Origin of the sequence: Accumulibacter sp., assembly GCF_032229525.1 — a bacterium.
Lineage (GTDB): Bacteria > Pseudomonadota > Gammaproteobacteria > Burkholderiales > Rhodocyclaceae > Accumulibacter.
Window position 1 is genome coordinate 1 of the sequence record NZ_JAVTWB010000253.1, and the last position, 55,274, is coordinate 55,274.

Annotated in this window: 54 protein-coding genes and 1 pseudogene (1 of these 55 running past the window's edge); 24 read left to right on the top strand and 31 right to left on the bottom strand. The window is 62.3% G+C overall.

The genetic code is table 11. The annotated features are described in order from the left end of the window. The 4 genes and pseudogenes from RUW20_RS19710 to RUW20_RS19725 all read left to right on the top strand — a co-directional run. Positions 1-708 (top strand): annotated as a pseudogene (locus tag RUW20_RS19710) (hypothetical protein); the annotation flags it as partial. 6 nt (positions 709-714) lie between these two features. Further along, complete coding sequence (locus RUW20_RS19715) at positions 715-1,152, top strand: low molecular weight protein-tyrosine-phosphatase (protein WP_313953924.1); 438 nt, start codon at positions 715-717, stop codon at positions 1,150-1,152. Between the two features lie 678 nt (positions 1,153-1,830). Next, entirely contained in the window at positions 1,831-2,985 is a 1,155-nt protein-coding gene (locus RUW20_RS19720) for a polysaccharide biosynthesis/export family protein (RefSeq protein ID WP_313953925.1), read from the top strand. Positions 2,986-3,206: 221 nt separating this feature from the next. Then, complete coding sequence (locus RUW20_RS19725) at positions 3,207-5,387, top strand: polysaccharide biosynthesis tyrosine autokinase (RefSeq protein ID WP_313953926.1); 2,181 nt, start codon at positions 3,207-3,209, stop codon at positions 5,385-5,387. A 118-nt stretch (positions 5,388-5,505) separates the two neighbouring features. Here RUW20_RS19725 and rlmB read toward each other — a convergent pair whose 3' ends face one another. The 8 genes from rlmB to RUW20_RS19765 form a co-directional block, all read right to left on the bottom strand. Further along, positions 5,506-6,285 (bottom strand): 23S rRNA (guanosine(2251)-2'-O)-methyltransferase RlmB, encoded by a 780-nt coding sequence (gene rlmB / locus RUW20_RS19730; RefSeq protein WP_313953927.1) that lies wholly within the window; start codon positions 6,283-6,285, stop codon positions 5,506-5,508. Between the two features lie 118 nt (positions 6,286-6,403). After that, positions 6,404-7,480, bottom strand: a complete 1,077-nt coding sequence (locus RUW20_RS19735) for a carboxysome shell carbonic anhydrase domain-containg protein (RefSeq protein WP_313953928.1) — start codon at positions 7,478-7,480, stop codon at positions 6,404-6,406. A 173-nt stretch (positions 7,481-7,653) separates the two neighbouring features. Next, a complete protein-coding gene (locus RUW20_RS19740) occupies positions 7,654-8,952 on the bottom strand; it encodes a sulfate adenylyltransferase subunit 1 (RefSeq protein WP_313953929.1) in 1,299 nt (432 codons plus the stop codon). After that, the gene (cysD, locus tag RUW20_RS19745; RefSeq protein WP_313953930.1) at positions 8,952-9,872 is read right to left on the bottom strand and encodes a sulfate adenylyltransferase subunit CysD; all 921 of its coding nucleotides are present in this window, start codon (positions 9,870-9,872) and stop codon (positions 8,952-8,954) included. Before cysD ends, RUW20_RS19740 begins: the two co-directional genes overlap by 1 nt. A gap of 46 nt (positions 9,873-9,918) precedes the next feature. Beyond that, positions 9,919-10,650 carry a phosphoadenylyl-sulfate reductase gene (locus RUW20_RS19750; protein ID WP_313953931.1) on the bottom strand — a complete coding sequence of 244 codons (732 nt, stop codon included), beginning with the start codon at positions 10,648-10,650 and terminating at the stop codon, positions 9,919-9,921. Further along, positions 10,647-11,168: a DUF934 domain-containing protein gene (locus tag RUW20_RS19755; protein ID WP_313953932.1), complete on the bottom strand. Its 522-nt coding sequence runs from the start codon at positions 11,166-11,168 to the stop codon at positions 10,647-10,649. Before RUW20_RS19755 ends, RUW20_RS19750 begins: the two co-directional genes overlap by 4 nt. Next, positions 11,161-12,870 carry a nitrite/sulfite reductase gene (locus RUW20_RS19760; protein ID WP_313953933.1) on the bottom strand — a complete coding sequence of 570 codons (1,710 nt, stop codon included), beginning with the start codon at positions 12,868-12,870 and terminating at the stop codon, positions 11,161-11,163. Before RUW20_RS19760 ends, RUW20_RS19755 begins: the two co-directional genes overlap by 8 nt. 57 nt (positions 12,871-12,927) lie before the next feature. Then, positions 12,928-13,704: a sulfite exporter TauE/SafE family protein gene (locus RUW20_RS19765; protein WP_313954046.1), complete on the bottom strand. Its 777-nt coding sequence runs from the start codon at positions 13,702-13,704 to the stop codon at positions 12,928-12,930. A gap of 108 nt (positions 13,705-13,812) precedes the next feature. Between RUW20_RS19765 and RUW20_RS19770 the strand changes: the two genes are divergently transcribed. From RUW20_RS19770 to dksA, 7 genes are all read left to right on the top strand, one after another. Beyond that, positions 13,813-14,760, top strand: coding sequence for a CysB family HTH-type transcriptional regulator (locus RUW20_RS19770; RefSeq protein ID WP_313953934.1), 948 nt, complete (start codon positions 13,813-13,815; stop codon positions 14,758-14,760). 490 nt (positions 14,761-15,250) lie between these two features. Further along, a complete protein-coding gene (locus RUW20_RS19775) occupies positions 15,251-15,487 on the top strand; it encodes an addiction module protein (RefSeq protein ID WP_313953935.1) in 237 nt (78 codons plus the stop codon). Beyond that, positions 15,484-15,786, top strand: coding sequence for a type II toxin-antitoxin system RelE/ParE family toxin (locus RUW20_RS19780; protein WP_313953936.1), 303 nt, complete (start codon positions 15,484-15,486; stop codon positions 15,784-15,786). The genes RUW20_RS19775 and RUW20_RS19780 overlap by 4 nt, the downstream gene beginning before the upstream one ends. A 140-nt stretch (positions 15,787-15,926) precedes the next feature. Further along, positions 15,927-16,241 carry a DUF4351 domain-containing protein gene (locus tag RUW20_RS19785; protein ID WP_313953937.1) on the top strand — a complete coding sequence of 105 codons (315 nt, stop codon included), beginning with the start codon at positions 15,927-15,929 and terminating at the stop codon, positions 16,239-16,241. Positions 16,242-16,314: 73 nt separating this feature from the next. Further along, on the top strand, positions 16,315-16,488 hold the full coding sequence (locus tag RUW20_RS19790) for a hypothetical protein (protein ID WP_313953938.1): 174 nt from the start codon (positions 16,315-16,317) through the stop codon (positions 16,486-16,488). 230 nt (positions 16,489-16,718) lie between these two features. Next, positions 16,719-17,285 carry a helix-turn-helix transcriptional regulator gene (locus tag RUW20_RS19795; RefSeq protein WP_313953939.1) on the top strand — a complete coding sequence of 189 codons (567 nt, stop codon included), beginning with the start codon at positions 16,719-16,721 and terminating at the stop codon, positions 17,283-17,285. 144 nt (positions 17,286-17,429) lie between these two features. Next, positions 17,430-17,855 (top strand): RNA polymerase-binding protein DksA, encoded by a 426-nt coding sequence (gene dksA, locus RUW20_RS19800; RefSeq protein ID WP_313953940.1) that lies wholly within the window; start codon positions 17,430-17,432, stop codon positions 17,853-17,855. Positions 17,856-17,955: 100 nt separating this feature from the next. On the opposite strand, the gene pnp is transcribed toward dksA, so the two are convergent. The 6 genes from pnp to RUW20_RS19830 form a co-directional block, all read right to left on the bottom strand. After that, the gene (gene pnp / locus RUW20_RS19805) at positions 17,956-20,073 is read right to left on the bottom strand and encodes a polyribonucleotide nucleotidyltransferase (RefSeq protein WP_313953941.1); all 2,118 of its coding nucleotides are present in this window, start codon (positions 20,071-20,073) and stop codon (positions 17,956-17,958) included. Positions 20,074-20,257: 184 nt separating this feature from the next. Next, positions 20,258-20,527, bottom strand: a complete 270-nt coding sequence (rpsO, locus tag RUW20_RS19810; protein ID WP_313953942.1) for a 30S ribosomal protein S15 — start codon at positions 20,525-20,527, stop codon at positions 20,258-20,260. Between the two features lie 277 nt (positions 20,528-20,804). Next, the gene (gene mobA, locus RUW20_RS19815) at positions 20,805-21,398 is read right to left on the bottom strand and encodes a molybdenum cofactor guanylyltransferase MobA (protein ID WP_313953943.1); all 594 of its coding nucleotides are present in this window, start codon (positions 21,396-21,398) and stop codon (positions 20,805-20,807) included. A 42-nt stretch (positions 21,399-21,440) separates the two neighbouring features. Then, positions 21,441-22,001: a hypothetical protein gene (locus tag RUW20_RS19820; RefSeq protein WP_313953944.1), complete on the bottom strand. Its 561-nt coding sequence runs from the start codon at positions 21,999-22,001 to the stop codon at positions 21,441-21,443. 166 nt (positions 22,002-22,167) lie between these two features. Next, the gene (locus tag RUW20_RS19825; RefSeq protein ID WP_313953945.1) at positions 22,168-22,587 is read right to left on the bottom strand and encodes a ProQ/FinO family protein; all 420 of its coding nucleotides are present in this window, start codon (positions 22,585-22,587) and stop codon (positions 22,168-22,170) included. A gap of 188 nt (positions 22,588-22,775) precedes the next feature. Beyond that, entirely contained in the window at positions 22,776-24,761 is a 1,986-nt protein-coding gene (locus RUW20_RS19830) for an SDR family oxidoreductase (protein WP_313954047.1), read from the bottom strand. A gap of 185 nt (positions 24,762-24,946) precedes the next feature. On the opposite strand from RUW20_RS19830, the gene RUW20_RS19835 reads away from it, so the two are divergent. The 4 genes from RUW20_RS19835 (at position 24,947) to RUW20_RS19850 (ending at position 28,508) form a co-directional block, all read left to right on the top strand. Beyond that, the gene (locus tag RUW20_RS19835; protein WP_313953946.1) at positions 24,947-25,540 is read left to right on the top strand and encodes a phasin family protein; all 594 of its coding nucleotides are present in this window, start codon (positions 24,947-24,949) and stop codon (positions 25,538-25,540) included. A gap of 182 nt (positions 25,541-25,722) precedes the next feature. Then, positions 25,723-26,940 (top strand): patatin-like phospholipase family protein, encoded by a 1,218-nt coding sequence (locus RUW20_RS19840; RefSeq protein ID WP_313953947.1) that lies wholly within the window; start codon positions 25,723-25,725, stop codon positions 26,938-26,940. A gap of 103 nt (positions 26,941-27,043) precedes the next feature. Further along, positions 27,044-27,691, top strand: coding sequence for a TetR/AcrR family transcriptional regulator (locus tag RUW20_RS19845; RefSeq protein ID WP_313953948.1), 648 nt, complete (start codon positions 27,044-27,046; stop codon positions 27,689-27,691). A gap of 43 nt (positions 27,692-27,734) precedes the next feature. Then, positions 27,735-28,508 carry a hypothetical protein gene (locus RUW20_RS19850; RefSeq protein WP_313953949.1) on the top strand — a complete coding sequence of 258 codons (774 nt, stop codon included), beginning with the start codon at positions 27,735-27,737 and terminating at the stop codon, positions 28,506-28,508. 144 nt (positions 28,509-28,652) lie between these two features. Here RUW20_RS19850 and RUW20_RS19855 read toward each other — a convergent pair whose 3' ends face one another. Then, complete coding sequence (locus tag RUW20_RS19855) at positions 28,653-30,146, bottom strand: wax ester/triacylglycerol synthase family O-acyltransferase (protein ID WP_313953950.1); 1,494 nt, start codon at positions 30,144-30,146, stop codon at positions 28,653-28,655. Positions 30,147-30,224: 78 nt separating this feature from the next. On the opposite strand from RUW20_RS19855, the gene RUW20_RS19860 reads away from it, so the two are divergent. Continuing rightward, entirely contained in the window at positions 30,225-30,485 is a 261-nt protein-coding gene (locus tag RUW20_RS19860; RefSeq protein WP_313953951.1) for an acyl-CoA-binding protein, read from the top strand. Between the two features lie 34 nt (positions 30,486-30,519). Here RUW20_RS19860 and RUW20_RS19865 read toward each other — a convergent pair whose 3' ends face one another. The 4 genes from RUW20_RS19865 to RUW20_RS19880 are packed head-to-tail and all read right to left on the bottom strand — an operon-like array spanning position 30,520 to position 33,291. Then, positions 30,520-30,798: a polyhydroxyalkanoic acid system family protein gene (locus RUW20_RS19865; protein WP_313953952.1), complete on the bottom strand. Its 279-nt coding sequence runs from the start codon at positions 30,796-30,798 to the stop codon at positions 30,520-30,522. An 18-nt stretch (positions 30,799-30,816) separates the two neighbouring features. Next, a complete protein-coding gene (gene rsgA, locus RUW20_RS19870; RefSeq protein ID WP_313953953.1) occupies positions 30,817-31,683 on the bottom strand; it encodes a ribosome small subunit-dependent GTPase A in 867 nt (288 codons plus the stop codon). After that, on the bottom strand, positions 31,680-32,021 hold the full coding sequence (locus RUW20_RS19875; RefSeq protein WP_313953954.1) for a 4a-hydroxytetrahydrobiopterin dehydratase: 342 nt from the start codon (positions 32,019-32,021) through the stop codon (positions 31,680-31,682). Before RUW20_RS19875 ends, rsgA begins: the two co-directional genes overlap by 4 nt. A 25-nt stretch (positions 32,022-32,046) precedes the next feature. Then, positions 32,047-33,291, bottom strand: coding sequence for a M48 family metallopeptidase (locus tag RUW20_RS19880; RefSeq protein WP_313953955.1), 1,245 nt, complete (start codon positions 33,289-33,291; stop codon positions 32,047-32,049). Positions 33,292-33,335: 44 nt separating this feature from the next. Here RUW20_RS19880 and orn point away from each other — a divergent pair, with 44 nt between their 5' ends. Further along, entirely contained in the window at positions 33,336-33,881 is a 546-nt protein-coding gene (gene orn, locus RUW20_RS19885; RefSeq protein ID WP_313953956.1) for an oligoribonuclease, read from the top strand. Here orn and RUW20_RS19890 read toward each other — a convergent pair. The 4 genes from RUW20_RS19890 to trxA form a co-directional block, all read right to left on the bottom strand. Continuing rightward, the gene (locus tag RUW20_RS19890) at positions 33,871-35,580 is read right to left on the bottom strand and encodes an ArnT family glycosyltransferase (protein WP_313953957.1); all 1,710 of its coding nucleotides are present in this window, start codon (positions 35,578-35,580) and stop codon (positions 33,871-33,873) included. The two genes, orn and RUW20_RS19890, sit on opposite strands and share 11 nt — an antisense overlap. Positions 35,581-35,663: 83 nt before the next feature. After that, positions 35,664-35,879, bottom strand: a complete 216-nt coding sequence (gene rpmE / locus RUW20_RS19895; RefSeq protein WP_313953958.1) for a 50S ribosomal protein L31 — start codon at positions 35,877-35,879, stop codon at positions 35,664-35,666. 135 nt (positions 35,880-36,014) lie between these two features. Then, on the bottom strand, positions 36,015-37,271 hold the full coding sequence (gene rho, locus RUW20_RS19900) for a transcription termination factor Rho (RefSeq protein ID WP_186407014.1): 1,257 nt from the start codon (positions 37,269-37,271) through the stop codon (positions 36,015-36,017). Positions 37,272-37,462: 191 nt separating this feature from the next. Next, positions 37,463-37,789, bottom strand: coding sequence for a thioredoxin TrxA (gene trxA, locus RUW20_RS19905; protein WP_313953959.1), 327 nt, complete (start codon positions 37,787-37,789; stop codon positions 37,463-37,465). 190 nt (positions 37,790-37,979) lie between these two features. On the opposite strand from trxA, the gene fdxA reads away from it, so the two are divergent. Together fdxA and RUW20_RS19915 are read left to right on the top strand one after the other, a co-directional pair. Further along, a complete protein-coding gene (gene fdxA, locus RUW20_RS19910; RefSeq protein WP_313953960.1) occupies positions 37,980-38,303 on the top strand; it encodes a ferredoxin FdxA in 324 nt (107 codons plus the stop codon). 412 nt (positions 38,304-38,715) lie between these two features. Then, positions 38,716-39,576, top strand: a complete 861-nt coding sequence (locus RUW20_RS19915; protein ID WP_313953961.1) for an amino acid ABC transporter substrate-binding protein — start codon at positions 38,716-38,718, stop codon at positions 39,574-39,576. Between the two features lie 14 nt (positions 39,577-39,590). Here RUW20_RS19915 and RUW20_RS19920 read toward each other — a convergent pair whose 3' ends face one another. Next, positions 39,591-40,403, bottom strand: a complete 813-nt coding sequence (locus tag RUW20_RS19920) for a DUF2189 domain-containing protein (protein WP_313953962.1) — start codon at positions 40,401-40,403, stop codon at positions 39,591-39,593. Positions 40,404-40,808: 405 nt separating this feature from the next. Between RUW20_RS19920 and RUW20_RS19925 the strand changes: the two genes are divergently transcribed. Then, positions 40,809-41,015, top strand: a complete 207-nt coding sequence (locus tag RUW20_RS19925; RefSeq protein ID WP_313953963.1) for a hypothetical protein — start codon at positions 40,809-40,811, stop codon at positions 41,013-41,015. A gap of 119 nt (positions 41,016-41,134) precedes the next feature. Then, positions 41,135-42,460, top strand: coding sequence for a 30S ribosomal protein S12 methylthiotransferase RimO (gene rimO, locus RUW20_RS19930; protein ID WP_313953964.1), 1,326 nt, complete (start codon positions 41,135-41,137; stop codon positions 42,458-42,460). 31 nt (positions 42,461-42,491) lie between these two features. Here rimO and RUW20_RS19935 read toward each other — a convergent pair whose 3' ends face one another. From RUW20_RS19935 to map, 7 genes are all read right to left on the bottom strand, one after another. Then, positions 42,492-45,587, bottom strand: coding sequence for an error-prone DNA polymerase (locus RUW20_RS19935; RefSeq protein ID WP_313953965.1), 3,096 nt, complete (start codon positions 45,585-45,587; stop codon positions 42,492-42,494). A gap of 115 nt (positions 45,588-45,702) precedes the next feature. Beyond that, complete coding sequence (locus RUW20_RS19940; protein ID WP_313953966.1) at positions 45,703-46,848, bottom strand: nucleotidyltransferase family protein; 1,146 nt, start codon at positions 46,846-46,848, stop codon at positions 45,703-45,705. Next, positions 46,841-47,758, bottom strand: coding sequence for an HprK-related kinase A (locus RUW20_RS19945; RefSeq protein ID WP_313953967.1), 918 nt, complete (start codon positions 47,756-47,758; stop codon positions 46,841-46,843). Before RUW20_RS19945 ends, RUW20_RS19940 begins: the two co-directional genes overlap by 8 nt. Beyond that, on the bottom strand, positions 47,755-48,093 hold the full coding sequence (locus RUW20_RS19950) for an HPr-rel-A system PqqD family peptide chaperone (RefSeq protein WP_313953968.1): 339 nt from the start codon (positions 48,091-48,093) through the stop codon (positions 47,755-47,757). The genes RUW20_RS19945 and RUW20_RS19950 overlap by 4 nt, the downstream gene beginning before the upstream one ends. A 34-nt stretch (positions 48,094-48,127) precedes the next feature. Further along, a complete protein-coding gene (locus RUW20_RS19955) occupies positions 48,128-48,571 on the bottom strand; it encodes a hypothetical protein (RefSeq protein WP_313953969.1) in 444 nt (147 codons plus the stop codon). Positions 48,572-49,090: 519 nt separating this feature from the next. Beyond that, entirely contained in the window at positions 49,091-51,679 is a 2,589-nt protein-coding gene (locus RUW20_RS19960; RefSeq protein WP_313953970.1) for a [protein-PII] uridylyltransferase, read from the bottom strand. A gap of 3 nt (positions 51,680-51,682) precedes the next feature. Further along, positions 51,683-52,486 carry a type I methionyl aminopeptidase gene (map, locus tag RUW20_RS19965; protein WP_313953971.1) on the bottom strand — a complete coding sequence of 268 codons (804 nt, stop codon included), beginning with the start codon at positions 52,484-52,486 and terminating at the stop codon, positions 51,683-51,685. A gap of 342 nt (positions 52,487-52,828) precedes the next feature. Between map and rpsB the strand changes: the two genes are divergently transcribed. From rpsB to pyrH, 3 genes are all read left to right on the top strand, one after another. Next, positions 52,829-53,572 (top strand): 30S ribosomal protein S2, encoded by a 744-nt coding sequence (rpsB, locus tag RUW20_RS19970; RefSeq protein WP_313953972.1) that lies wholly within the window; start codon positions 52,829-52,831, stop codon positions 53,570-53,572. 115 nt (positions 53,573-53,687) lie between these two features. Next, entirely contained in the window at positions 53,688-54,581 is an 894-nt protein-coding gene (gene tsf, locus RUW20_RS19975; protein ID WP_313953973.1) for a translation elongation factor Ts, read from the top strand. A gap of 47 nt (positions 54,582-54,628) precedes the next feature. Then, positions 54,629-55,274: the 5' portion of a UMP kinase gene (gene pyrH / locus RUW20_RS19980; protein WP_313954048.1), read on the top strand. It continues 77 nt past the right edge of the window; 646 of the gene's 723 nt are visible here — the first part of the coding sequence; its start codon is at positions 54,629-54,631; its stop codon lies beyond the right edge, outside the window.

Sequence of the window (55,274 nt, forward strand, 5' to 3'; positions counted from 1 at the left end):
GACCGCCATCATCTGCATCACCTTTTCGTTCGTGCTGGCTACCGGGTTTGCGATACTGTCGCCCTGGCCGTGGTGGTGCAGATCGGCCTTGGCCTGGTCGGTATCGCTGGCCTCGTGCTGAGGGTTCCCGAGGTTCTGATGTTTGGCCTGTTTCTCGGTGTTTTTGCGGTGTATTCGCTGCTGATCCTGCGGCCCTGGCGGGTGGTGCCCGGCTTGCGCCGCATCAGCCACGTGCTCGGCCTGCCGTCCAGCCAGGTGCGCGGCATCTTCGTCGGCTACTCTTCCAGGGAAAAATCTCCCGAGTTGCTCGACTCGATAGCCAGTCGACTGGGTCGCGGCTACGATTACGATCTCAGCGTATACCGGCGAGATGTTCCCACCAGGGATGGACATGATATGTACTGCGTCCTGCAGCTTAGTTCCGATGGTGATGAGGCCCTGGTTGGCAGGATCAATCGCGACGCAGTGTCGATCATGAAGCATCTGGACTGCCGGAAGGGTGTGGAAGTGCGTCTCTTTGTCAGTCGCGACGATGCCAACGAGGCGCGCAACCGTTCCAGTGTTGCCGGTATCAGTGCTTGCAAGCGCGAGCAAGATCGCCGTGGTGGATGCCGTAGTACCTTGATCTACTCGGCAGTACAGGGTGACCGTCCCTTGCCGGTGGGGGAGGCGCTGGATTTTGAAGCCCATTCCCTGGCTGGAAAGTGAACCGGGGTGTTCAAGCGGATCCTGACGGTCTGTACCGGCAACATCTGTCGTAGTCCGGCGGCCGAGTTCCTCCTGCGTCAGGGCATTGACGCCCGGCGAGGTGTGGAGGCGCGCTCGGCGGGCATTGGCGCGCTGGTCAATTTTCCGGCCGACGAGACCACCTGCGCAATGATGCAGGCGCGTGGCCTTGACCTCGCTGAGCACCGGGCCAGCCAGTTGACGCCGGAGCTCTTGCGCTGGGCGGAACTGGTTCTGGTCATGGAGCCGCATCATCGGGATGCGGTGCTGGCGATGGATCATACCGCCCGTGGCAAGACCTTCCTGCTCGGACACTGGACGAAAACCGAGATTCCTGACCCCTTTCGGCGCGGCGACAAAGCGCATGCAGAAGCGCTTCGGCTGATCGAAGAGGCCGTTGAGCCCTGGCTCGAAAAACTTGCTTGAGAGCGCCCGAGCAGCGCATCACGGTCATTGTCCTGTCGTTGTGGTTGGCGATGCAGTAACTCCCTTGAGTCGGTAGGAATGTGGCGGCGAAAATACCGGTCTGCGGGCACCCGGCGGCAACACCGTCGGTGCTTGCCGCCAGGCGCGAGCCTATCGGCCCCTTCACCGCGTTCATGCTTCGCTTCGCCTCGCGGCACAAGGCCGCCGCCTGCCGTTGACCCGGCTGCCGGGCTTATTGCCTCGATCTCTCGCTGCCTCGAACGCCAAGCGCGTGCGCGAAAAAATGAGGCCACCAAGCTTCCTCGCAAATTCACTACCACCGCCAATTGTGTGTGCGGGCGTGAAATAGCGCACTTGAAATGGTGTCGGCGGGCGCTATGCTGCGGGCGTGCTTCAAGAGATCGGTCCGAAACACGAGCGCTTGGCCGCTGCCGCTTTGCCGCGCCGTGGCTTGCGTGCTCGCGACGGAGGGGCGCGTTGCCCTGCTGCCATGCCGATCCGGTCGAGTTCTCCGCGGGCCACGATCAGTGTGCAGGAGTTGTGCGGCGTCTCGGCGCCCGGTGTAAACTACGCAGCGCCCGTTGTTCAGTGGGCGTCGGTGACCGCAACAATGGATACAAATGAGGGTTCAGCATGAATGTGTCGTCTGCACTGCCTGGCCGAGTCCGGCTCCTCCTGATGGCTATGGCTGCGCTTGCCCTGGCTGGCTGCAGCCTTATCCCGGGTAACCAGAGCTACAGTAGCCGCGAGGAATCCGCGGTGATGCTGCCGGTGCAGCAGGGCGATGCTCTGGTGCCGTCCAATATCAAGATCAAGCCGATTACCGCCGAGCTGATCGTCGACATGTTCAAGGCGGCGCGGCCGCCGCGCGGCGATGGCACCAGCACCGCCAGCGTGGCGAGCAGCAAGGCGCCAGGTCCGGGCAGCCAAGGTTCCAGGCCGACGCCCGAATACCGGCTCGGTCCCGGCGACATCATTTCGGTCATCGTCTGGGATCACCCCGAGCTGACCATTCCGGCGGGCAGCTTCCGTACTGCCGAGCAGGCGGGCACCGTGGTGAACGACGACGGGACGATCTACTTTCCCTACGCCGGCGTGCTCAAGGTGCAGGGAATGACGACCAGCGAGGTACGCAAGCTGTTGTCCGCCAAGCTCGCCAAGTACATCGAGCAGGTGCAACTCGACGTGCGCATGGTGGCCTTTCGCAGCCAGCAGGTGTATGTCGTTGGCGAGGTCGCGAAGCCGGGAATCCAGCAGGTGACCGACATTCCGATGACCGTCCTCGAGGCGGTCAATCGCGCTGGCGGCTTCACGACGGAAGCGGATTTCAGTCGCGTTCTGCTGACGCGGCGCGGCGAGACCTATCTGGTCGACGTCCAGGCGATGTATGACTATGGCGCGACCGCACAGAACGCTTTGCTCCAGCACGGCGACATCATCAACGTCGCCGATCGCAGCTTCAACAAGATCTTCGTTCTTGGCGAAGTCGTCCGGCCTGGCTCACAGCTGATGAACAAGAAGCGCTCGACGCTCGCCGAGGCTCTCGGCGACGCCGGCTATCTCAACCAGGCGACCTCCGACCCGCGCTGGATCTACGTCATGCGCGGCGACACCGAGACGCCCGAGCTGTTCCATCTTGACGCTCGCCTGCCTGACGCCATGTTGCTCGCCGATCGCTTTCCCCTGCATCCGCGTGATGTGGTCTACGTCGACGCAGCGGCGGTCGTTCGCTGGCAGCGGGTGATTGCCAACATCTTGCCGACGGCGACGATGCTCAATTTGACCAGCCAGACGCAGTACCCGCTGTTCGGCGCCCGGCAACCACCTTTTTGAGCTTTCCGAGATTCCTACTCCCGGGCCAGGGGCGGTGGCCAGTATATAGCCATCGCACTTGACTGCTGACGGCCCCGCACCCTGCTAAACACACCTGCTCGCCTCACCGAACAACAGGCGACCGTAACCACGGACGATCAATGGATAACGACCAGCCGCAACGCCCCTTAAACGCCGTCGGCCTTGCTGCCAGGGGGGGGGCGCCGATACAGGCGCAGTCGATGCAGCAACTTTCCCCGGACGATGAAGATGAAGGCCTGGCGCTGGGTGAAATCATTGCCGTGCTGATGGACTACCGCTGGCTGATTGCGGCCATCAGCCTTTTTGCACTGGTCCTGGGTTTGGCCTGGGTGGTCATCGCCAAACCGGTCTACCGTGCCGACGGCCTCTTGCAGGTTGAAGAAAAGAAGTCCGGCGTGGGTTCCTTGAAGGCCCTGGAGCCCTTGCTGGGCGACGATACCACCGTCTCGGCCGAACTCGAAATCCTCGGTTCGCGGATGGTCCTCGGGCGGGTGGTCAGCAAGCTCAAACTGGATCTTGTCGCCGTTCCCCGGCAGTTCCCGGTGTTTGGCAGCGCCGTGGCACGACGCTACGAGGGCGACGAGCCGAGCTCGCCGTGGCTGGGTCTTTCGAGCTTCGCCTGGGGTGGGGAACGGATTCAGGTCGATGCGCTGGAGGTTCCCGTGTCCGCGCTCGATGAAAGGCTTTCCCTGGTCGCCGGCGCGGGCGGGGCGTTCGAAGTTTTCGACGATGACGGTCAGCCGATCCTGCAGGGCACGGTGGGTACGCGGGCCAGTGCCAACGGCTACTCGATTTTCGTCGCCGAACTCAAGGCGCGGCCGCAGACGGAGTTTCGGCTGATGAAGCTTTCTGCCGAAGCGGCCATCGATGACCTGCGCAAAAACTACGCGGTCAAGGAACGTGGCAAGAAATCGAGCATCCTGGAGCTGAGCCTGCTCGGCAAGGATCCCGGACAGATCGGCGTCGTTCTCGACGACATCATGAATACCTATGTTCGCCAGAACGTCGAGCGACGTTCGGCCGAGGCCGAGAAGACACTGTCCTTCCTCGAAAAGCAGTTGCCGATCCTGAAGAAGGAGCTGGATAGCGCCGAAGCGGCCTACAACAGCTATCGGCAGAGCCGCGGCTCGCTCGATCTCAGCCTGGAAACGCAGGGCGTCCTCAAGTCACTGGTCGAGGTCGAAAACGCTGTGGTGCTGCTCAAGCAGGAGCGGGACGAGCTACGCCAGCGCTTCACGCCCGAGCACCCGACCATCCAGGCGGTGGACAACAAGCTGCAGCGTCTCACTGAGCGCCGCAAGGCCTTTGACGTAGACGTCGCGCGTCTGCCGGATACCCAGCAGACGGTGCTGCGCCTTGCTCGTGACGTGCAGGTGTCGACCACGCTGTACACCGAGTTGTTGAATACCGCGCAACAGCTGCGGGTCTCCAAGGCGGGTACGGTTGGCGACGTTCGCATCATCGACTCCGCAGCGGTCGGCAAGGAACCCGTTGGCACCAAACCGCTGGCCATCCTGGCTGTGGCGCTGCTGCTGGGTCTGCTGCTCAGCATGGTCGTGGTCTGGGTCCTGCGCTCCTTGCGTGTGGCCATCGAAGACCCGGAGATCCTCGAGGCGAAACTCGGCCTGCCGGTCTATGCCACGGTGCCACACAGCAAGACCGAGGATGAGCTGAACCGCAAGGCAGCGTCCGGCGTCGGCGGAATCCTGGCGGTGGACTTTCCGGAGGAAGATGCGGTCGAGAGCTTGCGCGGCCTGCGCACGACGCTGCACTTTGCGCTCCTCGATGCCGAGAGGAACTCGCTGATGATCACCGGATCGAGTCCGGCCCTCGGCAAGAGCTTCATCTCCAGGAACCTCGGTGTGGTCCTGTCGCAGGTCGGCAAGCGCGTGCTGATCATCGATGCCGATTTGCGCAAGGGCTACATCCACAAGAGCTTCGGTCTGGAGCGTGCGGTGGGGGTTTCCGAGTACGTTGCCGGGCAGGTTTCGCTCGAGGAGATCGTCAAGGCCACGCCGGTGCCCAACCTGTGGGTGGTCAGCACCGGCCAGATTCCGCCCAATCCGTCGGAACTGTTGATGCATGAGCGTTTTGTCACGCTGCTGACTGAACTGGGGGCCCGCTTCGATACGCTGATCGTCGATGCGCCGCCGGTGCTTGCCGTTTCCGATGCGGCGATCATCGGCCGGCATGTCGGCGCGACGCTGATGGTCGCCCGGGCAGGCAAGCACCCCATCCGCGAGCTGGAACAAGCGGTCAAGCGCCTCAATCAGGCCGGCGTCGAGGTCAAGGGTTTTGTCTTCAATGATCTCAACGTCAACCGTCAGCGGTACCGTTACGGCTACAAGGGCTACGTCTATCGCTACGCGTACACGAAGTAGGCGTCATTGGCTGGCATCGGCAGCGATGGGTGGCGGTTGAAATGCTTTTGACGCGTTGGTCTGCCGCCGCGCACGGCGGCGGCAGGAACAACTGCACAATTTTGGCCACTACCGGCCACTACTGGTTATTGACGACCCCCTGGCTGTCGCCATTTGAAGGGGCGGCGCGTCGCCGACGCGCCTCGTAAAGGCAGACGCCGGTGGCCACCGAAACGTTCAGGCTGGCGACCGAGCCGAGCATCGGAATGCTCACCAGCTGATCGCAGCTTTCCCGGGTCAGGCGGCGCAGGCCGTCGCCTTCGGCGCCGAGTACCCAGGCACAGGCGGTCGGCCACTGCGCAGCATAGAGGTCTTCTGGCGCCTCGGAATCCGTGCCGACCACCCAGATTTGACGTTCCTTCAGTTCGCGCAGGGTGCGGGCGAGATTGGTCACCGTGACGTAGGGGACCGTCTCGGCGGCGCCGCTGGCGACTTTCACCGCCGTCTGGTTGAGGCCGACCGCGCGGTCCTTCGGGGCGATGACGGCGTGCGCGCCGACCGCATCGGCGACCCGCAGGCAGGCGCCGAGATTGTGCGGATCCTGGATGCCGTCGAGGACCAGCAGGAAGGGCGGTTCGTCGAGCGTGTCGAGCACGTCGTCGAGAGTCACGTGGCGCTGCGTCGCGTCGACGGTGGCGATCACTCCCTGGTGCTTGGCGCCGGGAGCCATCGCTTCGAGGCGGGCGCTGTCGACCGGCAGCACGCGGGCCTTGGCGAACTCCGCGTGACGAACGAGGTCGCGCAGGCGGGCATCGTGGCGAGCGGCATCGACATAGATCTCGCGCACGGCACCGGGGTCGTGGCGCAGTTTGGCGAGGGTCGAATGAAAGCCGAAAATCAGGCGTGAATTCTGGGACATGGAGAGGGGCGCGCCGGTAGGGAGAGGGCGCGATTCTACCAGCTTGCAGCCGGCCTGTCGGTTCTCGCGGCGCCGCTGGTGCGTCCGGAGCGTCGCTGTGGCGGCTCGGACAAGCCCGCTACGGACTGATGTCGATGCTCTCCAGGGTGCGCGAACGCCAGTCCAGTACGGCGGTGCGCATGGTCATTTGCTCGCCAAGGCGGGGGAACTCGGCACGAATGACATCGGCGGCAAAGCTCGACAGGAAGCGCGACTTGAGTTCGGCGCGGGCGCGGTCGACGCCAATTTCATCGTAGGGCACCGAGGCCAGGAGCAGGAAACCGTCGTCCGGGATGCGTCCGGCCTGCATGTTGGCTTCGATGATGCCTGCGGCCGTGCGGATCGGGCCGTCCAGATTCGGACTGTAGGGGCCGATGATCAGCGCGATGTTGGGCGTGTGCAGGAAGTCGAAGCCACGCCCCAGGCAGATCATCCACTCGCGGTGCTCGATGTCCAGCAGGCGCTCACGACGGAGAATCTCGGAGCGCACGGTCTCGATATGGGCGAGATTGCCGTGCAGCAGCGGCAGCAGATCGTTGCGCATCCGCGCCGGCATGTCCGGCAGGAGGGCGGCGAGGCGTGGCTCGAGCGTCTCCCGGTCGGCGACGCTGAGCGTTGCCAGGTTCAGCTTGTCGCCGGCGGTACCGTGGATGACCAGGGCGTCCTCGTCGGTTTCGAAGCCGCAGACCAGAGGATAGACCGTGCCATGATCACTGCCGAAGATGTGCTCGACCTGGCGGCGAATCTGGTAGGTATGGGCGATCGCCGCTGCGGTGTCGTAGTTGAAGCCGGCGCAACCGCGACGCGGGTCGCCTTGCGAGTAATGGTAGGTGACCAGGAAGACCAGATGGTGTCCGCTGCTGACGACGCGCTGCACGTGGTGGGCGAGGACCTCGCCGAGATGCGGCCAGCCGAGGTCGAAGATGCCGCCGAGGTTGCGAAAGGGCATCAGCAGGCCGACCGGCGTGTTGGTCGCCACCGGAATGTTGATCCGGCCATCCATGCACTTGAGCACGGCGATTGCCGTCGGATGCTCGGCCATGTAGCGCTCGCGCGCCAGCCAGGCTTCGGCGCTGCGGAAGATCGCCCCGTGTCGGTCGGCGAGGCCGAAAACCCAGTCGATGCGTTCGCTGATCGGCTTGGCGTGGATGTCCATGGCAGACGGGTCTCCGGACTGAACCTGCGGAACACGCGGCCGCACGCCGGCCGAGCGTTTCACCACGCGGGGATGCCGGTGAACGAAGAGCAGTATCGTCGCCGTCGCTGTTCAGGTCAAACGGCATACTTGCCTGCTGGCCGACGCGGATGCCCGATCGCGCCGGCCGCCGCTCAAACGATCATGCCGGCGCCGACGGTGTTGTTCGACGACTCGTCGATGACGATGAAGGCGCCGGTGCCACGGCTTTCGGCATAGGGGTCGGCGAAGATCGGCTGGGCCAGTTTGAAGCTGACCCGGGCGATGTCGTTCATCGTCAAACGCTCGGCTGCTTCACGCTCCATGGTGTTGATGTCGACGCGGAAGGCGATGCCGGCGAGCATCGCCTTGCTGTCGCGCGTGGTGTGGCGAATGAGGTATTTGCGGCGCGGATCGAGTGGCGCCTCGGCCAGCCAGCAGAGCATGGCGTCGATCTGTTTGGTGACTTGCGGCAATTCGCCGGTCTTGACGATCATGTCGCCGCGCGAGATGTCGATCTCGTCTTCGAGCAGGAGGGCCACCGACTGCTCGCAGAACGCGCGTGGCAGCGATTCGCCGAGGACCTGGATGTCCTTGACCCGGGTTTCGCGTCCGGAAGGCAGCGCCGTGACGGCATCGCCGATCGCCAGTTCGCCGGACTCGACGCGGCCCATGAAACCGCGATAGTCGTGCAATTCCGGGTTGCCGGAATCCTGCGGGCGGCAAACGTATTGCACCGGAAAACGGAATTTCTCGGCGTGCGCGCTGTGCATCGCCGGCACGGTTTCCAGGATCTCGACGAGGTTCGGCCCGTCATACCAGTCCAGCCGCTCGCCGCGGCCGACGATCATGTCGCCGTTCAGCGCCGACATCGGGATGAAGCGCACATTCTCGATGCCCAGTTTGCCGGCAAAGGCCAGGTAATCGGCCTTGATCCGGGCGAAGACTTCCGGTGAATAGTCGACCAGATCCATTTTGTTCACCGCGACGACGACGTGCGGGATGCCGAGCAGGTGCGCCAGGTAGGAGTGGCGGCGGGTCTGCGCCAGGACGCCCTTGCGGGCGTCGATCAGGATGATCGCCAGGTCGGCCGTCGACGCGGCGGTGACCATGTTGCGGGTGTACTGCTCGTGGCCCGGTGCGTCGGCGATGATGTACTTGCGCGTGCCGGTGGTGAAGTAGCGATAGGCGACGTCGATGGTGATTCCCTGTTCGCGTTCGGCCTGCAGCCCGTCGGTGAGCAGCGACAGGTCGACGACGTCGAGCCCGCGTTTTTGCGAGGTGCGCTGCATGGCGTGCAGGGTGTCGGCGAGGATGGTCTTGCTGTCGAACAGCAGGCGACCGATCAGGGTGCTCTTGCCGTCATCGACGCTGCCGCAGGTGAGAAAGCGCAGCAGGCCGTTGTCGGGAATGGCCTCGAGCGGGAGTTGTTCAATGGGTTCGATTGCGGACATCAGAAATAGCCTTCCTTCTTGCGTTGTTCCATCGATGCGTCCGAGGTCTGGTCGTCGAGGCGCGTGGCGCCGCGCTCGGTAATCGTCGTGATGGCCGTTTCGGCGATGATCCTGGCGACGCTGTCGGCGTCCGATTCGACCGGGGCGGTGCAGGTGATGTCGCCGACGGTGCGAAAGCGGACCATCATCTCCTCGACCACGTCGCCGGGTCTGACCGGCGTCACCTCGGTGACCGGCAGCAGCCCGCCGCTGCGGCGCACGATCGGGCGGCGGTGCGCGAAGTAGATCGACGGCAATTGCAGTTTTTCGCGCTCGATGTACTGCCAGACGTCGATCTCGGTCCAGTTCGAGATGGGGAAGACGCGGATGTTCTCACCCTTGAAGCTGCGCGCGTTGTAGAGGTCCCACAGTTCTGGTCGCTGGTTTTTCGGATCCCACTGACCGAACTCGTCGCGGAAGGAAAAGATGCGTTCCTTGGCGCGCGCCTTCTCCTCGTCGCGGCGGGCGCCGCCGATGCAGGCGTCGAAGCCGAATTCCTCGATTGCTTCGAGCAGGGTCACCGACTGGTGCTTGTTGCGCGGTTCATCCGGCGACTTGAGTACCACCGTGCCGCGTGCCATCGAGTCTTCCAGCGAACGAACGATCAGGCGTTCGCCGAGTTCGGCCGCCCGGCGGTCGCGAAAGTCGGTGACTTCGCGGTAGTTGTGGCCGGTGTCGATGTGCATCAGCGGGAACGGAAAACGCCCCGGGCGGAAGGCCTTCTCGGCGATGCGCAGCATGCAGATCGAGTCCTTGCCGCCGGAGAAGAGCAGCACCGGGTTGCTGCACTGGCCGGCCACCTCGCGCATGATGTGGATGGCCTCGGATTCGAGCCAGTCGAGGTGGGAAAGGGTGACGCTGGAAAGTGTTGCGGTACTCATGATTGACCTGTGCTTCAAACGATTCATCGATGCTGCGTTGGCGGATTCAGGCGCGCTTGACGTGCAAGCCGCATTCCTTCGATTCCGGATTTTCCCACCACCAGCGGCCGGCGCGTACATCTTCTCCCGGTGTCACGGGCCGGGTGCACGGCGCGCAGCCGATGCTCGGATAGAATTTGTCGTGCAGGGCGTTGTACGGCACCTTGTTGAGCTTGAGGTAGGCCCAGACTTCGCGTTCGCTCCACTCGGCGAGCGGGTTGAATTTCTCCAGCCCGCCATCGCCACTGCCGGCGTCGAAGCTGCGCATCGGCAGCTGTTCGCGGGTGGCTGACTGCTGCGCGCGCATGCCGGTGATCCAGGCCTTGCGGCCGCTCAGCGCGCGTTGCAGCGGCTCGACCTTGCGCGCAAAACAGCAGCCCTTGCGCAATTCCACCGACTCGTAGAAGGCGTTGATGCCGTGCTCGCGGGTCCAGGCTTCGATCAGCTCGTGGCGTGGATAGTAGAGGCGCAGGTTGAGCCCGTAGTGGCGTTTCACCTTGGCGATCAGGTCGTAGGTTTCGGCCGGCAGGCGACCGGTGTCGAGCGAGAAAATCTCGATGTCCAGCTGGTCGCGGACGATCAGGTGGGTCAGCACCATGTCTTCGGCGCCGAGACTGCTGGCGAAAGCCGCCGGCGAGAAATCGTTGGCGATCTCGCGCAACAGGCGGCGCGCGGCGTCGACCCGGGTGGCCAGCGCGTTGAGCAGCGCCGGGTCGTCAAGATTGGCCTGGATGCTCATGCCGCCTCCTTGGGGCTGCGCCGCCGGAAGAACGGTTGCGGCTGGTCGACCGCCGCCTGGTAGGTCTCGCTGAAGACCCGCAAGCCGGCCAGCGCCTTGTCGATATCCTTGTCGGCCCGTACCGCGTAGGCGTTGATGCCGCAGCGGCGCATGAAAAAGAGCTGGTCCTGCTGTACGTCGCCGAGGGCCCGGATCTCTCCGCTGTAGCCATGGCGCTCACGCAGCAGGCGGGCGCTGGAGTAGCTGCGACCATCGGTGAATTTCGGGAAATTGACGCCGATCACCGCGAAGCGGTCGACGTCGTCGGCAAGCTGTTCCGGCCCTTCGTCGCTGTCCAGCCAGACGCCGAGTTGCTGGGTGGCGGCGACGATCTCGTCCTTGCGTGCCAGCCACACCGCTAGCGGTAGCAGCACCGGTCCTGCCGGCAGGGCGACCGATTCCGGCGTCTCGCCTTCGGCCAGGGTGAGCAGCTGCCAGTGGTCTTCGACAATCTGTTCGTTGTTGATGATTCTAGGCATTGACGACTTCCTTTTCCTTTGGTGCGACCTTGGCCGTACGGCGCCGGTCGCGGCCGGCGTAGGCGCGGGCCTTGAACGGCTCGACGCCGACGCGCAGCCAGGTGTCGATGAAGCGCTCGCTGGCGGTGCGCTGTTCGAGATAGACGCTGATCAGCGCCTCGATCACCTCTGGTACTTCCTGGGCGTAGAACGACGGGCCGATCACCTTGCCGATGGTCGCGCCGTTGCCCTGCTGGCCGCCGACGGTGATCTGGTACCACTCCTCGTCGTTCTTATCGACGCCGAGAATGCCGATGTTGGCGACGTGGTGGTGGCCGCAGGAGTTCATGCAGCCGGAGATGTTGAGCGAAATGTCACCGATGTCGTAGAGGTAGTCGAGGTTGTCGAACCTCTGGTTCACCGCTTCGGCGATCGGTAGCGAGCGCGCGTTGGCCAGTGCGCAGAGGTCGCCGCCGGGGCAGCAGATCATGTCGGTGAGCAGTCCGATGTTGGCGGTGGCCAGCCGGTGGCGGCGGGCGATCTGCCAGACTTCGTGGAGATCGCTTTGTCGGACGTCGGCGAGGACGACGTTCTGCTCGTGGCTGACGCGTAGTTCGCCGAAACTGAAACGATCGGCGAGGTCGGCGACGGCGATCATCTGCTCTTCGGTGATGTCGCCGGGGGCGACTCCCGGGGCTTTCAGCGAGAGTGTCACGGCGGCGTAGCCGGGCGTCTTGTGGGCGTGCACGCAACGCTTGACCCAGTTGGCAAAAGCCTTGTCGGTGTGCAGTCGAGCCGTGTGCACGGCGTCTGCGACGGGCAAGTGCTCCCAGTCGGGTGGGGCGAAATGGTCGGCGATGCGCTCGAACTCGGCGTCGGTGACGGTCGTTTCGCCGTCGCGCAGGTGCGCCCATTCGGCTTCGACCTGGCGGGTGAACTCCTCGACGCCGAGGGCCTGGACGAGGATCTTGATGCGTGCCTTGTACATGTTGTCGCGGCGACCGTAGCGGTTGTAGAGCCGCAGGATGGCGTCGAGGTAGGACAGCAGATGCCGGCGCGGCAGGAAGTCGCGGATCGGCTTGCCGAGGATCGGCGTGCGGCCGAGGCCACCCCCGACGAATACCCGGAAGCCGATTTCGCCGCGCTCGTCACTGACCAGGTCGAGACCGATGTCGTGCGCGCGAATCACCGCACGATCCTGCGCCGCGGCATTGACCGCGATCTTGAACTTGCGCGGCAGGAAAGCGAATTCGGGATGGAAGGTCGACCACTGGCGCAGCAGTTCGCAGTACGGCCGCGGGTCTACCAGTTCGTCCGGCGCGACGCCGGCGAAGTGGTCGGTGGTGATGTTGCGCACGCAGTTGCCCGAGGTCTGCACGGCGTGCATCTCGACACTCGCCAGTTCGGCGAGGATCTCCGGCGTTTCCTCGAACTTCGGCCAGTTGAGCTGCATGTTCTGCCGCGTCGTGAAGTGCCCGACGGCGCGGTCGTAACGGCGCGAGATCTCGGCCAGCTTGCGCAGTTGCGCCGAAGAGAGCATGCCGTAGGGAATGGCGATGCGCAGCATCGGCCCGTGCCGCTGGATGTACAGGCCGTTCTGCAGGCGCAGGGGGCGCAGTTCGTCGGTCGACAGTTCGCCGGCCAGGTGGCGTTCCATCTGGCCGCGATACTGGCTGACGCGTTCGTCGATTAGTTGCTGGTCGGTGCTGTCGTAGCGATACATGGGTCGCTCCTGTTATGAATGGGGCTCTGGCTGGGGTAGGGCAATGGGCAAAGGCAGCTACTGGGCGATCAGCTTGCCGCCGATCAACAGCAGCATGCAGGCCAGGATCGGGCGAAGAATCCGGTCCGGGATCTTGGCCGAGGCGTGGCTGCCGAGCCAGATCCCGGGTAGCGAACCGAGCAGCAGGCTGCCGAGCAGCGACCAGTCGACGCTGCCGAGCATCCAGTGGCCGAGCCCGGCAACCAGGGTCAGCGGCACGGCGTGCGCCACATCGCTGCCGATGATGCGGATGGTCGGCAGCCGTGGGTAGAGGTAGAACAGGACGGCGACGCCAAGGGCTCCGGCGCCGACCGAGGAGACGGTCACCAGCACGCCGAGCAGGGCGCCAACGGCGATCGTGATCGGCGCCCGCAACTCGGTGTGCGCACTGTCATTGGCGTGCGCCAGGGCGTGGTTCTGCAGCTTGTGGCGAAAGATGATGGAGCCGGCGGTGAGCAGCAGGGCGATGCCCAGCGAGACCGAAATGATGTGCGATACCTCGGCACTCTGCTTCGGCAGGAAAGACAGCGCCCAGATCGTCAGCAGCGCTGCCGGAATGCTGCCGATTGCCAGCAGGCGGCTGACGCGCCAGTCGACGTGCCCTTTCTGGGCGTGGACGACGGTGCCGCCAGCCTTGGTGATCGCCGCGTAGAGCAGGTCGGTACCGACCGCCGTCGCCGGGTGGATGCCGAAAACCAGCACCAGCAGCGGCGTCATCAGCGAGCCGCCGCCAACGCCGGTGAGTCCGACGATGGCGCCGACGACGAAACCCGACAGGGTGAACATCCAATCCATGAAGGAGTTGCCATAGCAATTGAAGAGGGCGCATGTTACCAGCACACCGTTTGCTCGAAAAAGACTATTCAGTTAGATTGTTATAACCGTTAGCGATTAGTGAGGATCATGAAACTCCAGCAACTTCGTTACCTTGTCGAAGTGGCGCGTCGTGGCCTCAATGTCTCGGAGGCGGCGGCGGCGCTCTATACCTCGCAACCGGGAATCTCCAAGCAGATCAAGCTGCTCGAAGAGGAACTCGGGGTGACTGTTTTCGAGCGCAGCGGCAAGCGCCTGACGGCAGTGACCGAGCCTGGTGGGGTCGTGCTCGGCATCGCCGAGCGCATCCTGCGCGATGCCGAGAACATCCGCCGCGTCGGTGAGGAATACGCTGGCGGTGATTCCGGCAGCCTGGTCATCGCCACGACCCATACGCAGGCGCGCTACGCGCTGCCGGCGGTGGTCAAGAATTTCGTCGACCGCCACCCCAAGGTCAGGCTGTCGCTGCGCCAGGGGCATCCGACGCAGATCGCCGAGTGGGCCTTGAAGGGGGAGGCGGATATCGCCATCGCCACCGAAGCGCTTGACCAGTACCCGCAGCTGCTGATGCTCCCGTGTTACCAATGGGTGCACTGCGTCATCGCCCCGGAAGGACATCCGATTCTCGGCGAGAAGCCACTGTCGCTGGCCGCCCTGTCGCGTTGGCCGTTGATCACCTACGATTCGGCTTTCGCCGGGCGCTCGCGGATCAACAAGGCCTTCGAACTGGCCCAGTTGACGCCCAACGTGGTGCTTACCGCGATTGACGCCGACGTCATCAAGACCTACGTCAGCCTCGGCCTGGGGCTCGGGATCATCGCCGGCATGGCTTTCGACCCGGCCCGCGACGCCGGTCTGCAGGCGCTGCCCGCCGAACACCTCTTCGGTTCGAATACGACGCGCATCGGCCTGCGTCGTGGCAACCACATTCGTCGCTACGAATACGAGTTCATCGAGCTCTTCGCCCCGCAACTGACCAGGAAAGCGGTGGACATGGCAATGGCCGGTGCGCGGCCGGGCGAGGAGTATCAACTTTGACGACCCGTCACCTTGATGTTGTCGGAGCTGCTTCAGGCCTATAGTGTGCTGCTCATGATGATCGGTCGGCGCAAATCTCCCGGCCGATCAGTGTCGATGTCGAGAGCTCGCTGGAAGCTTCAGGTCGAGAACGCGCCGGTCCGGTCGACCGGACCGCTTTCTGCAAAGGACTGTTGATGACCAGCCCACCAGCTTCACCGCCACAACGCAAAGCCGTTGCTACCAAGCGAAGAGCACGAAAGACACTTGCGGTCCGCCGGACAATCGGTGCGACGCCACCCGAGCCGGGCCTGGTCGATCAGCTGCAGTCCAGTTCAGCTGCCACTCGCGGGGCAGCGACCGCAGAGGGCTGCTCAGGAAAGATGCTATCGGCTGCGTCAAATGCCATCGAACCGGCCCTCTTGTCGCACGCGGAATCCTTTGATTGTTTCTGGTTCGCGGGGATAATTACCGGGCGGCAATCAAGAGTGGCAGGACTGGAGGATTGAAGATGAACGCACGAGTGCAGGCCCTTATTGAGCAAGCCAGAAGCATGACCGCTGAAGAGCGACTGGTGGCACTTGACGCCCTGCAGGAACTCGTAGTTCCGCCCGACAAGGATTGGGAGGCAGCTTGGGCTCGGGAAAGCGAGAATCGCCTGGATGCCTACCTGCGTGGCGACATCCAGGCTGAAGATTTCGACGTGATGATGACGAGGATGCGGCGGGAATTCCTGGATCAGCGATGAAGGTTCGCCTGCTTCGAGCAGCCGGCGTCGAGTTGCGCGAAGCCTTGGCGTGGTATCGCGAACGCAGCCCACTTGCCGCCGAGAACCTCTGGTTGCGTGTACAGGACGCGCGGCGCTCGATAGTGCTTTTTCCGCAAGCGGCGCCGCTGATCGGCCAAAGATCGCGTCGCTTTATTCTGGCCGGCTTCCCTTACGATCTGATCTACTGCGCACGGCCAGAAGAAATCGTGATCGTTGCATTTGCCCACCACAGCCGCCGCCCTGACTACTGGAACCATCGCCGGCGTGACATTGGCTGAACACTGTCACCGTTCGCCAGCTGTTCGAGCGGCCGCCGTTGAAGGCGAGCTGTTCGGCACCGGCACGCGCAAATGCGATTTTCTCCCGCGTACGTCATTGCAACTGCTCCCCGGATGCCAAGCAGTTCCGGGCGACATTGATGCGCAAGGCGGAATATCGTATCGTGTTGCCTCGGATCGATGATCTACAGGAGCTGAATGTCATGTTGGCTGAACGACTCGAAGAATGGGCGCACGCCTACAAGGCCGAGGGTAAAGCCGAGGGTAAAGCCGAGGGTAAAGCCGAGGGTGAAGCGCTGGCATTACAGAAGCTGCTCCAGAAGCGTTTTGGTGCCATCCCCGCACATGTTCTGGCGATGATCTCCGCCGCTTCCCTTGAGCAGGTTGATCGGTGGTTGGATCAAGTGCTCGACGCGGAAAGTCTCGATAGCCTCTTCCAGCCACCCGGCTCATGAAGTGGTTTGGCGACGCGTAAGCCCCTCAGAACTCGGCCGGTTTAGTCAGCAGCGGCCATCGTCGCGACTCGTCATGCGTACCATCGGTCAGCGCAAAGAGCGTCCGGTCTGTTTCTCGGCTTCCGCAGCCCTGTTGGCTGAGGGTGCCCGCTTCAACGACGACATCGACGGCCTTCCAACGGGCAAGTTGACCTTTATCCCCAAGGGTGTGTTCCGCTGCAAGAGAATCGAGCGCTTCTTCTCGTAGTTTCCGGGGCGTTGGGCAGGGCTTTGAATCTGGGCGGTCGAGGCGCTTACGCTGCCGGCGGGGCTCTCCAGGCCAATTTCTGCAAGGGATCGTTGATGACCAACCCACCCGCGTCTCCAGCAAAACGCAAGGCGCCGGCTGCCAAGCGAAGCGCAACAAAACCCGCGGCTGCCGGCCGTACAGTCAGTGCAACGCCGACCGAGCCCGGCCTGGTGGACCAGGTGCGCGCCATGGCCAGCCGCTTGCTGGATATCAGCTCGGCGACCGTGGTTGCCGGTCGTGCGCTTCAGACGGCTAGCGAAGTCGTGCGGGCAGTGTTGCCCGGTGGCGCTGAACCCGCTGCCTGGGCCAAGACCGGTGCGGCGATTCGCACGATGCGCGAGACCGCGGGCTTGACCATCGCCGAAGTCAGCGCAGCCATCGATCTCAAGGACCCGTCACTGATCGAGGCGCTGGAGAACGGTCGAATGGCGCTGTCGTTCGAACTGATTCTGCGCCTGGCGGCGGTCATTGGCCGCAATGATCCGGTCGGTTTTGTCATGCGCTTCACGCGCAGTTCCAACCCCGATCTGTGGAAAAGCCTGGAAGCGCTTGGCGTCGGCAAGTTCGTGCTTCATTCTGTGCGAGAACGAGAGTTGGCCAACATCTATCGCAGCAATGACGCCGCGCGAGACCTTGGCGACGAAGAATTCGCCGAGATTCTGAGCTTCACGCGAGCTGCCTTCGAGATGGCCATGGCCCTGCAAACACGGCGTGGCGCTCGCCGCGACAGCTCCTTGCCGGATGACGAGAAGTGATCTCGCCAGGCAAGCGGGGCAGGCTTTTCTCGTTCGGGAGGCGGCAGCGAACCCCTACGGCCCCGAGCGACAAGCGCCTGTCGCTTGCTAGACGCTGCCATTTCTGATATTTAATCGACTCTTTGGAAATCAGGGTCTTTTAACATGGCTGATGAGTTGACCTACAAGCACTTCACTCCCTACGTTCCGGAAGCTGGCGAGGAGTACATGGACAGCAAACAGCTGGCCCATTTTCGCGGCATCCTCGAAGCTCTCAAGCAGCAGCTGATGGACGACATTGAGCGAACTGTGCACACGATGAAGGATGAAGCGACCGTTTTCGCCGATCCCAATGACCGCGCGAGCCAGGAAACCGACATCGCGATCGAACTGCGCAACCGGGATCGCGAGCGCAAGCTGATCAAGAAGATCGAGGAGACCATGGACTTGATCGACGGTGGCGACTACGGCTACTGCGCAGCCTGTGGGGTCGAGATCGGCATCAAGCGTCTGGAGGCGCGTCCAACGGCGACGATGTGCATCGACTGCAAGACCCTCGAAGAGGTGCGCGAAAAGCAGATGGCGAAGTAGGGGGCGGCCGGAGCGTGGCGCGATCGCCTGCGCTTCGTGCAAGAAGAAAAGGACGCCGCGGCGTCCTTTTCTTTGTTTCGAGTTGCTGGCCCGTGGGGGCTTACGCCGTCGGCGCGGCCCCGGCACCACCCTCTTCGGCGGTGAGCGCCTTCATCGACAGGCGAACACGTCCCTTCTCGTCGGCCTCAAGGACCTTGACGCGGACCTTCTGGCCTTCCTTGAGATAGTCGGCGACCGCATTGACGCGTTCGTTGGCAATCTGGGAAATATGCAGGAGGCCGTCACGTCCGGGCAGGATGCTGACGATGGCACCGAAGTCGAGCAGCTTGAGCACGGTGCCGTCGTAGACCTTGCCCACTTCGACATCGGCGGTGATTGCCTCGATGCGTGCCTTGGCGGCATCCGCAGCTTCGCCGCTGACCGAGGCGATGGTAATCGTGCCGTCGTCCTTGATGTCGATGGTGGTGCCGGTTTCCTCGGTGATGGCGCGAATCACTGCGCCGCCCTTGCCGATCACGTCGCGGATTTTCTCGGGATTGATCTTCATGGTGTAAAGGCGAGGCGCGTAGGTCGATACCTCCTCACGATGCACCGACATCGAGCTCTGCATCTGCTGCAGGATGTGCAGGCGCGCTTCGCTGGCCTGGGCCAGGGCGACCTGCATGATCTCCTGGGTGATGCCCTGGATCTTGATGTCCATCTGCAGCGCGGTAACCCCGTTCTCGGTGCCGGCGACCTTGAAGTCCATGTCGCCGAGATGATCCTCGTCGCCCAGAATGTCGGTCAGTACGGCGACGCGATTGCCTTCCTTGATCAGGCCCATGGCGATACCGGCGACGTGTGCCTTGAGCGGCACGCCGGCATCCATCAGCGCCAGCGAGGCGCCGCAGACGGAAGCCATTGAACTTGAACCGTTCGATTCGGTAATCTCGGAGACGACGCGAATGGTGTAGGAGAAATCTTCCGGCGAGGGGAGCACGGCGATCATGGCGCGCTTGGCCAGGCGACCGTGACCAATTTCGCGGCGCTTGGGCGTGCCGACGCGGCCGCATTCACCGGTTGCGTAGGGCGGGAAGTTGTAGTGCATCATGAAACGCTCGCGATACTCGCCGCCGAGCGCGTCGATGATCTGCTCGTCACGGCCGGTACCGAGGGTAGCCACCACGATGGCCTGCGTTTCACCACGCGTGAACAGCGCCGAGCCGTGCGCACGCGGCAGTACGCCGGAGCGGATGGCGATCGGCCTGACCGTGCGTGTATCACGACCGTCGATGCGCGGCTCGCCAGCGAGGATGCGGCCGCGGACGATGCGGGCTTCGGCGTCAGATACCATTCTGCGGATCGCGCTGGCGTCGGGAGCGTTGTCATCGGCGGTCAGCACTTCGACCGCGTAGGCGGTGATTTCCTTGAGCCGCTGGCTGCGCACGGACTTGCTGGTAATCCGGTAAGCCTCCTGCAGTTCGCCGTCAACCAACTTGTCGAGCTTGCCGTGGACGGCTTCGTTCCGGGCTGCTGCTGTCCACTCCCATTCCGGCTTGCCGGCCTCTGTAACCAGTTCGTTGATGGCGTTGATCACCGCCTGCATCTGCTGATGACCGAAGAGTACGGCACCGAGCATCACTTCCTCGGACAGTTCCTTGGCTTCCGATTCGACCATCAGCACCGCTGTCTGCGTTCCGGCGACGACGAGGTTGAGGTGGCTCGATTGCAGCTGGGTGTTGGTGGGGTTGAGCACGTACTGACCGTCAAGGTAGCCAACGCGGGCGCCGCCGATCGGCCCGTCGAACGGGATGCCGGAGATTGCCAGGGCCGCCGAAGCACCGATCATCGCCGGGATGTCGGGATCGATTTCAGGATTGAGCGACATGACCATCGCGACGATCTGAACTTCGTGAAAGAAGCCCTCGGGGAAGAGCGGACGGAGAGGACGGTCGATCAGTCGCGAGGTCAGCGTTTCCTTCTCGGACGGGCGGCCCTCACGTTTGAAGAAGCCCCCGGGAATCTTGCCTGCAGCGTATGTTTTCTCAATGTAGTCGACGGTCAGCGGAAAGAAATCCTGACCGGGCTTGGCGGTCTTGTTGCCAACCACGCTGACCAGCACGACCGTGTCGTCGACGGTGACGATCACCGCCCCACCGGCCTGGCGCGCTATTTCGCCGGTTTCCAGGGTGACCTGATGAGCACCGTAGGCGAAGCTTTTCTTGACGATATTAAACATTGTTGCCTTTCTCAATAGTCTGGCACGTGCCTGCCCACGACTCCGGCAGGCAATTCAACAGGCGTACCATTTTGGCAAAAAAGCCGTAGCAGCAGAAACAGCGGCACAGCCCGCAAGGGGCTGGCCGCCGACGGCTATTGGAGTGGCCTGCATCTCCGACCGCAGTGCGGTTCGGGGAGCGGGCTTATTTGCGCAGGCCGAGACGCTGAATGAGGCCGCGGTACGAGTCGACGTTGGTGCGCTTGAGGTAGTCCAGCAGCTTGCGGCGCCGGCTGACCATGCGCAGCAGACCTCGACGCGAGTGGTTGTCCTTCTTGTGCTCTCTGAAATGGCCGGTGAGGTCGTTGATGCGTGCGGTGAGCAGCGCCACCTGGACTTCGGAGGAACCGGAGTCGCCGGCGGCACGCTGGTAGTCGGCCATGATTTGCGCTTTTTGCGCCACGTTGATCGCCATGTCAAACTCTCTTTCATTAAAAACGGCGCAGCCCCGGTTTGATAGAGCGAACGCCAGATGGATAAATGGTGCATCGCTTGGCGAAGCGAACCGCGGATTCTAACGCGTGCCCGGCTGCGCGGCAAGCTGCCGCGGTCGAGGTTTTTCCAGGGCAAGGCCGTTGCCATAGCCGGAAGAATGGCTTCACATCTCCCGGAGGGGCCGGTTCAGCGACGCCGGGGCACCGGGCCGGGCGGCGAATGCTGATTGCAGCATCCTCTGATCGACCCGCCAGCGCTTATCGTTCGCTGCCGCTGGCGTTGGCCAGTTGTTCAGCGGTGTTGATGTTCTTGAAGGCCGCCAGGTCATCGTCGAAAGCCACTTCGATGGTGTTGAGCGTTCTGTGCCACAAGTCGAGCTTGCGTCCGCCTCTTTCCAGGAAGCTGGTCAGCTGCGGCAACAACTCGCGCCGGCAGAGGCAGAACGCCGGCTGTGGCTGAGCGAAGCTGCGGGCGGTGGCGAGGTCGGCACCATGGAGAACCAGTGCCGCTCGCAGGCGGGCAACGAGATCGACCGGTAGAAATGGCGAGTCGCACGGCACGGTGGCTACCAAGGGGTGGGCGGCTCGCGCCAGGGCGACCTGCAGACCGGCCAGCGGACCGGCAAAACCCGGGAACTGGTCGCCGAGCACCGGGTAGCCGAAGGCCTGGTAGCGTTCCTGGTTTTGATTGGCGTTGACCAGCAACTCGTCGACCTGCGGTGCGAAGCGTTCGAGCACGCATTGCAGCAGTGGCTTGTCGCCAAGCAGTTGGAGCCCTTTGTCGGCGCCGCCCATGCGGCGGCTGAGGCCGCCAGCGAGAATTACCCCGGTAACCGCTTCGTCAGTCATCATCACCGGTCGCTTGCGCGCTGCTTGTCGGGGGCTGTTGCCAGCTCATGCAAAGCCAGGTAGCCAGGCGCTCTGCTGCCGTGTCGTGACGGGTTCCAGGGTGCCTTGAAAGAGGGCTTCGATCACCGGTGGTTCTCGCCAGCGTTCATTCATGAACATCAGTCCGACTTCTTCGACCAGTGCGCCTTTCCAGTAGTGGTTGGCGATTTCATCCAGCGTCGTCAGGCTCAGGCTGTGCGGCAGGCGAAGGTAGTCCAGCCAGCTGGAATCGTGAAACGAGCAGACGTAAGTTCCTTTGCTGTGGGCGCGCGTGAGGACCTTGCCGAAGACGCGGCTGGGATGCTTGGCGAGAAAAGTCTCCGCATCGACCCGCGTGGCAAAGAGCAGGACGGCGTGCAGGCGGCTCGGGAAGTGCGGGTAGAGCCGTTGGCGAAAATACTCGAGGTGGTATTCGGCGAAGTAGTTCTGAACCGGCGTGATCCGGTCTCCAGGGAGCGATTCGCCAAAGGGGTTGCCGACCAGGATGTCCCACCCCGGCAGCTCGGCATCTGCGTCCAGCCAGGCGTATAGCTCGAGGGTGGCGCTGTCGTTGAGCAGATGATCCATGAGCCTGATGGCAGTCAGCGCGATCAGCCGGTCCGACTGATCGGCGCCGTGTGTGCGGCAGCCGTTTGCAGCCGCGCGTCTGCCGCCGCTGGACGTGGATCCCGGCCGTCGTCAGACGCTTCCGACACCCGGCTGTGCTGTTGAGGACGGGAGGACGGCGGCTGGCTCACCTGTCGCGACCGAACTTCTCGATCAGCTGGCCCAGCTTTGCACTACGCTGACGAGCGAGCAGTTCAGCCTCGCGCTGCAGCTTGCGTTGCTCGGCCTGTTTTTTCAGGCGTTCCTTGATCAATTCCGAGGCGTGCGAGCGATGTGTCGGCGTCACTTCATCGGCGGGGTTGCCGTCGAGGTCTACGCGAACCGCCGCCTTCTCAATGGTCTTGAGGTAGCGTAGCGAGTGCGTGTGGATTCCCAGTGCAACACGCAAGGGCTTGCGCTCAATGGCTGGAAGCCGCGTCATGAGCTGCTTGTCGATGCCGATCGCCAGTGGCAGGCAGTCACGGAAGACCGGGAACTGCGCCTGCAAGTCCTTCAATAACTGGCGTGCATTCTGGCCTGGCAGCGGGTTGGGGGTGGAGGTATTCATGGATGGCGTCATGCGGCAAAGGGTAATCGGGATCTCGGCGGTCAGCGGATCGGCCTGACGTATCTTACATTGGTCTCGCCGGTTTCTCTTCGCTTTGGGCAAGTTGTTGCCGGCTGGAGCGCGGCGCTCGCACGAAGCGCAACGGTGCTGTGCGCCTGACCAGTCGGCCGCCGCGGGGTCTTCGGAAATCAGAAATGAATGCCGCGCATCATCTGCGAGAACGCGATCTGGTCAGCCGTCTGCGGCACAGGCTTGTCCGGTTTGTGCGACGCCGCGCTGGAATCGGTGAACATCCGGAAGCTGGTGTTCATCACGATCTGGGCTACTTTTGGTGTCAGGGAATGGAGCAGGGCGCCGAAGATGCCCAGTCGCGTAGCAATGCGTACCGGTTTGTGGATGATCGCTTCAACCACCAGGTCGGCGGCTTCTTCGGGCGACAGCGTCGGCACCTGATCGTAGATCTTGGTTGGTGCGATCATCGGTGTCCGGACCAGTGGCATGTTGATGGTGGTGAACTCGATGCCGCGATCGGCAAACTCGGAGGCGGCGCAACGTGCCCAGGCGTCCATCGCGGCTTTCGAGGCGACGTAGGCCGAGAAGCGTGGGGCATTGGTCAGGACGCCGATAGATGAGATGTTGATCACCTGTCCCTTGCGTTTGGCGATCATTCCGGGCAGAAAGCCCATGGTCAGCCGCAAGGCACCGAAGTAGTTCACTTCCATGGTCCGTTCGAAATCGTGGAAACGATCGAACGAGTTCTCGATACCGCGGCGAATCGACCGCCCGGCGTTGTTGACCAGGATGTCGACGCCGCCGTGTTCTTCGTTCAGGAATTTGACGAAGGCGTCGCATTGCTGAGGATCGGCGATGTCTACCGCGTGCGTGATCAGCCGCAGACCGGCCGCCTCGAACTCGGCGCGAGTCTCATCGAGAGTCTTCGGGTCGCGGGCAATGGTGACGGCAATCGCTCCGGCCTCGGCCAGCTTGCGAACGGTGGCCTTGCCGATTCCCGACGAGCCGCCGGTGACCACTACGACCTTGCCTTCGACCTTGCCGCGCAGGGTGCGATCAATGAACAGATCCGGGTCGAGGTGACGCTCCCAGTAGTCCCACAGACGCCAGGCGTAGCTATCGAGCGGCGGTACGACGATGGCGGTGCCTTTCAGCGCTCGCTGTGTTTCGCGGCAATCGAAGCGGGTCGGGTAGTTGATGAAATCGAGAATGTCGTCGGGCAGGCCGAGATCCTTCATCACCGCGTTGCGAATGCGTCGCACCGGCGTCAGCGCGAACATCGCCTTGCGCACCGAGCGCGGAATGAAGCCGAGCAGCGCGGCGTTGATGCGCATCGCCATTTCCGGTGCGTGCGCCGCGCGCGCAAAGGTGTTGAGCAGATCGCCAACGCGCATCGGCGTCGGATCGGTGAGGTGGAAACAATGGCCATCTTCGTTATTGAGGTGCGCGATGTGGTCCATCGCGGCGACCACGAAGTCGACCGGTACGACGTTGATGCGCCCGCCTTCGAGGCCGATGGTCGGCATCCAGGAGGGGAGGGCCCTGCGGATCTTCTGGATCAGCTTGAAGAAGTAGTAAGGGCCATCGATCTTGTCCATTTCGCCGGTACGCGAGTCGCCGACGACGATCGCCGGGCGGAAGACGCGCCACGGGATCGAGCACTCCTTGCGCACGATGGCTTCGGAATCGTGCTTGGTGCGAAAGTAGGGGTTGTCGAGGTTCTCCGCCTCGTCGAACATGTCTTCGCGAAACAGTCCTTCGTACAGTCCGGCCGCGGCGATCGAGCTGACCAGGTGGAAGCGCTTGGCGCCGATTCCCTCGGCCAGCCGTACGGTGTTGCGGGTGCCGTCCACATTGGCGCGCTGCTGGTCCTCGGCGCTGGCTTTGAGATCATAAACGGCGGCAAGATGGAAGAAGTGGTCGACCTTGCCTTTCAGCTTGCGAACATCGGCTTTGGAAACTCCCAGATCAGCTTGCGTCAGGTCGCCGACGATGGGGATAACGCGCGTATCGTCGCCGCCCCAGTAGTCATACACGTCCTGGAGTTTCGCCAGTTCAAGGCTGCGGGTCAGGAAATAGACGACGGTTCCCGGGCGGCTCAACAGTTTCGCGACAAGCCGTTTGCCAATGAAACCGGTGGCGCCGGTAACGAAGTAGTTCATGGTCATTGCTTTCTCCTGAAAGTCATCGCCTTCTCATGCCCTCCGTATTTGCTAGACTGCAAGCATCTAGAGGTGATCACCTAGGCATTTAGTGTGCGTCCTCTAGACATTGTCACTAGACTGGCTTTCCAGGGCAAGCGAAAAGCTTGTTGACCTTTTTTGTTACTACGTTCAAGGAGATGAAGATGGGCAAGAAACTCAAAGCACTGGCGGGTGACGCGACCGAAAGCCAGCTGGCATCGACGGTCAAGGACTCCGCCCAGCAGATCTGGCTGGCTGGCCTCGGGGCTTTTGCCAAGGCGCAGGAAGAAGGTGGCAAGGTGTTCGACGCGCTGGTCAAGGAAGGCGAGAACATTCAGTCGAAGACGCGCAAGATGACCGATGAAAAAATCGCCCAGGTTGCCGGCAAGGCAACAGGAACCTGGGATCGCCTTGAGCAGGTGTTCGAGGATCGCGTGGCGCGGGCTTTGGGGAGCCTCGGTGTACCGAGCAAGCAGGATATCGACAAGCTGTCCAGGCGCGTGGTCGAACTGAGCGCTGCCGTACAGGCTCTGACGGAAGGGAAGTCCGCTCCGAAAGCTGTGGCCAAGCCGGCAGCGAAGGCAGCTTCGCCAGTGGCCAAACCCGCAGCTGCAGTGGCCAAGACGGCGGCAGTTGCCAAGCCGGCTGCCGCGAGAGCCACCACGCGCAAGCCCGCTGTTCGCCGGCCTGCTGCCAAGGCCGTAGCCGCGGTAACACCGGCTGATGTGCTGAATACCATTCCCAAGAGCAGCGAGTAATCCGCTCTGCGGCGGTCGGCCTGGAAACCGCATGCTCGGTGACCAGAGACCGGCGTTCGCTGGCGGGTGCGTTGCCCTCCCACCCGGGAGGGCGCGCAGCAGGCGGGTGTTGACGCGAAGGTGCCAGGCGGCGGGGTCCGACGTTGCCAAAGACGGTGCTTTCTTGGATAGAGGGCTGCGCTATGGTTGCTCCAGGCAGGCGTTCGAAGATCGGGCTGGCGCTCGCCGGCGGTGGTCCGGTCGGCGGCATTTATGAAGTCGGTGCGATGGCTGCGCTGGCCGAGGCACTTGAGGGTGTCGACTTCACCGCCTTCGACATTTATGTCGGCGTCAGTTCTGGTGCCTTTATTTCCGCGGCCGTCGCCAATGGGATGGGGCCTGCTGCGTTGGCGCGGATGCTCGTTGAGAACGATGCCGATGCGGTATTCGACCCGGGAATGCTCCTGCGTCCAGCCGTCGGTGAGTATGTCCGACGCGCCCTGTCGGTGCCGGCACTGTTCTGGTCGTCGTTGCGACAGTATCTGTCCGATCCGTGGCACCTTCGTTTGGTCGAGGCGTTTCAAGGGCTCAGCCATGCGATCCCGACCGGCGTGTTCAACAATGCCGGAATCGACGAACTGCTCAGCAAGCTGTTTTCGACCGGCGGGCGAAGCAACGATTTTCGCGAGCTAAAACATCGACTATTCCTTGTGGCGACCGATCTCGACACCGGCGAATCGGTTGCTTTCGGGTCTGCGGGCCATGATCAGGTGCCGATTTCTGTGGCGGTGCAGGCGAGCGCTGCTTTACCCGGCTTGTTTCCGCCGGTCAGGATCGGTGAGCGGTATTTTGTCGACGGTGCCTTGATCAAGACCCTGCATGCTTCGGTTGCGCTGCACGAAGGCGCCGAATTGGTGATCTGCATCAACCCTTTGGTGCCATTCGATGCGCGCCTGGCTGCCAAGCATCCGTCACCTGAGCATTCGACGCCAGTGCCGGCACACCTGGTCGACGGGGGCTTGCCGGTGGTCCTGTCGCAGACCTTTCGCGCCATCATTCACTCACGGTTGCGCACGGGTATGGATCGCTACCGGCTTGAGTTCGAGGGCGCCGATGTGGTGTTGTTCGAGCCGACGCGTGATGATGCAGAGATGTTCTTTACCAACGTCTTCAGCTATCGCGACCGTAGCCGCCTCTGCGAGCACGCGTATCAGCGCACCCGTAGCGAGCTGTACCGGCGTCGCCACGAGCTGCAACCGATTTTCGCGCGTCACGCTATTCATTTGAACCTCGGGGTGCTCAAGGACCACAGCCGGTCCCTTTTGTCACACAAACGCCGTCCGGATCTGGCGACCAGCGCTAGCGCGCTGGATTCCTCGTTAACCGATCTCGAGGCTTGGCTGGCGGCGCAACAGGGGTGACCTCTCGGGCCCGACGGCGGGTTTTTCGCAGGCGGCATTCCCTGGCTTTTCCGGCAGTGATATGCTGGTCGCTCGCAACAATCAGGATCACGGCGGGAACCTGATGGAAAAGAAACCGAAGCGGCGAACACGCGAACGAATCATCGAGACCAGCCTGCGGCTGTTCAATGATTTTGGCGAGCCGAACGTGACAACGACGGTCATTTCAGACGAGATGAACATCAGCCCCGGCAACCTCTACTACCACTTCCATAACAAGGACGAGATCATCGAGGCGATCTTCGCGGCCTTCGAGCAAGAAATCGAGGAAACGCTGGCCGCACCGACACGCCGCTTGGCCAACGTGGAGGACGTCTGGCTTTTTCTGCATCTGCTGTTCGAGCAGATCTGGAAGTATCGTTTCTTTTACCGTGATCTCAACGATCTGCTGACGCGCAATCGAGTGCTCGAAATTCACTTCAAGCAGATCATGGCGCACAAGGTGCACACGGCGACAATCCTCTGCGAGGGCTTGGTGTCGACCGGTGCCATGCGGGCAACGACCGAGGAACTGCGTGCGCTGGCGACGAACATGGCGGTGATCGCCAGCTACTGGCTGTCCTTCGAGTACACCTGCGATCCGCGAGGCAAGGTCGAGAGTGGTCGAATCGGGCGTGGCGTGTATCAGGTGATGGCGATGGTTTCGCCGTTTCTGCGTGATGAGTCGAAAGGGCTGCTCGACAAGCTGTCACGGGAGTACGTGAAACCGTAGTTGAATGCTGCCCGTGGCCTTGCCATTATCTGGAGCAAAAGCAATGGCGTGGAAGAAGTTTCCGTATCCTGACCAGGCCTATGCCTATCCCGGCGTGGCCTTGCAGAAGAGCTGGGCGCGCCTGCATCGTGGCGATTGTGAGCCCTTCCCCGACGATCCGAAGGTGCAGGATGCCTGGCGCAGTTATCACGCCGGTGATTTTGGCAAAGCGGTAGAGACCGGCCTCGGCTGTGGCATCACCGGCTACAACGCGGCCAACAAGGCTGCCGCGATCTATGCCAATTACCTGGAGACGAATGACGAGCGCAAGTGCAGCCTGTTGCTGGAAGTCGCCCGGCGTTGCGAGGAGCAGCAGGAAAAGACACCGCACGACGCCAATGCGTGGTATCTCCATGCCTATGCCCTCGGGCGCCACAGCCAGAGCATCTCGGTGGTCAAGGCGCTGGCGCAAGGGTTGGGGGGCAAGATAAAACACAGCCTGACGCAGGCACTGGAGATCGAGCCCAGGCACGCCGACGCGCATGTCGCTTTGGGCGCTTATCACGCCGAGGTGATCGACAAGGTCGGCTCGCTGGTCGGCGGGCTCACCTACGGGGCCAAGAAGAGCACCGGCAACGAGCTTCTCGAAGCCGCTCTCAAGCTCAATCCGGATTCCGCGATCACCCGCATCGAGTACGCGAATGCGCTGGTGATGATGTTCGGCAAGGCGAAAATGAAGGAGGCCGAGAGGCTCTACCGGGAAGCCGCGGCCTTCGCAGCAAGGGACGCGATGGAACGCCTGGATGTCGCAGTGGCAAAGGCCGAGCTGGCGGATTGAGACCTTGCCCCACGTCAACGTCAGGCGTCGTGTACGGCGGGCGAGGGATGTTACGGGATGCGGCGGGGCGGCAGCTGGCTGGTAGCTAGGGCACCATTCACTATTCGCCGGAAAACATGGCCAGCCCGTCGCTCCCGGTTTGGCTCAATGACCGGGCAAGGCAGCGAGGTCTTCTGCGACAGCTTCGGGATCGCCAAGTCGATCCGGGGGTTCCAGCAGGACCAGCCAGAGCAGTTTTTCAAACTCGCCAGCGAAGCGATCGACGATGTTCTGGGGATCGTCAACCCTGTTCTTGTCGGTGATGACGCCAAATTGTACCTGGCCGTTGTAGGAGAGGATGCTGACTCCCATGCCGATCTCGCCTGCCTGCGGAACCCACACCAGCTGCTGGTCGATCTTGCTGCCGGCAAAGTAGCGAGGGCCTGGTGGGCCGGGGACGTTGGTCATCACTGCGGTGGTCTTGCCGGCTAGCAACTTGAGCAGCTGCTCTTCGACGAAGGGGGGTGCCATGCCGGCCGCGCCGAGGAGGGCAAAGGTCAGCATCGCCTGATACGAGCCCTTCAGGGCTTCCATCCGGGCACGCGTGACATACAGCCTGGCCAACGGATTTTCGGTACCGACCGGTAGTTCGAGCGCGACGAGGCCGAAGCGGTTGCCGAGATCCTCCGGGTCGTCGGGCGCACGCAGATTGACCGGGACCATGACGCGGATTTCGGTGGCGGCCAGCGGGTCGCCTTTGGCCACCAGGTAGCCGCGCAAAGCTCCTGCGACCGAACAGAGCAGAGTGTCGTTTACCGAGCAGCCGAGCGCCTTGCCGACGGCCTTGATGTCGGCCAGGGAGATCGGCTCGGACCAGGCCACGCGTTTGACCGTTCCTGGTCTGCCCTTGAAGCGTGTCGGGCTGTCGCTCGGCAGCAGGGCGAGTTTGCCGATCTCCTGGGTGATCGCCCCGGCCACGCGGAGGTAGTTCTGGATCGCCCCCGGTGCACTGCGCAGGCCGCAGTAGTGTCCCCAAAGATAGCCCCCAACGCCTATCAGCTTCTCGGCGACGCCGGTGACGGGTTCAAGGATCATCCGCCAGAAGGCGTCATCTGGAGCGTTTCCTTCAGCGTCAGCGTAGCCGTGGGCAGGGGCAGTTGTGCCGGTGACGGCCTGATAGCCACCCTCCTCCGGGGCATCTGCTCGGTCGTCAGTAAGCGCATTCATGACACCGATGAGGGCGATGCCGTCGGCAATCGCGTGATGGATGCGAACGACCAGTGCCGAGTTGCCGTTGGCCATTTCGACGAGGGTGAATTCCCATCGCGGGCGTGCCGGGTTGAGCGGAGAACTGGCAGTTTCGGCGACGAACTTCTGCAACTCGGATTTCCCGCAGGGAGCAGGGAGTAGCGAGTGACGTACGTGCAGATCGATGTCGAAGTCGGGGTCGTCGACCCACCACGCGCCTTCGGCGTCGAGGTTCGCGATCTGCCTGAAGCGCCGGTAACGCAGTAGGCGATGGATGACGGTGCGCTTGAAGCGCTCGGCGTCCATCCGGCCGACGAAGATCATGACGCCGAGGATCTGCATCAGGTTTTCCGGCCGGTCCATGCGTAGCCAGGCGGTGTCGACGTGGGAAACTCTTTCGCCAGAGCTCATCGCCTGGGCTCCCGGAGAAAATGGCAGGGCCATATAATAGCAAGCCGTTCCATCGCATCATCGACCGGAGGATTCAACGTGAGTGACCCGCAAACCCAGTTCGCTGCGGCAGTTGCCAGTTCGAAGACGCTCAGCGAGCGTCCGGACAATGCCTCTTTGCTGAAGCTCTATGCCCTCTACAAGCAGGCAAGCGACGGCGACGTCGAGGGCCGGCGCCCAGGTTTTACCGACATGCTTGGTCGCGCCAAGCACGACGCCTGGGCGGCACTCAAGGGCATCACATCTGCCGATGCGATGGCGCAGTACGTGGCCTTGATCGACCGCTTGAAGACTGGCTGAGTTCACCACTTGCCGGCGCGCGCGGCCAGGTTTTTCAGGCCGGGAAGTTCTCATCGAAGAACTTGTGGACTTCGCGCTCGATGCTCGGCTTGAGCGCGAAAAGCAGGAATCCGAGATGGATGTCGAGCGTCACTTCCTGCTTGTCGACCGCCAACTCGCCGCTGACGCCTGACCTCTCGAATCTCATGACGTCACCGTCCCAGGCGTAGTCCAGGTCGAACTCGTCTTTCAATTCGGACGCCATGTGCTCGGCCGAAGCACGGGCTTCAGTGGGGGTTTTGCCGTGCTGACGGCGAATGTGGATGTCACTCATCGGAAGGGTCCAGTAATGTTAGCCCAGTTCGGCGCAGAGGGAGCGGAACGCCGCGTAGCGGCGGGGGTCGATGTCGCCGTGCTCGAGCGCCGCATGGACGCTGCAGTCAGGCTCGCGATCATGCCGGCAGTTACGGAACCGACAGCTGCCAAGTAGCGGACGCAGTTCGAGAAACGCCAGTGCGATATCCTCTGGCGACAGATGGTGCAGGCCGAACTCGGTCAGTCCGGGCGAGTCGATCAGTGCCGAGGCTATTCCGAGATGATAGAGCCTGGCGTGTGTCGTGGTGTGCTTGCCGGTGTTGAGTGCCTGCGAGATCTCGCGCGTTTTCGCCCCAGCGTCGGGGATCAGGGCGTTGATCAGGGTTGATTTGCCCATTCCCGATTGACCGATCAGCAGGCTGACGTGATTTGCGAGATAGGGCAACAGCTGGTCGCTGTCTTGGCGCGCGCACAGCTTCACTACTCGGTAGCCAAGCTTCGCGTACTGCGCCAGTGCCGCGCTGGCTGCTGCCACCCGGTCGCTCAGGTCGCACTTGTTGAGCACGATCAGAACCTCGATGTCCTGATTCTCCGCGGCGACGATACAGCGGGAGACCAGCTCGTCGCAAAACGAAGGTTCGGTGGCGACGACGATGACGACCTGCGTGACGTTCGCCGCAATCAGTTTCTGCTTGAAGTGGTCGGACCGATAGAGCAGGGTTCGGCGCGCGTCGATCGAGCAGATCACGCCCTGATTGGCGCTCGTTTGCTGGATCGTGACCCGGTCGCCGCAAGCCAGATCGCTTTTCTTGGCACGCGGAAAGCAGAGCAGCACGACGCCGTCGGACAGTTCGACCCGGTACTGCCTGCCGTAAGCGGCGACAACGGTGCCGGCGAGTGTCAAATCCTTGCCAAAGCCTCGATTTTGGCTGCGCAGATGAAGTCGTTACGCGACAGGCCGCCGACCTCATGCGTGCTGTAGTTGACCCTGACCCGGCCGTAGCCGACCTCCAGGTCCGGGTGGTGATCTTCGCGTTCAGCGAGGCCGGCGACGGTGTTGACGAAGAGCAGTGCGGCGGCATAACTGGCAAAGGTGAAGTCCTTCTGAAGGATTCCCTGTTCGGTGATCTTCCAGCCGGGCAGGCAGATCAGCAGGGCAGAACTCCGGGACAGATCCAGCAACGGTTCGCCGCCGCGCAAGGGGCGGCAATGTTCGAGAGCGAGCTCATGAGCGGTCGTCATGCTGGGCGATCCTCCGGTGTGCGAGTCATGCCTGCGCCTGCTGCAGGCGGGCTATGCGTAGCGCGGCGGGTGGATGGGAGTCGTAGAAAAGCGAATGCAGCGGGTCTGGTGTCAGCGTTGCGGCATTGTCTTCGTAAAGCTTGACCAGTGCTGTCACCAGATCGTTCGCCGAGGCGTTCTCGGCTGCGTAACGGTCGGCTTCAAACTCGTCGCGGCGTGATAACAGGCTCAGCAACGGTGTCAGCAAGAAAGTGAAAACTGGGCCGACCAGGAAGAACAGGATGAGCGCCAGTGCGGTGTTCTGGGTGTCCACGCCGAGACCGTTGAAGAACCAGTTGGCATTGATCAGCTGGCCGAGGACGGCGAGAAAACAGAGTGACATCGCAAACAGCATGCAGATCCTTTTGAGTACGTGCCGGTGTTTGAAGTGACCCAGTTCGTGCGCCAGCACGGCTTCGACTTCGACCGGTCGCAGGCGACCGAGCAGGGTGTCGAAGAAGACGATGCGCTTGGTCTTGCCAAAGCCAGTGAAATAAGCGTTGCCGTGGCTCGAGCGCTTCGAGCCGTCCATCACGAACAGGCCGGAGCTGGCAAAGCCGCAGCGTAGCAATAGCGCCTCGACACGGGTCCTGAGTTGGGCATCGTCGAGGGCGACGAATTTGTTGAACAGTGGCGCGATCCAGGTCGGGTAGATGAGCAGAATGAGCAGGTTGAAGACGCACCAGAAGAGCCAGACGTAAAACCACCACAGGTCCCCCATCGTGTCCATCAGCCAGAGTACCGCGAGCAGCACCGGGGCGCCGATGGCCACGGCAAGCGCTGCCTGTTTCAGGAGGTCGGCGACAAAGAGCTTGAGGGTCATGCGGTTGAAGCCGAACGCTTCTTCTATGACGAACTGATGATAGAGCGCGAGAGGCAAATCAACGAGGGCAGAAATCAGTAGCACGCTGAAGATCAGTGCGACGCCGTAAGGCAAGCCGTCGAGCTGTGTCGACCAGAACTCGTGCAGGGCTTGCAGGCCACCACCCAGCGTGAAGGCAAGTAGAACCGCCACCTCGATGGCGAGGCCGTATCTGCCCACGCGCGTGCGTGCGACGGCATAATCCGCGGCCTTCTGGTGAGCAGTGAGTTCGATTCGGCCAGCAAAGCTTCCGGGAACCGTCGCCCGGTGGGCGATGACATGCGAAATCTGTCGCCCGGCCAGCCAGAGACGCAAGGCGCACATCGCCAGCAAGGCGGCAAGGAAGGCGAAGGAGAAAGTATTAGCCATATGAGTGTGACACAATGCCATTTTTACGGATTCAGGCAGATTATATGGCACAGGATGCAAATCACCTCGTGTGGCTGGATATGGAAATGAGTGGCCTCGAACCTGAGCGCGACCGTATCATCGAAGTGGCGATGGTCGTTACCGATAGCCAGCTGATGACGGTTGTTGAATCACCCGTGTGGGTAGTGCATCAGGACGACGCTTGCCTGGACGCGATGGACGAGTGGAACCGGAAAACCCATGGTCGCTCGGGCCTGATTGACCGGGTCCGGGCGTCGACGCTCGACGAAGTCGCCGTGGAAGCCGCAGCGCTGGCCTTCATGCAGGAATACGTGCCACAGGCGGCCAGCCCACTGTGCGGCAACTCGATCGGCCAGGACCGCCGATTCATGGTGAAATACATGCCACGGCTCGAAGCCTGGTTTCATTACCGCAACCTGGATGTCAGCACGCTGAAGGAGCTGTGTCGGCGCTGGAAACCTGAAGTGGCGAAGGGTTTCGTCAAGAAGGCTGAGCACACGGCGCTGGCCGACATCCGCGAGTCGATCGAGGAGATGAAGTATTACCGTGAGCACTTCATCAGGCTTTGAGAATGCAGTGGCCGGCGCACCTCTGTTGGTGCTCGCTTAGCGGCCGGTTCGGCCCGCTGTTCGCGGCTCGCCGGTAGAGCCTCAGCTTTTCCGTATCACGACGGTCGCCAGGGCGCCCTCCCTCCCATATTTGCTGCCAACTGCCATTCCTGCGCGCGCCGTGGATCAGCAGCAAGTTGCATTTCTTGCCAGCCGCGGACTCCGCCGCAATGGTTTGTATGCCGTTGAAATAGTCGAGCGAGGCGAGAATGGCATCGGCGACGCTCGTGCTGGCGATGCAGCCGTGCGGCTCGGGAAGCGCTTTGGCCAGTGCTGCAGAAACCGGGCGGTAGGTTTTTCCGTAGTCAATCCATGGCATCCAGAGCGTTGCGATTAACAGCCAGAAGAGGGTCAGGCCGGCCATCCAGTGCATGATTCCGCGCATCGGGGAGCGTGGACTGGTGGCGATCAGCCAAACCCAGACCAGCGTTCCGAGGAGGGCGAGGGTCGTGTTGGCAAGACTGAACTGGCCGACGAACCCGGGTTCCAGCCGAGAGGCCTGCCGCGCGAGCCTCTCCGGCCAGCCGACCACCATGGCCGACCAGCCGATCCAGGCGAGCAGGGCAAAGAAGCTGAAAGTGATCATGTTGAACCAGTCGAACGCGTTCGCTGCCCCTCTGCGCATGGAGGTGACGCCCGGGACGGCGAGGAGGACCAGCGGCGGAAGCAGCAGCAAGGCTGGCGCACTACGTGCGTCCAGGTAGATGCTGATCGTGGCCAGGGTCAGCACGAACGCCCAAATCGGCAAGGCGAGGGGGAGCGTCCGCAAATGTCGACGCTTCGCCCACAGTGCCCAGCCGGCGAGAGGGAGGGCGGGCCACGCATACCAGGGCAGCAATGTCAAAAAACGCAGCAGGCTGAGCAGGGGTTGCGTATTGCCGCCAAGCTGAGCCAGTTCGCTCTGCCAGTAGGCTGCCAGGAACTCGGGGGAGGTGACGTGCAAAGCGGCCAGCCAGATGCCAGCAAAGGCGCCGGCAAGCAACAGCGATCCGAGCAGCATCAGCGTCGATTGTTGGCGGTTCTCGGAGCGCCAGGCGACAAAGCCTGCCACAGGCAGAAGCGGGAGCATCGGTGCCAGACCGTTGGCGAGGAAGCCGAGACCCAGCGCCGACCCGAAGCAGCAAGCGCCACGCAACGGCCGCCGGGGCATCTGGGTCAGGCCCCAATAGGCAGCTGTGTGGGCGGTCAACGTAGCCAACATCGGTTGCGCTTCGTGCGCGTGGAACAGAAAGCCAATGCTGCCTGCCAGAATGAGGGGAGCAGCCGGCGCCTGTTCGCGGCCGTGAAGTTCGCGTGCGGCGAGGTAGATGAAAGTAAGGGAGAGCAGGGTGAACACGCCGCTGGCCAGCCGTGCTGCCTCATGTACAGGCAATGCCCAGGCAAACAGGTGGCCGCTCGCTGCTGCCACCCAATAGTGCAGGGGGGCGTCAGGGTAGGGGCGGCCAGCAAGCCCTAAGGTCAACCAGTTGCCGTTCACCACCAGGTCATAGACGACGCCAATGGTGACTGCGTCGTCGTTTTTCCACGGGTCGTGGCCAGTCAAGCCGGTAAAGATGTAAAGGGCGAGCAGCACCGCCAAGGTCCAGCCGCTGGGGGGCAGCTGGATCCCCTTGAAGCGAGAATGCTTCGCCTGCGCTGGCATCTCGAAACGAGTACTCATGCTGTTTTTCTGCCGAGGGAAATGAAAAAGGCAGCCATGCGGCTGCCCTTTCTACCGACTCCGGTTGACCCCGCAGAGTTGGCCTAAGCGGACTTGCGCATTGAGCCGTATTTCTGGTTGAATTTCTCGACGCGTCCAGCAGTATCGATAATCTTCTGCTTGCCTGTGTAGAAGGGATGGCAGGCCGCGCATACTTCGACGTGCAGGGGTTTGTGCATCGTCGATTTGGTGGTGAAGGCGTTGCCGCAGGAACAGGTCACCGCGAGTTCTTTGTACGCAGGATGGATGTTGGCTTTCATCTGGTGCTAGTCCTGTATGTGAGATCACTCAGCGCGCCGTCAAGAGAGCGGGGCGAAGTGTGACACTTCTGTATAAAACGATAATTATCGGCTATTTTTCGACCATCTGCAATCGCCTGGCCAGCGGCATGTTGATCAGCGGCGCATCGAGTCGAAAAACTCGGCGTTGTTCTTGGTCGCCTTGATCTTGTCGAGCAGGAATTCCATCGCTTCAAGATCGTCCATGTTGTATAGCAGCTTGCGCAGAACCCACATTTTTTGCAGCACATCCGGTTTGAGCAGGAGTTCCTCGCGGCGGGTGCCCGAGCGATTGACGTTGATCGCCGGATAGACGCGTTTCTCCGCCATGCGGCGATCAAGGTGGATCTCCATGTTGCCGGTACCCTTGAACTCTTCGTAGATCACGTCGTCCATGCGGCTACCGGTATCGATCAGTGCGGTGGCTATGATGGTCAGTGAGCCGCCCTCCTCGATGTTCCGTGCGGCGCCGAAGAAGCGCTTCGGTTTCTGCAGTGCATTGGCATCGACGCCGCCGGTCAGCACCTTGCCTGATGCCGGCTGGACGGTGTTGTAGGCGCGTGCCAGGCGGGTGATCGAGTCGAGCAGGATGACCACGTCCCGCTTGTGCTCGATCAGGCGCTTGGCCTTCTCGATGACCATCTCGGCTACTTGAACGTGGCGTGTGGCTGGTTCGTCAAAGGTTGAAGCGACCACCTCGCCGCGGACCGAGCGCGTCATTTCGGTGACTTCCTCGGGGCGTTCGTCAATCAGCAGTACGATTACCGTCACGTCGGGGTGGTTGGTGGTGATCGCATGTGCGATGTGCTGCATCATGACGGTCTTGCCGCTCTTCGGGCTGGCGACAAGCAGACCGCGTTGGCCTTTGCCGATCGGCGCGATGATATCGATGATGCGACTGGTGATGTTCTCTTCGCCGCGGATATCGCGCTCGAGTTTCATGTGCTCGGCGGGGTGCAGGGGCGTCAGGTTCTCGAAGAGAATCTTGTTCTTCGACGCCTCTGGCGCTTCGCCGTTGATCTTGTCGACCTTGACCAGTGCGAAATAGCGTTCGCCGTCTTTCGGCGTCCGGATTTCTCCCTCGATGGTGTCACCGGTGTGCAAGTTGAAGCGCCTGATCTGGCTCGGGCTGACGTAGATGTCGTCGGTGCTGGCGAGATACGAAGTGTCGGGTGAGCGCAAGAAACCGAAGCCGTCAGACAGCGTTTCGAGTGTGCCGTCGCCGAAAATGCTTTCGCCTTTCCGGGCCTGATTCTTCAGCAGTGCGAAGATCAACTCATGCTTGCGCAGGCGGTTGGCACCTTCAACATTGTTGGTGATCGCCATGTCAAGAAGCTGACTGACATGGAGTGCTTTGAGTTCGGATAGGTGCATGTGCAGGAGACGAAGAAGGGGGAATGCGGGCGCGCCGCGCGTTACCGCGAACGAAACGCGTGCGGAGGAAAGTGCGGCGCAGGGCGGGGAGCTGCTAAAGGGAGAGGGAACCTGAAGGTTCTGCGCGGGCTTGTGAATTTCTGTGGGCCGAATGCAGCAGCCATCGAACCTTCAGCCGAACGGTACCCGCTTCAGAGGCTGCTGTCAATGAAAGTGGTCAGCTGCAACTTTGATAGTGCGCCGACTTTGGTGGCTTCCACTTGGCCGTTCTTGAATATCATCAGCGTCGGAATGCCGCGGATCCCGTAACTGGCGGGCGTCTTCTGATTGTCGTCGATATTCAATTTGACGACCTTGATACGGCCGGCGTAATCGTTCGCGACATCGTCAAGGAGGGGGGCAATCATTTTGCATGGGCCGCACCATTCGGCCCAGTAATCAACCAGGACAGGCAGGTCCGACTGGAGTACTTCGGTGCCAAAACTGGTGTCCGTAACATGATGGATGTGTTCGCTCATTAAGAAGCCTCTTGCGGGAACGGGGATGGAATGCGCAACGTAGGTGGGTGGCATGCCGGATCGAGCTCTGGAGCCGACCGGCCAGCCCCGCAATGCTAGCGAAAAAAACGTTCGAAGGGAAGCTACGGTCTGTCTCGGCCCGGGCAAATAGGCTATAGTGTGGCGCGTGTTGATTTTCAGAATCCAGACAATGACCTACGTCGTAACCGAGAACTGCATCAAGTGTAAATTCACAGACTGTGTTGATGTCTGTCCTGTTGACTGCTTTCACGAGGGGCCGAATTTCCTCGTAATCGACCCTGACGAGTGCATCGATTGCACGCTTTGTGTTCCGGAGTGCCCGGCAGAAGCCATTTATGCCGAGGACGATGTGCCAGACTCCCAGCGCGACTTCGTCGCGCTCAATAGCGAGTTGGCCAAGATCTGGCCGGTGATCACCGAACGCAGCGAGGCATTGGTCGATGCCGACGAGTGGAACAACAAGCCGGACAAGCTGAAATACCTGCAACGGTAAGGACAGTTGTCTGGCCACTGCTTCGTTGGCGACCACCCCGCGATGCGACGCGTGAGTGCTACCTGCACTGAGTGAGCGTTCGCTGGGATATCGTTCTGCAAGCGCCGGTTTCATGGTGTCCCTTACAGTGAGTGCTGGGCAGCGCATTGTTCACGATGCCCAGCAACCAGTCTGACATTTGCCGAGTGAGCAAAGCGTAGGGCTGGCGGTGCCTGTTTCGCGACTTTCATCGCGTGCTCGTAACAGGCAAAGTGCGACACCGTACGGCCCCGGGAAGAGGCGGGTCCGCTGCAAGCTTGGCCGGGCGATAGCGTGCGCGGGAGCTGGCATGCTGAGGAAAGTGATCCTCGAGGCGCCGACGATATGCCAAAAAGCATTTTCTCGGGAGCAGCCATTTTTACGGAGGAATGCCATGACGCCCCATCTCCGCGTCCTGTCTATCGTGACCAGCCTCGTCTTTTGTCTTCCCGTGCCAGCGCAAGCTGCAGGGACACTCGACAAGATAAAGGCGTCGAAAACGATTTCGCTCGGCTATCGTGAGGCGTCCATCCCGTTCTCGTATACCGGCCAGGACAGGCAACCCTGGGGCTATTCGGTAGAACTGTGCACCAAGGTGGCTGCAGCGATCGTCAGGCAGCTTGGCCTCGAAGAACTTCAGTTGCGGTGGGTGGCGGTGACCCCGGAAACGCGTATCGCCAGACTCAATTCTGGTGCGATTGATCTCGAATGTGGATCAACGACGAGTTCGTTGTCGCGCATGGAAGAGGTCGATTTCAGTCTGCCGATCTTCGTCGACGGGGGCAGCTACCTGTCTCCCTGGGCGTCCGGCATCAGGAACCTGAAGGATCTGGCCGGCAAGAAGATAGCCGTCACCGTCGGCACGACGACCGAGCAATCACTGGCCGAGGCACTGAGGGAGCACCGGGTCGGCGCCGAGATGGTCAAGGTCAGTGACCATCAGCAGGGCGTGACCGCAATGCTGCAGGGGCAAGTCGACGCTTACGCCTCGGATCGATCCTTGCTGATCGGCCTGGCTCTCGACGCAGGCAAGCAGGACACCTGGTCACTTGGCGATGAAATCTTCTCTTACGAGCCCTACGCCTTGATGCTGCGTCGCAATGACGCCGATTTCCGCCTGGCAGTGAATCGTGAGTTGGCTCGCCTCAGCCGTAGTGGCGAGATCTACGCCATTCATGATCGCTGGTTCGGTGGGCTGACCAAGCCTGGGCCAACGCTGCAGAGCCTCTATTTTCTGAACGGTTTGCCGGAGTAGGCGGCCGGCGCCACTCAACAAGGCGCGGCAGTTGCATTCGGCTGCTCGTCCGGTGCGACGATATCGCGATAGGCGTGCCACGTTGCGTGTCCGACCAGGGGCATCGCCACGATCAGACCAACGAAGAAGGTTGCGAAACCGATTCCCGCGAGGACCGCGATGCAGGCCGCCCAGAGCAACAGCGGCACGGGGTTGCGGCTACAGGCGACGAGACTGGCGATGGTCGCCGTGACCGCGTCGGTCTTGCGGTCGAACATCAGCGGCACGGCGATCACGCTGATGGCGAAGACGAAGGTGGCAAAAAAGCCGCCGACGGCAAAGTAAACGAGCGCGAAGTCGGGCTGCTCGAAAGTCAGAACCACGTGCACGACGTTGCCGAAGGTCGGCAATCCGCCTGTAAAGAAGAGCGCGAAAACGATGATCGACGCGCGTGCCCAAACCAGCAGAACGATGGCCAGCAGGGCGGCAAAGAGGCCGACATTGGCCAGGTTTGGGCGCCAGGCGGCGAGCGTCGGGGCCAGTCTGGGGGGGCTGCCATCTTCGATGCGCCGACTCAGGTCGTAGAGCCCCAGCGTCAGGAACGGGCCGAGCAGCAGGAAGCCTGTCGTGAATCCCGCAAAGAGTGCGTAGGCTTCGGCAAAAACGACCTGCATCAGCCATCCGGCGGTAGCGAAGCACGCGCCGTAAAAGAGGCTGGCAAGGCCTCCCTGGCGAAGATCGTTCCAGCCGGCACGCAGCCAGCCGACGACGGCGCCGGCTTCTACTCGGCGGATTACCGGGAAGCGGCTGGCAGGGCCTTCGGTGCCTGGCGGTTCATTGTCGCTCATCGACGGGCCTCCTTCAGTTTCACAGGATTTTCGCTTCCGCTGCCGCTCGGGGCTTGCCCTCGGGCGGCGTTTGCCGACTCACGCGTTGGTGGCAGGAGTGGAGAGTAGCACGCTCGCCGCTCAAGATACCGCTTTGCCCGCGCATGCGCCTGGAATGGCGGTTGCGCCACGCCGTGCGGCCCACGATTCATGGCCATTCTGGACGTCGAGTATCATTGCCATGTTGTCGGACAGGGGCACGCTAGCGCCGACCTATGGCTTGACTCCCGACCGCTCTCGCTTACAATTCCGGCGGTTAGCGCTCGATCTGCGCTGCGCGCACGGTTGTTTTTCTCGCTTGGCCGATTCGCCTTTTTTTTGGGGTGGCAGGCCAAGGCAAGTCGTTTTCATGCAAAGGGGTAAGAAATGGATGGTCTTCTGCTGTTGTTGGGGCGAGCTCTTGGCGTCGGTGGCCTGGTGCTGTGCGTTGTCGCGGGTGTCGTGCGCCTTGCCGGGAATTACTACCTGGGCAGCTTTGCCCTGGCGACCCTTCTGCAGGCGGGCGTCGCGGCAGTCGTCGTCGGCTGCTTCTTCCTGCTGTTGGTGCTGGCGGGCAGAGCCAATCGCTTGTAGCGTGTGACTGCCTTGCGGCACTGACAGAGGGGCACGCCGGACAGTGGCTGCTTGATCGTTGGCTCGGCCGCGGGTAGCAGGCGGTATACTGGCGGGCTATTCAACACAAGTGGTTCGCCATGTCCAAGCCGAAGAACATCGGTTTCGTTTCGCTGGGTTGCCCGAAGGCGCTGGTCGATTCCGAACAGATTCTCACCAAGTTGCGCGCCGAAGGCTATCTGATTTCACCTTCGTATGAAGGTGCCGATCTGGTCGTCGTCAACACCTGCGGTTTCATCGATGCCGCGGTCGAAGAGTCACTCGACGCTATCGGTGAGGCGCTGACCGAGAATGGCAGGGTGATCGTCACTGGCTGCCTCGGCGCCAGGGAAGAGGTGATCCGCAAGGCGCACCCGCAGGTGCTGGCGGTGACCGGCCCACATGCCGCCGACGAGGTGCTGCAGCATGTGCATGCCCACCTGCCGCAGCCGCATGACCCGTTTAGTAGTCTGGTGCCACCGCAGGGGATCAAGCTGACGCCGCAGCATTTTGCCTACCTCAAGATCTCCGAGGGTTGCAATCACAGTTGTACCTTCTGCATCATCCCTTCGATGCGCGGACCGCTGGTCAGTCGCCCGATCGGCGATGTGCTCCAGGAAGCACGGCAACTCGCCGATGCCGGCGTGCGCGAACTGCTGGTTATCTCGCAGGACACCAGCGCTTATGGTGTCGATGTCAAATACCGGACCGGCTTTGCCGGTGGTCGGCCGATGCGGACCAGGCTGCGCGAGCTCTGCGAGGCATTGGGGGAACTCGGGATCTGGGTGCGTCTGCACTACGTCTATCCGTATCCCAGCGTCGACGCTCTGGTGCCGCTGATGGCCGAGGGCAAGATACTGCCGTATCTGGACGTGCCTTTCCAACACGCCAATGCGCGTATCTTGAAGGCGATGAAGCGTCCGGCCAGTGCCGAGAACAATCTCGATCGCCTGCGGGCATGGCGGGCCGTTTGCCCCGAGATCACCGTGCGCAGCACCTTCATTGCCGGTTTTCCCGGCGAGACCGAAGCCGAGTTCGAGGATTTGCTGGCTTTCATCGAGGCGGCGCGCCTGAACCGTGTCGGTTGTTTCGCCTATTCACCGGTGGACGGTGCGGCTGCCAACGCGCTGCCCGGCGCCGTAGCGGAGGAGGTGCGCGAGGAACGGCGGCGGCGGCTGATGGAGTTGCAGGAAGATATTTCCGCCGAATTGCTGGCGGCGAAGATCGGGCGTGAAATCGACGTCCTGGTCGACGAAGTTGACGATGAAGGAACGATTGCCCGTTCGGCGGCCGATGCGCCGGAAATCGATGGCCTGGTGTTTGTTAATGGACATTTCGACGCCGAAGCCGGTGATTTCTTGCGCGTGCGCGTGCTTGATGCCGACGAGCACGATCTTTACGCCGAGGTCGTGACCAGCGGCGCCTGACGGGCATTCCAGTCCGGGCCCATGCGGCCGATCAATGGAAATTTCGACTCACCGTCGGCAGGCGGCCGAGCAGCGAGGACAGATCGACCAGGCGCCTGGCGACCAGGTGAACCACCTCGCCTTCACGCTGTACCTGCCCGAGGACACCGAGCAGGCGTGCGCCGAGCAGTTCGCGGCGCTGCGCCTCGACCAGCCGTGAATGCACGACGATGTTGGCCAGCCCGGTTTCGTCTTCCAGGGTGACGAAAACGATTCCGCTGGCGGTGCCCGGTCGCTGGCGGCAGGTGACGATTCCGGCAACACGCATGAGCTGACGGTCGGCGGCGTTCTGCAGTTCACTGGCGGAGACGAAGCGTTGTTCACTCAGCCGGGTACGCAGCAGGGTCAGTGGATGGCGACCGAGGGTGAGGCCGGTTGTGGCGTAATCGCCGATCAGATCCTCGGCTTCGGTCGGTGCGGCGAGTTCGGCGCTGGCCTCCGGCGGCGGCGACCGGCTCAGCAGATCGAGCTGCACCGCGGCCCCGGCGGCAGCCCAGGCAGCTTGCCGACGATGGCCGGCCAGATCGGCGAGTGCACCGGCAGCGGCGAGCAGTGCAAGATCCCGGTGTGCCAGTTGTGCCCGTGTCGCGAGGTCGGCGATGCTGCTCAGCGGCCGTTCGCCTCGGGCTTCGAGCAGGCGAGTGGCGGCGGCTTGCGACAGGCCTGCGATGCTGCGCAGACCGAGGCGGATGGCCGGGGCGGCGCCTTCGAATCGCGCTTCCCAATCGCTGGCGATCACCGTCGCTGGCCGCACATCGACGCCATGCCGGCGGGCGTCCTGTACCAGTTGCGAAGGCGAGTAGAAACCCATTGGCTGGCTGTTGAGCAGGGCGCAGAGAAAAGCCGCCGGATGGTGGCGCTTGAGCCACGCCGAGACGTACACCAGCAAGGCGAAAGAGGCGGCGTGCGATTCGGGGAAGCCATAGTCGCCAAAACCGCGAATCTGGGCAAAGATGCGTTGGGCAAACGCTTCATCGTGGCCACGCTGGCGCATGCCGCTGATCAGCTTCTGTTCGAAAGGCGCCAGCCCGCCCTTACGCCGCCAGGCGGCCATCGCCCGGCGCAATTGATCGGCCTCTCCGGGAGTAAAGCCGCCGGCGACCACCGCCAGTTGCATCACCTGCTCCTGGAAAATCGGTACGCCGCAGGTGCGGCCGAGCACGGCGGCGATTTCCGGGCGCATCGGCTCGATCGCTTCCTGGCCGTGCCGGCGACGCAGATAGGGATGGACCATGTCGCCCTGGATCGGGCCTGGCCTGACCAGTGCCACTTCGATCACCAGATCGTAGAAATTGCGCGGTCTGAGGCGCGGTAGCATGGCCATCTGCGCCCGCGATTCGACCTGGAAGACGCCGATCGTATCGGCGGCGCAGAGCATCTCGTAGACCGCCGGGTCTTCAGGTGGCACGTCCGGCAAGCGAATGTTGATCAGGTCGAGAGCGCGGTGGATCGCCGAGAGCATGCCGAGGGCCAGCACATCTACCTTCAGCAGCCCGAGGGCGTCGAGATCGTCCTTGTCCCACTGGATCACCGTGCGTTCTGGCATGGTGGCGTTTTCCATCGGTACCAGCCGAGCCAGTGGGCCACGTGAGATGACGAAGCCGCCGACGTGTTGCGAAAGGTGGCGTGGAAAACCGCGTAGCGCGTCGGCCAGCGCCAGCCACTTGGCGACGCGCGGTGCCGCCGGGTCGAGGCCGACCGCGTGCAGGCGAGCGGGCAGTTGCTCCCGTTTCTCCCACCAGGCCAGCGAAGCGCTCAGGGCGTCGATCTGGGCGCCGCCGAAACCGAGCGCGCGGCCGACGTCGCGCAGGGCGCCGCGGGTACGGTAAGTGATCACCGCTGCCGTCAGCGCGGCGCGTTCGCGTCCGTAGCGGGCGTAGAGGTACTGGATCACCTCTTCGCGCCGGTCGTGCTCGAAGTCGACATCGATATCCGGCGGTTCACCGCGCTCACGCGAGATGAAGCGCTCGAAAAGCAGGCTGGAACGCGCCGGGTCGACTTCGGTGATGCCCAGACAGTAACAGACCGCCGAGTTGGCCGCTGAACCGCGTCCCTGGCAGAGGATGTTCCGACTGCGCGCGAAATTGACGATGTCGTAGACCGTCAGGAAGTAGGGCTCGTAGGCGAGTTCGCCGATCAGTGCGAGTTCGTGTTCGATTCGCTCGCGCACGATGGATGGCACGGTGCCAGCGTAGCGTTGGCGCAGTCCCTTTTCGACTTCGGCGCGCAGGAAGGTCGCTGCCGTCTGGCCGTCCGGCACCACTTCGTCAGGGTATTCGTAGCGCAGTTCGCCAAGCGAGAATGTGCAGCGCTCGGCGATGGATAGCGTTTCTGCCAGCAGTTCGGGCGGGTACAGCCGTGCCAGCCGCAGGCGGTTGCGCAGATGCCGCTCGCCATTGGCAAAGAGGGCGTGGCCGGCGGCAAAGACCGTACTCTTGAGACGGATCGCCGTCAGCGTGTCCTGCAATGGGCGGCGGGCGCGCCGGTGCATGTGCACGTCGCCGGCGGCGACTGCCGGCAGGCCACTCGCCCTGGCGAGTTCGAGCAGCATGGCCAGCCGTTTCGCATCATCAGGCCCGGAAAGCAATTCGACGGCCAGCCAGGAACGCGCTGGAAAGCGTGCTGCCAGCCAGCGGCCGTCTTCCGCACTGGCGCCGGCACTCGGGATCCACAGCGCCAGGCAGTCCGGCACGGCGCCGCTGTTGCCGGCGAAGTCGCCCGGTTTCTCGAGGTCGCCGCGGAGCAGGCGGTACTGGCCCTTGACCGAGCGTCGCCGCGCCAGCGTGATCAACGCCGACAGGTTGCCGTAGCCGGCGCGGTTCTGCGCCAGCAGCACCAGCCGGCAGCCGGTGTCTGGCTCTTTGGCCAGACGAAACTCGGCGCCGATGATCAGCGGCAGGCCAGCTACGCTGGCTGCCCGATGCGCCCGTACGACGCCGGCCAGCGACGCTTCATCGCTGATCGCCAGTGCGCTGTAGCCGAGCGCCCGCGCTTGCTCGACCAGTTCTTCCGGGTGTGACGCACCACGCAGGAAGGAAAAGTTGGAGCAGCAGTGAAGTTCGGCGTAGAGCGGCAGGGCGTTGGACATGGCGATATACTGTTGTTATTTACAGTATATCTTGGTGTCCGACTTTTGTTTCTGTTGGTCACCGGTTGCGCGGTCGTTCACCGCCCGATCCAGGATTGTTGCCCGGTTTCGTCGGTTACTGCTGTTTGAGGTCGAGTTGGGCCAGGTCCACCCGTTTGCGGAATCCACGGAAGCGCAGCCACGCTTTGTGTGACAGGTGTTTGGCCAGCAGGCCCGGCGGCATCCGCAACCAGTGGGCGCGCACATAGATCAGCCAGCGGGCGAGGGTCGCCAGGCGGGAGGGATGGTCCGGGTGTCCGGGCAGCAGTGCGAGGGGAATCAGGCGATCCATCAGCGCGCCGATCGGCCAGGCGGGCGCGGCATCCGCCAGCCCGCGCAGCACATCCGCCGGAATCGGCGTGCCGAAGAGCCGTTGCGCATGGCGCAGCCCGTAGAACAACGGCCGCTGAAAACCCAGCTCGTGTGCCCGTGGCGCCAGGCCCGCCCAGAAGCCGGGCTCCTGACCATGATGGCAAAGCAGATCGTGGACATCAACCAGGTCGCGCAGGCGCAGACCCTCGTCGGGATCGCCCTCGAGAAACAGGTGCACCAGGGCGTGCAGCACCATGTCGGCAGGTGCAAGAACGCGTAGCCGCGGGTCGGCGAGCGGCCGGGCCGCCGCGAACAGCGGCGCGGGATCTGATTTCAGGTGGCTGGTTTTCGGCAACAGGCGATGGTGGATGTCGATTTCGGTGCCCCGCTCCCGGTGACGGAGCGGCGGAATCTCGTGCATCCAGACGCGGTAGTAGCGGTCGTCGTAGGGGTCGATCTCGGTCTTGAACCAGCCGCGTTCGACCAGCCTTTCCTCGATTTCGCCGATCCGCTCTTCCGGCACCAGCAGATCGACGTCGGCGAAGATGCGGCCGCGCGCCGGCGGCAACATGGCCAGCAGATAGCCGGTGCCCTTAAGCAGGATCAGCGGCACCTCGATGCCCTTGAGCGCCCACAGCAGACGGTTTACTTCCCAGGAGATCAGCGTTTTCCGGTGCTCGATGACGTTGCGCGCTGCCCGCAGGTGGGCGGCGGCGCGGGGCGGGAGTTTGCCGAGGAGATTCGCCCGGTCCAGTGCAGACTCCAGTCGCCCGAGCACCCTGGCGCGCCGGGCGACGCGCAGCAGCAGTTCCCAGTCGGCAGGCGGCAGGGCGGGCAACTGCTCGGGCGCCCGTAGCGCTTCGAGCAGGAGTCGCCGGGCGCGCCGGGTTGGGTCGTCCCGCTTAGCCATCACTTGCGCGGGAAAGTTCGTCGAGGGCGCCGACCGCCTCGTCGAGATCGGAGTAGATCAGCGAATAGGAATCGCAGGAGCGAATCATTTCGGTGACCAGCCGAAAAGCGGTTTCGTCGAGAACCTCGTAGTTGAAAGCGTTGGTCGCCACCATCAGGAAAGCCTGACTTTTGGGCATCGGTTCGAAGCTGAGCGGCGCATCGGCGACCCAGCGCGGGAAAACGAACCAGCGCGGGCGGGCCGCTTCCTGTGCTCGCCGAATGCTGTCCACGGGCGGCCGCACGTGCGCCACCGTGCCCTTGCGCGTCTTCAGGAATGACGGGCCGATGACGGCTTGCGGCCGGAATTTCCGGATCACCTCGATCGACTCGTTCTTCAGCGGGATCAGGCGCGGCAGCGGCAGCAGCATGCCATCCTCGGGCCGCACCAGGCCGAATTCGTCGGAGAGCAGGCGCCATCCCGAGTGCACCAGCGCCGTACAGAGCGTTGACTTGCCGTCTCCCGGCGAGGCGGGAAAGAGGATCGCCCGGCCATCGCGCTCGACTCCCGCCGAATGCAGCATCAGCAGGTAATGCGCACGCGTCCCCACGCACCAGTTGATACCCCATTCGAGCGCCGGAAAAGCGTGTTCGACGGTATAAGGGGCGAAGGGGAATTGCCCATCGACGCCGAAACACGCCTGGCGGCGAACCCATCGGCGCAGTCCGCTGGGTGCGCTGATCTGGACGTGAAAGTCGACGATCTCGGTCGCATCGGGCAGGGGGTACGGTTCGTAGAGCTGGTGTGCGTGCGTGGCGAAGGAGTCGAGGTTGGAGCGAATACGGAGGTTGAAGGGGCCGAACTGGAGCGCGAGCCCCTCTCCTGCCAGGCGTTCTCCCAGCTCCCGGCGACTCAGGTCACCGACGATCATCGAGTGGCGCTGGCGTCGTCCAGGTACTCGACGAGGCCCAGTTCCTCGAGCCTCTGTGTGGCGAATGAGAAATCGTCTGCGGCAAGTCCGCCCGGAGCGACGCCGAGGGCGGATTCGGTCCAGTCTTTCACCCCTGCGGTCGAGCGCGAACCTTGTTCCAAAGATTTCAGGATCAATGCGGTGGTCTCGTTGAAGACATGGGTTTCGGCGGATGAAGGCTGATAGACGATGTAGAGGTCGTCCCACGCTTGCCATTCCAGGGCGCAGCCCAGAGACGTCGTGGCGAGGCGCTCGGCGCCTGCTACGGGCGATCCCGTAGGGTGGGGATGGTTCAATAGGGTGTTCGCGACAGGCTACCGGTCGGGAGCGCTAGTGAATACCCATCGATCCAGCGGACTGGGAACTCAAAATGGCAACGGTATTGTTGGCAAAGGCTGGGCACTTCTTGTTAATGTCGGCGATTTGATAGTTGAGCGGAGTGCCGGGAGGGGGGGTGAGCACCTTGGTAGTCGTGCCTGGACAGGCATTCAGGTTCTTGACGCACACGTCGCCCGCGGCGATCCTGGAGGGGGTTTGGGGGTCGCTGCCAGTACCGTTAAGGCCAAGGCTGACCACTCTGGCGCCGGTGCACGAGGCCGCCGCCAGCGCCCCGCTGCGCAAGGTCAGCACCAGTGGCGCGAACGCGACTGCACCACGCACCAAGCGCCGCCGCTTGGCGTCGGCAGCCGAAGTCGCCACTCCGCCGAGCGCTTCGTCCCCGGGCGATACATTCATCGATTCCGGTGCTTCGTCAGCTGAGTTCATGCTTTTCATGGTGCCTCTCCAAAACAATTCTGAACCGGGTCGCCCCATTTCACGATCGACGTCTGCGTTTGCTCGATTTTCACAACCCGCATGGCCGTCTGGTCAGCTTGTCGCCGCAGAGCCCTGATTCATTGATTCTAGCCCAGTTTTCTCGAGCCAGTCACGATGATCATTACGGCGGGCAATGCTTGCCCGGACGACATCATTCTCGCTTTCCTGTTGCATCACGACTGCGGATTGCGTCACGATCCAGCGAAGGAAGCTGAATGGGCCGCTCGCCAACCCGGGGCGTGCTGTTACCAAATGGCGTCTCATGACGTACAAAGCAAATTCCATACCATAAATCAAATAATGGTATAACAACGCATAACAATCAGTGCCTTATCGCGACTCTCCGGTTTTCGAAAAAGCCCTGGAACGGCCCGGGTGTAAAAAAAACCGACACCCTGCCCGTTGCCGGTGAAGGCTGCCCCTGGCGCCTGAGCGAACCGCAACTCCCCAGCATTCGCTCGCGGACGGCAGGCGCCGTCAGAGTTTCAGACGTTCCAGCAACTCGGTTTCCAGCCGGATGCGGCTGGCGGTCATGCCCAGATCGCCGCCGCTGATCAGGAAGGTGTCCTCGACCCGTTCGCCGAGAGTGGAAATTTTTGCCGTATGCAGATTGGCGCCATGGGCGGCCAGTGTCATGGCGATGGTGTAGAGCAGACCCGGGCGGTCAGCGGCGCTGACCGAAAGCACGTAGTGCGAGCCTTTCTCGTCCGCCTCGATGGTGACCAGCGGCTGAATCGGGAAGTGTCTTACCTGCCGCGAAATACGCCCGCTACCCGGTGGTTCCAGCGGATACTGCTGACCGAGGCGGTCGGTCAATTCATGCTCGATGTAGCTGATCATCGCGCGATCGCTGTCACGTTCGCCGAGGTCGAGCAGCATGAAGCTGTCCAGCGCGTAGCCGTGACGGGTGGTGTGGATTTTGGCGTCGACGATGGTGTAACCGGCCCGGCTGAAGAAACCGACCAGGCGCGCGAACAGGTCGGGCTGGTCCCGCGCGTAGATCATGACCTCCAGCCCCTCGCCCTGCGGGTTGAGGCGCGCCTTGACCACCGGTTGTTCGACGTTCGTCCGATAGTGCAGGGCCCGGGTATGCCAGGCAATCTCCTCGGCGGAGTGACGGAGGAAATAGACGGTGTCAAGTTGCTTCCACAAGCGTTCGTGGACCGCGTCGGCAAGCGCGAAATAGCGCAACAGGCGCAGTGCTTCCTGCCGACGTTCCTCGATCAGACCTTGCCGGACGGGTACGTCGCCGCCGGCGAGCAGGTTGCGGCAGGTGCTTCTGAACAGTTGTTCGAGTAACTGTCCTTTCCAGCTATTCCAGACTTTCGGGCTGGTGCCGCGGACATCGGCCACGGTAAACAGATAGAGCGCCGTCAGGTGGCGTTCATTCTTGACCGTCGCGGCAAAGGCGCCGACCACGTCCGGGTCGGAGATGTCCTGCTTCTGGGCAACGGTGGACATCAGCAAGTGCTGTTGCACGAGCCAGACAACCAGTTCGCTGTCGTCGGCGTCGAGGCCGTGATTGGTGCAGAACTCGGCAGCATCGACGGCGCCCAGTTGCGAGTGATCGCCCCCTCGGCCCTTGGCAATGTCGTGGAAAATGGCGGCGATGTAGAGGACCCAGGGGCGGTGAAAGTCGCCGATCAATTCGCTGCACAAGGGGTACTCGTGCGTAAACTCGTCGGCGAGAAAGCGGCGCAGGTTGCGCAGAACCTGCAGGATGTGTTGGTCGACCGTATAGACATGGAACAGGTCGTGCTGCATCTGGCCGACGATCTTGCCGAAATTGGGTAGATAGCGCCCAAGGATCCCGAACTGGTTCATCCGTCGAAGCTCATGCAGGACGCCGCGCGGCTGCTGCAGGATTTCGAGAAAACGCTGTCGATTGCCGGCGTCTCGGCGGAAGTTGTCGTCGATCAGTGTGCGGGCGTGCCAGAGGGCTCGCAGCGTGCGCGCGGTCATGCCCTGCAACTCGGGGTGCCTTTCCATCAACAGAAAAGCGTCGAGAATGACAGCAGGTTCCCTGTGGAACACTTCTTCGTCGACCACGTCGAGCAAGTCGTGGGTATTCTGGAAACGGTCATTGATCGCCCGTGGTGGCCGATCCGGCAGCGGTGATAGGGCAGTCCCGATATTCAGTAGCAAGATGGTGTTGATCTGCGTGATTTCTTTCGCCGTGCGGTAATAACGCTGCATCAGATACTCGCTGGCTCGGCGCGTAGGGGTTGCCTTGTAGCCCAGTTGTTCGGCGAGCGCCGTCTGGTAGTCGAAGAGGAGCCGGTCTTCACGGCGGCCGACGTGAATGTGCAGCCGGGTTCGCAACTGCTGCAGGAACCCGAGGCAGCCCTTCAATTGCTCTTCTTCTTCTTGAGTGAGGAAACCGTAGCGCGCCAGATCATCCCAGGTGTTGCCGTATCCTGCTGCACTGGCGATCCACAGGATCATCTGCAAATCGCGCAGCCCGCCTGGGCCTTCCTTGCAGTTGGGTTCCAGGCTGTAGGGCGTATCGTAATAGCGCTGGTGGCGTTCGTCCTGTTCGCTTCGTTTGGCTTCGAAGAAGGCATGCGGGTCAAGAATCTCTTCGAGTGCCGTCGAGAACTCGCGAAAGAGCGTCTCACTGCCAATCAGCAGGCGAGCTTCGAGCAGCGCGGTCTGGATCGTGAGGTCGCCGGCAGCCGCGTGCGAGCACTCGTCAACGGTGCGCACGCTGGGCGCCATCTCCAGACCGATATCGTAGAACAGAGTGACCGCTCGCTCCAGTTGCGCGGTCAAGACGTCATCGGGCGCTGCCGGGAGAAGAAACAGCAGGTCGACGTCGGAGGCGGGATAGAGTTCGCCTCGCCCGTAGCCACCGACGGCGAGCAGGGCCAGTGAGGCAGGCAAGTCCAGGGCCCGCCAGAGGTCGCAAAGGACTTTGTCGATCAGCCGGCAGCGCTCCTGCAGCAGGCGCGGCGCATCACCGCCGGCAAGATAGCGGGCGCGGATTTCGCCCTGGCCCAGTTGCAAATGGGAGCGATAGTGGGCAATCAGAGCTAAAGGATCGACCGTGTCCGTGTCGACATCCATGCGTCAGGACCCGATCCCGTCTGGTGGCCGGCGCGTACCCGCGGATACGGTGAGAACGTCGTAACCTGTTTCGGTGACCAGGATGGTGTGCTCCCATTGCGCGGACAGGCTGTGATCCTTGGTAACGATGGTCCAGCCATCCGCCATGGTGCGGATCGCCGCCTTGCCGGCATTGATCATCGGCTCAATGGTAAAGACCATCCCCGTTTCGAGCCGGATGCCGGTGTGAGGGCGGCCATAGTGAAGAACCTGCGGTTCTTCGTGGAACTTGGCGCCGATGCCGTGACCGCAGAATTCGCGGACCACCGAATAGCCGGATTTCTCTGCCTGCTGCTGGATGGCGTGACCGATGTCGCCCAGGTGTGCGCCGGCCTTGACCCGTTCGATACCGAGCCAGAGGCACTCGAAGGTGATTTCGCAGAGCCGTCTCGCCTGAACCGAGGTTTCACCGATCTGGAACATGCGGCTGCTGTCGCCATGATAGCCATCCTTGATCACGGTGATATCAAGATTGAGGATGTCGCCGTTTTTCAGTTGCCGGTCTCCGGGGACGCCGTGACAGACCTGATGGTTTACCGAGGTGCAGGTTGATTTGGGATAAGGCTTGTAGCCCGGTGGGGCGTAGTTGAGCGGCGCCGGGATGCTACCTTGAACATCCACCATGTAGTCGTGGCAGAGGCGATCAATCTCTCCGGTGGTGATGCCCGATCGGATGTGCGGCGTGATGTAGTCGAGCACCTCCGCCGTCAGGCGGCCAGCGACGCGCATCTTTTCGATTTCTTGGGGGGTCTTCAGTGTAATGGTCATGCGTTCAGGTCAGCGCCAAGGTGGGGAGGAACGAAGAATAAAGGAAGCGTGGGGCTTAGGCAATTTGAGCGATGGCCCGGGCGCGCCTCGCCAGCTCGTCGACAGTCGGGCTGAAAAGTGCCTTCGGATTTGAACTTTCGCCGCGCTTGGTGGTAACATCGCCCGGTTTTGCTGGCCCGCGTCAGCAAAACCGGAAAGCGTGCCCTGATGGTGCGCCAGGTGTGCCAAGGTGGTACGCCTTATTACGCACATTCGCCTGTTCAAGGGTGTCTGCCAGAAAAAACACGGCAGACTGTAGCTGGGCGGATGGTGGTCCAACCCTGATATTGAGAGTAAAAACATATGTCTACCACAATGCGTCAGATGCTCGAGGCCGGCGTTCACTTCGGTCACCAGACACGATTCTGGAATCCCAAGATGGCGCCGTACATCTTTGGTGCCCGCAACAAGATCCACATCGTCAACCTTGAGAGTACGCTTGCCAAATATAACGAAGCGATGTCCTTCGTGCGCAAGCTGTCTGCCAACAAGGGCAACATCCTGTTCGTCGGAACCAAGCGTCAGGCTCGCGAAATCGTCGCCGAGGAAGCTGCGCGTTGCGCTTCCCCGTACGTCGACCAGCGTTGGCTGGGCGGCATGCTGACCAACTTCAAGACCATCAAGCTGTCGATCAAGCGCCTGAAGGAAATGGAAGGCATGGTTGAAGATGGTTCTCTTGAGCGGCTCGGGAAGAAAGAGGCGCTGATGACCACGCGCGAGCTCGACAAGATGCACAAGTCGATCGGTGGCATCAAGGATATGGTCACGCTGCCCGATGCCTTGTTCGTGATTGATGTCGGTTACCACAAGATTGCCATCACCGAAGCCAGCAAACTGGGTATCCCGGTCGTGGCGGTGGTTGATACCAACCATTCGCCTGAAGGCGTCGACTATGTGATCCCGGGTAACGATGATTCTTCACGTGCCATCCGTCTGTACGCGCGTGGCGTTGCCGATGCGGTTCTCGAAGGGCGTAACCAGTTTGTCGAGGAAATCATCGAAGCCGTTTCGGGTGACGAGTTCATCGAAGAGCCGGACGACAGCTGATCGCCGCCTGCCTTGGCCGTGCGTCCCGGAAACGGGCCGGCCAGTCTGTTTGTCTTGAAGGTGTTCAGTGAGGCGCGGCCGGCACTTCCGGCCGTGTCCGCAAGTGGAGAGTGAAATGGCGGATATTACCGCAAGCATGGTGAAAGAGCTGCGCGAAAGAACCGACGCGCCGATGATGGAGTGCAAGAGAGCGCTGACCGAGGCTGCCGGCGACATGAGCAAGGCCGAAGAACTGCTGCGCGTCAAGCTTGGCTCGAAGGCGAGCAAGGCGGCGAGTCGCATTACCGCCGAGGGGGTCGTGGCGATCCATCTGTCGGACGACGGCACGCTGGGTGCGATGATCGAAATCAACTGCGAAACCGACTTTGTCGCCAAGAACGACGATTTCCTGAAGCTGGCCAGCGATTGTGCAGCCCTGGTTGCCAAGCACGACCCGGCTGACGTCGCCGCCTTGTCGGCTTTGCCGATGGCTGGCGGGAGCGTCGAATCGACGCGTACCGCGCTGGTCGGCAAGATCGGCGAGAACCTGTCGATCCGTCGCTTCGTTCGCATGCAGGCGACGGGAAAACTCGCTTCCTACGTTCATGGCGGTGCCAGGATTGGCGTTTTCCTCGATCGCGTTGGCGGTGACGACCAGTTGGGCAAGGATCTTGCCATGCATATCGCCGCATCCAAGCCGAAGGCGCTGGACGCGACCGGTGTCGCGGCCGAATTGATCGATAGCGAGCGTCGTGTCGCAATCGAGAAGGCGAAAGAGGCCGGCAAGCCGGAAGCGATGATCGAGAAGATCGCCGAAGGATCGGTGCAGAAATTCCTCAATGAAGTCACGCTGCTCGGTCAGGTTTTCGTCAAGGCCGAAGACGGCAAGCAAACGATCGCCCAGTTGCTCAAGGCCAAGGGTGCTTCGGTTGCTGGTTTCACGTTGTTCGTGGTCGGTGAAGGCATTGCGAGAAGAAGTAATGACTTTGCGGCCGAAGTTGCTGCCCAGGCCGCTGCGGCCCAGAAGTAGGCGACCGCCAGCAATTGACCCAAGCTGCCCAAAGGAGCCAGACGCCGATGTCCGAAAATTCGCCGAAGTACAAACGTATCCTGCTCAAGCTCTCCGGTGAAGCCCTCATGGGGGCTGATGCGTACGGCATCAACCGCCAGACGATCTCCGGCATCGTGGCGGAGATAAAGGTGATTGTCGATATGGGCGTGCAGGTCGGCGTGGTGATCGGTGGCGGCAATATCTTTCGCGGCCTTGCGCCTGCGGCCACTGGCATGGACCGTGCGCAGGCAGATTACATGGGCATGCTGGCGACGGTAATGAACGGCCTGGCGCTACATGATGCCATGCGTGCCGCCGGCATGGCATCACGCGTGCAGTCGGCGCTGAATATCGAGCAAGTGGTAGAGCCGTACATTCGTGCGCGGGCAATCCGTTACCTGGAGCAGGGCCGGACCGTGATTTTCGCGGCCGGGACCGGTAACCCGTTTTTCACGACCGATACCGCGGCAGCCTTGCGTGGAGCAGAAATCGGTGCTGAAATCGTGCTCAAGGCGACCAAGGTCGACGGTATCTATTCCGCCGACCCCAAGAAGGATCCGCTGGCCATACGGTACGAACGGATCAGTTTTGACGAGGCGATTGCGCAGAACCTTGCGGTAATGGATGCCACTGCTTTTGCCCTGTGTCGAGACCAGAAGTTGCCGATCAACG

What these genes read in the sequence shown, in the direction of transcription:
- RUW20_RS19920 (WP_313953962.1), bottom strand. Translation starts at nt 40,403, where the DNA reads ATGAGCGACAATGAACCGCCAGGCACCGAAGGCCCTGCCAGCCGCTTC.
- RUW20_RS19960 (WP_313953970.1), bottom strand. Translation starts at nt 51,679, where the DNA reads ATGGATGTCGACACGGACACGGTCGATCCTTTAGCTCTGATTGCCCAC.
- RUW20_RS19825 (WP_313953945.1), bottom strand. Translation starts at nt 22,587, where the DNA reads ATGAATACCTCCACCCCCAACCCGCTGCCAGGCCAGAATGCACGCCAG.
- RUW20_RS19955 (WP_313953969.1), bottom strand. Translation starts at nt 48,571, where the DNA reads ATGAAAAGCATGAACTCAGCTGACGAAGCACCGGAATCGATGAATGTA.
- RUW20_RS19725 (WP_313953926.1), top strand. Translation starts at nt 3,207, where the DNA reads ATGCAGCAACTTTCCCCGGACGATGAAGATGAAGGCCTGGCGCTGGGT.
- RUW20_RS19890 (WP_313953957.1), bottom strand. Translation starts at nt 35,580, where the DNA reads ATGAGTACTCGTTTCGAGATGCCAGCGCAGGCGAAGCATTCTCGCTTC.
- RUW20_RS19780 (WP_313953936.1), top strand. Translation starts at nt 15,484, where the DNA reads ATGAAGGTTCGCCTGCTTCGAGCAGCCGGCGTCGAGTTGCGCGAAGCC.
- rho (WP_186407014.1), bottom strand. Translation starts at nt 37,271, where the DNA reads ATGCACCTATCCGAACTCAAAGCACTCCATGTCAGTCAGCTTCTTGAC.
- RUW20_RS19735 (WP_313953928.1), bottom strand. Translation starts at nt 7,480, where the DNA reads ATGGACATCCACGCCAAGCCGATCAGCGAACGCATCGACTGGGTTTTC.
- cysD (WP_313953930.1), bottom strand. Translation starts at nt 9,872, where the DNA reads ATGAGTACCGCAACACTTTCCAGCGTCACCCTTTCCCACCTCGACTGG.
- RUW20_RS19770 (WP_313953934.1), top strand. Translation starts at nt 13,813, where the DNA reads ATGAAACTCCAGCAACTTCGTTACCTTGTCGAAGTGGCGCGTCGTGGC.
- RUW20_RS19830 (WP_313954047.1), bottom strand. Translation starts at nt 24,761, where the DNA reads ATGAACTACTTCGTTACCGGCGCCACCGGTTTCATTGGCAAACGGCTT.
- mobA (WP_313953943.1), bottom strand. Translation starts at nt 21,398, where the DNA reads ATGATGACTGACGAAGCGGTTACCGGGGTAATTCTCGCTGGCGGCCTC.
- RUW20_RS19765 (WP_313954046.1), bottom strand. Translation starts at nt 13,704, where the DNA reads ATGGATTGGATGTTCACCCTGTCGGGTTTCGTCGTCGGCGCCATCGTC.
- RUW20_RS19845 (WP_313953948.1), top strand. Translation starts at nt 27,044, where the DNA reads ATGGAAAAGAAACCGAAGCGGCGAACACGCGAACGAATCATCGAGACC.
- RUW20_RS19850 (WP_313953949.1), top strand. Translation starts at nt 27,735, where the DNA reads ATGGCGTGGAAGAAGTTTCCGTATCCTGACCAGGCCTATGCCTATCCC.
- RUW20_RS19925 (WP_313953963.1), top strand. Translation starts at nt 40,809, where the DNA reads ATGGATGGTCTTCTGCTGTTGTTGGGGCGAGCTCTTGGCGTCGGTGGC.
- rpmE (WP_313953958.1), bottom strand. Translation starts at nt 35,879, where the DNA reads ATGAAAGCCAACATCCATCCTGCGTACAAAGAACTCGCGGTGACCTGT.
- RUW20_RS19775 (WP_313953935.1), top strand. Translation starts at nt 15,251, where the DNA reads ATGAACGCACGAGTGCAGGCCCTTATTGAGCAAGCCAGAAGCATGACC.
- RUW20_RS19915 (WP_313953961.1), top strand. Translation starts at nt 38,716, where the DNA reads ATGACGCCCCATCTCCGCGTCCTGTCTATCGTGACCAGCCTCGTCTTT.
- RUW20_RS19855 (WP_313953950.1), bottom strand. Translation starts at nt 30,146, where the DNA reads ATGAGCTCTGGCGAAAGAGTTTCCCACGTCGACACCGCCTGGCTACGC.
- dksA (WP_313953940.1), top strand. Translation starts at nt 17,430, where the DNA reads ATGGCTGATGAGTTGACCTACAAGCACTTCACTCCCTACGTTCCGGAA.
- rlmB (WP_313953927.1), bottom strand. Translation starts at nt 6,285, where the DNA reads ATGTCCCAGAATTCACGCCTGATTTTCGGCTTTCATTCGACCCTCGCC.
- RUW20_RS19840 (WP_313953947.1), top strand. Translation starts at nt 25,723, where the DNA reads ATGGTTGCTCCAGGCAGGCGTTCGAAGATCGGGCTGGCGCTCGCCGGC.
- RUW20_RS19940 (WP_313953966.1), bottom strand. Translation starts at nt 46,848, where the DNA reads ATGGCTAAGCGGGACGACCCAACCCGGCGCGCCCGGCGACTCCTGCTC.
- RUW20_RS19750 (WP_313953931.1), bottom strand. Translation starts at nt 10,650, where the DNA reads ATGAGCATCCAGGCCAATCTTGACGACCCGGCGCTGCTCAACGCGCTG.
- RUW20_RS19795 (WP_313953939.1), top strand. Translation starts at nt 16,719, where the DNA reads ATGGCCAGCCGCTTGCTGGATATCAGCTCGGCGACCGTGGTTGCCGGT.
- RUW20_RS19865 (WP_313953952.1), bottom strand. Translation starts at nt 30,798, where the DNA reads ATGAGTGACATCCACATTCGCCGTCAGCACGGCAAAACCCCCACTGAA.
- pnp (WP_313953941.1), bottom strand. Translation starts at nt 20,073, where the DNA reads ATGTTTAATATCGTCAAGAAAAGCTTCGCCTACGGTGCTCATCAGGTC.
- map (WP_313953971.1), bottom strand. Translation starts at nt 52,486, where the DNA reads ATGACCATTACACTGAAGACCCCCCAAGAAATCGAAAAGATGCGCGTC.
- trxA (WP_313953959.1), bottom strand. Translation starts at nt 37,789, where the DNA reads ATGAGCGAACACATCCATCATGTTACGGACACCAGTTTTGGCACCGAA.
- RUW20_RS19740 (WP_313953929.1), bottom strand. Translation starts at nt 8,952, where the DNA reads ATGTCCGCAATCGAACCCATTGAACAACTCCCGCTCGAGGCCATTCCC.
- RUW20_RS19875 (WP_313953954.1), bottom strand. Translation starts at nt 32,021, where the DNA reads ATGACGACCGCTCATGAGCTCGCTCTCGAACATTGCCGCCCCTTGCGC.
- rimO (WP_313953964.1), top strand. Translation starts at nt 41,135, where the DNA reads ATGTCCAAGCCGAAGAACATCGGTTTCGTTTCGCTGGGTTGCCCGAAG.
- RUW20_RS19835 (WP_313953946.1), top strand. Translation starts at nt 24,947, where the DNA reads ATGGGCAAGAAACTCAAAGCACTGGCGGGTGACGCGACCGAAAGCCAG.
- RUW20_RS19880 (WP_313953955.1), bottom strand. Translation starts at nt 33,291, where the DNA reads ATGGCTAATACTTTCTCCTTCGCCTTCCTTGCCGCCTTGCTGGCGATG.
- RUW20_RS19760 (WP_313953933.1), bottom strand. Translation starts at nt 12,870, where the DNA reads ATGTATCGCTACGACAGCACCGACCAGCAACTAATCGACGAACGCGTC.
- RUW20_RS19785 (WP_313953937.1), top strand. Translation starts at nt 15,927, where the DNA reads ATGCGCAAGGCGGAATATCGTATCGTGTTGCCTCGGATCGATGATCTA.
- RUW20_RS19945 (WP_313953967.1), bottom strand. Translation starts at nt 47,758, where the DNA reads ATGATCGTCGGTGACCTGAGTCGCCGGGAGCTGGGAGAACGCCTGGCA.
- tsf (WP_313953973.1), top strand. Translation starts at nt 53,688, where the DNA reads ATGGCGGATATTACCGCAAGCATGGTGAAAGAGCTGCGCGAAAGAACC.
- RUW20_RS19755 (WP_313953932.1), bottom strand. Translation starts at nt 11,168, where the DNA reads ATGCCTAGAATCATCAACAACGAACAGATTGTCGAAGACCACTGGCAG.
- rpsO (WP_313953942.1), bottom strand. Translation starts at nt 20,527, where the DNA reads ATGGCGATCAACGTGGCGCAAAAAGCGCAAATCATGGCCGACTACCAG.
- RUW20_RS19790 (WP_313953938.1), top strand. Translation starts at nt 16,315, where the DNA reads ATGCGTACCATCGGTCAGCGCAAAGAGCGTCCGGTCTGTTTCTCGGCT.
- fdxA (WP_313953960.1), top strand. Translation starts at nt 37,980, where the DNA reads ATGACCTACGTCGTAACCGAGAACTGCATCAAGTGTAAATTCACAGAC.
- RUW20_RS19820 (WP_313953944.1), bottom strand. Translation starts at nt 22,001, where the DNA reads ATGGATCATCTGCTCAACGACAGCGCCACCCTCGAGCTATACGCCTGG.
- RUW20_RS19935 (WP_313953965.1), bottom strand. Translation starts at nt 45,587, where the DNA reads ATGTCCAACGCCCTGCCGCTCTACGCCGAACTTCACTGCTGCTCCAAC.
- rpsB (WP_313953972.1), top strand. Translation starts at nt 52,829, where the DNA reads ATGTCTACCACAATGCGTCAGATGCTCGAGGCCGGCGTTCACTTCGGT.
- orn (WP_313953956.1), top strand. Translation starts at nt 33,336, where the DNA reads ATGGCACAGGATGCAAATCACCTCGTGTGGCTGGATATGGAAATGAGT.
- RUW20_RS19720 (WP_313953925.1), top strand. Translation starts at nt 1,831, where the DNA reads ATGGCTATGGCTGCGCTTGCCCTGGCTGGCTGCAGCCTTATCCCGGGT.